This is a genomic window from Deinococcus marmoris (assembly GCF_001949125.1).
GTDB lineage: Bacteria > Deinococcota > Deinococci > Deinococcales > Deinococcaceae > Deinococcus > Deinococcus marmoris_A.
Map to the genome: position 1 here is coordinate 1 of NZ_MSTI01000039.1, position 56,812 is coordinate 56,812.

Below are 56,812 nucleotides of genomic sequence, written 5' to 3' on the forward strand. Positions count from 1 at the left end.
GCCGCTGCCCGCCCGGCGGTACGTGAGCGGGGAAGGCTGGCGGTACCTGGGGCGCCAGCACCGTCTCCGCGTCCTGATTGGCGAGGTGGAGGGTGTCCGCGTGACGCGTGGGGAATTGCTTGTCACCGTCAAACGCCAGGAGCGGGCGGAGACCGTGGTAACCCGTTGGATGCGCCAGCGGGCCGCGGCCGTGCTGACTGAGCGGATGCAGGTCTGCCTGGAGCGGGTGGCCCCGTTCAGCATTCAGCACGATGGGGCGTTTCAACTGCGCCGCATGACGACCCGCTGGGGCAGTTGCACCCGCGGCGGCCGGCTGATCTTCAACCCGCTGCTGGTCCAGGCCCCCAAGGACTGCATCGACTACGTCCTGATCCACGAGCTGTGCCACACGCGGGACTTTGGGCATTCAAGCAGCTACTACGCGTTGTTAGGACGGATCCTTCCAGGCTGGAAGCAGCTCCGGTCACGACTCAACCGTGTGGTCGAAATGACGCACCACGTCTCTCCGGGGTGACCGGGGCCTCAGGGAGTGCCATTGACCTTGAGGTAGAAATCGCCCCCGCTTTCCAACGGATATGGGTCCGTCGCGACCCTGAGCGGCTCAACGGCTCCAGCTCGCCCATCTTGTCCTGAAGCAGGTGTCGTTCGATGCAGGATCAAGGTCTAGGTTGTCCGTATTCCCGAAAACAAGACTTCAGGCCTGAATTCACCCTTTCATGCAAACCTGAAATCGGGTTTTCAGGTTCTCGGGAATAATGTCGAACGTCAGAAGAGGCTGGCCGCGCCTTCGGCGGCGCAGCACCGTCCCAACCAGATGTGTTTGCCTACCCAGAACACCAAGATGTTCTTGGACCGGGCGTCCTGTTTGTTGCCTTTGACGTGATGGACGACCTCAGACCTCACCGCTAGACAATGGACGCCCCAGGTTCTTGGTGGCCATGGCCCGGCGGGCATACTTCCTGCGCCCACCATCAATTATAAAACTGTGGGTACACATCAAATCCTGAAAACCTGAAAGGAAGAATTCGGGTATCCCTGAAAGCCGGATTTCGGTATTCTGAACAGATGTACCGGATTGCAATCGCAAACGATAAGGGCGGGGTAGGCAAGACCACCACGGCCGTGATGCTGGCCACCCTGCTGGCCGACCGGGCCGCCACCCTGCTGGTTGACGCTGACGAGAAGACGGCGAGTGCCCTGGAGTGGGCCAGTGCCGGGCCGGGTCTGGCCTGTACGGTCATCTCCATTGACGCGCTGGACCAAACCGACCTGACTCCCTTCGGCTACCTGGTGTTCGACACCAAGGCCGGGGAGGAAGCTGGCGACCTGCTGGCCCTGGCACAGGCGGTGGATCTGCTCATCGTGCCCACCAAGCCGGATGCCCTGAGTCTGCGCGCACTTCCCAAGACCCTTGCCCCTCTGATCGAGCAGGGTGTGAGCAACTACCGGGTGCTGATTACGGATGTGCCCCCCGCGCCGAGCACCGATGGGCATGAGGCTCGCCTGGCCATGATGGAACTCGGGATCCCGGTGTTCAGCCGCGATATCCGGCGGGCCAGCGCCTTCAACAAAGCGGCCCTGAACGGCACCCGGGTGCGGGACGTCAAGGGAGACCAGCGCGCCAAGCTTGCCCACATGGACTACGAGTTGGTCATGCGGGAGGTGCTGGCATGAGCAAATTTGGTGGGGCACTGAAAAAGCTCGAAGGCCTGCAGCCGAAAGGAGACAATTCCTCGGAAGAAAACCTGAAATCCGGAAAACCTGAAATCGCGAATATTGAGAAGGGGCTAGAGCGCGAGAAATACAGCACCTTCCTCGACCGGGAATTGATCACCGCCCTCAAACTCCATGCGGTGCGTCACCGGATGAAACACCATCACGTTGTGGAAGCTGCCCTCCGTCTGTACTTAGAACAGGAAGGGGAAAGCTGACCGCAGTACCCCGTTTAGGACTTGGCGCTAGTCATGAAAAGCCTGTCTGGGATGGCGAAACGACCAAGCTGTTCGCTCCTTAGTCTGAGCAAGCTATGTTTTCTCCTCGGCTTTGAATCATTGTCTGTGATTAGCGAGAAGGAGAAATACGGGTTCCGGACGTGAGGACCGCCGCTTGCTGCGCCTAAAATGTTCCGCCTGGGAATGGCCTATTTAAAGCGAATCCTGCTCAGCGGCGAAGACACGAGACGTCGCCACATGCTCGATAGAAAAGGCATAGCCAATGCCCACATTGGCTGAGCGTTTCAATTGTTCGAGCAAGCTGACAATGTTGCTGGCTGTGAGGCCCTTTAACTCCATCTCGGGATACTGGGGAAGGAGCGGTGCAAGTGGCTGGTTTGCAAGGCGGCCACGCTGCTCTTCGAAGAATTCTTGGACTTGCCTGAAGAGTTCAGTGAAACCATCATGCCGCCGCGTCACAATGCCAATAACCTCGCCCGTGCGCGGATCGATGAGCGGTCCACCCGAGTTACTTGGGTTAATACTCGCGTCAAGCTGGATATATTCCACACCGTTCCGCCGGTAACGTGATGAGATAATTCCTGTGTGGCAGGTCAGATTTTGATGGTTAAGCGGGTACCCGAGCAGGGCCACTTCATCCCCCATCCGCCATTGCCGGGGCGAGCCGAAGCAGAATTCATGGCGGCCTTGTGTCAGCAGTTCCGGTATGCGGAGGATGGCGTAATCGAAACGTGTTTCCTCTGAACCATCTTCCAGACATGCCTGGAAGTCCTCAGGCGTCAGGTGGACCTCATTGTCTGTGGTTTTCATGCCGGGCACATTTGAACGGAGGATGACACGGAGGCTAGGCTGCGTTTGCGCCTGTTCACGAATCATCTGCAGATTGTGGTTGTTCGTGATGAGGTGACCTCGGTGGAGGAAGCCGCTGCCGCTCGCTAACTGCTGACCGCGCAATTCAACGCGGATGTGGATCACACCGCTTTGCACGCGCTCAATAGTTTGGGCCAGGATGGAACGGGGCACGCTCAAAGTTTAGTGTCAAACAACCAAGAGCATGTCGCGCTACCGATCAGCAAGCTTGCCCTTGCCCTGAGGCAGCCACGATAGAAGCCCCCAACGGTTTTCTCGTGTCCTGAATGGCCGTTCTGACCTATGGTTGAGGGAATGCCTGACGACACTGCAGGAATACCCGGATTCATCCGGGCGGCAGCGGACGATTCCACCTATTTCCGTAGCATCGTGCTGTTTGGCACCAATACGGCGTCCTACAAATTCGCGCTGAGTCGCGCGCTGCTGGTCCTTGCGGCCGAAGGGCGCAGCCGGGTCACGCTGTCCGAACTGGCACCGTACTTCACCGCGCCCCTACTGGCCCACGTGCAGCGTGGAAAGAGGCAGGGGACAGTTCCAAGCAGCGTGTTCCTGGAGGGTGCCGCCGCCCACCTACATGGTCAGCTGGATGCAGACGCCTTTCATGCCCTCACCGTGCGGCACGCTTTCCGCTACGTGCTGGACGTATATCACCGTCTGCCCGGCGGCGAGACGGCAACCGAATTCTTCCAGCTCGAGCGCGGACGTTCGCGGACTCTGGTGCTCACCGACGCGCTGCTGGCCCTTTCACCAATAGAACGTGAACTGCTAGAGGCCGAGGCCGAGGCCCGCTGGGATCTGGTTGAACACGCCTGGACCGAGGAAAGCGCCGTAGTGATGTCAGGCCGCTCCCCAACCTACGAGGAAGCCAGCGGTGAGCTGGTGCTGGTGCCCTGGCGGCACCAGACCCGTGTGTCGCTCACGCGCTTGCGCCCTGCCCTGAGCGGCTACCAGAAAGGCCACTGCTTCTACTGCTATCAGCCAGTGGATATGACGTCCGGCGAAGCATGCCACGTGGATCACGTCTTTCCGTGGGTCCTCGGCTACCGCCTGCCGGACGTCGACCTAAACGCAGTGTGGAACCTCGTGCTGAGCTGCGAGACCTGCAATGCCGGTCCAGGCGGGAAAGCGGATGCCATTCCGGCCCGGCGCTTTCTGGAGCGGCTGCATCGGCGCAACTCGTACCTGATAGACAGCCACCACCCGCTCCAAGCAGCCCTGATGCGGGATACGGGAAGCACCGCCAAGACCCGCTGGGCTTTCCTGACGTCTATGGAAGCCTTTGCCCTGGAGCAGCGCACAAAACGCTGGGATGGGCGCGCCGAACACCCACCAGTATTTTGATTGCGTTTGCCTCCAAGACCACCGATGATGCGGATGAGCCGTGGCCCAGGCGCCGTCCTGCTAGCCGGAGCTGCGGCTCCGTCAGCAGGCTGGAGAGCTGATAGAAAGCCACGGGGCGGCAGTCAGGTGGTCAGTGGACGCCATGCCCTTCCTGAACCAGTGATGTGATGAGACATGAACGACTGGGACGTGAGAAACACGTAAGAGAGTTTTCCCTAAGGTCGGTGCAATGAAGAAACACTTCAAGCTCACCGCACTCGTCCTCTGCTTCATGCTCGGCAGCTTCGCAAACGCCGAGTTACAGCGTGTGCCTGGAACCAACACGTATTACGAAAAAGATCTCGATGCCATGACCGACGCCAATACAAGTATGGTTGTCGTCGCAGAGATCAATGACACGCAAGGCGAGACCGCCATGGCTTTTATTTGCCGTGATGGCAAAGCCAGTGCATTCCTGAATACGAAGAACAACCTGATGAGCAGTGGGGAATACGACCTTGAACGCTCCCCTAACCTGATGTACCGGGTGGATTCGCAGCAAGCCAAGACTATTCCGTCACAAACTGGCCTCACCAGTGGCGAACCGGACTTAACTCTTCTGGCTTTTGATGACGCTCGCGACGCCATCCTTACTGCTGCCTTCACAAATACCACGAGCAAAATCGTCATGCGCGTACTGCGAAACAATGGCAGCGCATTGGACTATACCTTCTCCACAGGTGGTTTCAAAGAGGCAATGCGAGCTGTAAACTCTTGCAAATAAGCGATCTATCAATGCAATTGCCGATATTTGATTGGTCATACGATCATGTATTACCTAAAATATACCCTTGAAAGAAAGGGGGGTTGTTTAGAATTTTCTAAACTTAAAGTCTATTAAAAATATTAAGGGAATAAAATAATGGGAATTGACCAAGCGATATTAGCAGAACAAGATCAAAAGAAGTTTCAGGAAAAAATGAAGGAGACAGAGTATCTCAATTCAAGAGCCAATTTATCTAAAACTGATCTTGAAAGATTAAAATATTTCTACTCCGAACTTAAACGTACAGGTATTTTGCAGTCCGCTGAAAAAGTTATTTTTCTAAGAAGTCTTCATCATGGCAAAATATATGCAGAAATCAGACCAAGAACTTATGAAGGAGCTTTCAGTCAACATGCCAAAGAAGCAATTATAGATAATCCTACGCGTATTCTTGCATACTGTGATGGTTATCTATTTTCTATTAGTCCTCATCCTTCCCCTTCGGAAACGCTTATATATTACGGCGGAATGGGGTTATTCTTTAGAGGAAAGGCAAACTATTTACCTTTCACGGGTCTCGAAAGACTTGAAAAGATGCCGATTGGCTATCTTAAAAAGTATAGAAATTTACGAAAGATCGATGGCGTTTCCGAAGAGGAGTTAGATAAAATCGGGAAGCCCTCTGAAAATCCTTTAGGGAAGCAAATAATAAAATATCGAAAGTTATATAGTAAACTGATGATTATAGGATTTCTACCCTCCGCAGTAATATTAATAGTAGGATGGGCTTTGACAGATTATATAGATAATATGACCATAATTTTAATTCCTATAATAATTGGCATGATAATTATGGCTTCTGCTATAATACCTCATTTGAAGGCCGAACGACTAGCAAAGCGACCAGACTCCATTCAGCAAACCGCAATATCCATTAGTAGTATATTCGATCCAGAATACTTAAAATAATTATCAAACATTACCCAGATAAACGGTTATATTAATAATATATGAGAATATATTTCAAGACTACTAAATTTTTTATCCAAGTTTTTAATAAAAATAATCTGAGACATGTAGATAACCCACTTTATTTGGAGGAAGCAGGCATCATGCCCACCATCGACAGCCCCACCACATCCGGCAGTGCGGCAGCCGCAGCAGCGACACGCGCATTGGACGTGTGGGCATAGATCGTCGTGGTCTGGATGGACTCATGGCCCAGCAGCACGCGGATCTCGTCCAGCGTCCGGCCCGACTCAATTAAGGCCGTGGCGAAGGTGTGCCTCAATTTGTGCGGCGAAACCTTCGCCACGTCCAGGCCGGCGCGGCGGGCGGCGGCGTCGAGCATGGCCCCGATGCTGCGCGCCTGCATCTGCTGGCCGGAACGTTTGCCCGACAGGGGAGACCACACCCACGGGCTGACCGGATTGCCATACATCCGCCGCAGCCGCAGCCAGCGCGTCAGGGCACTCCTGGCCGTTTCGGAGAGCGGCACGCGCCGTTCCTTGTCCCCCTTGCCGATCACCCGCACGGCGATGGGCTGCCCGTCGTGGGACTCGATCTGGTCAAAGGTCAGATTGAGCATCTCGGAAATGCGGAGACCGGTGCCATACAGAAAGGCGACGACACACCAGTTGCGCTCACCTCGGATCGGACTCTTGTCCTTCCAGACCGCGTCCAGCAGACGGGCCACGTCGCTCAGCGCCAGCGCGCCGGGCAGGCGCCGGGGCAGTTTCGGGCGGCGCAGCTCGGCGGGACCGGGCTGCAGGTCAGGCACACGCTGAATGTCCCGCAGAAATACCCAGAAACTGCGCCAGGAAGAAACCAGCCGGTGGTTCCGGCGGGGCGCGGGTTTGCTGTGGGCCAGGTAGGCGCGCAGGTCACTGGCACCGATTTGATTCCAGTCGCGCCCGCGCTGGGCCTCGGGCAGTTCTGGACGGTCCAGCCAGGTGCGCAACAGGCGCAGGTCTTTTGAATACTCCTTGATGGTGGCGGGGCTGAGACCTTCCTCAGTGGTGAGGTAATGCGCCCAGTCCTGCATCGGATCGGTTTGACTTTGGGTAGACATTCGGAACTCTCCATTGCTCTGCCCAGGGCTGGGCCAAGACTTGATAGTACTTTACCGAAAAGATTTATTTTCGGTAGATCGGTTTCTGGGGTTTGGGTTGCTGTAGTTGACGTGCTGGACAATGGGCAGCGTATAGACCGACATGTAAACGACGATACGGGCCGGAAAAGATTACCGAAAATGATCTGGCTTTACCGAAAATACTGCGGATCCTGGCAGGAACAAGGCAGCATTTGAGCTTCATTGAGAACGGGCTGGCCTTGAGTTCGTGGCGGCATGCGACTGGGGGTCACTTCAAGATCGATACTGGTGGCGAAGTCCGGTGACGGTCTCGCAGAACAGTGTTTTTCGTGACTTCGCCACCGGCGTCTACCGATGAAGAGGTGAGATTTTGACTTCGCCACCAGTATCAAGATCAGCGCGCCCTACTACGCTAAGGGTCAAACGCTGTCTGGGACGAGGTTACCGCAGTGGTTCTCGAACGACCCAGAGTGGCTTGGTCCAGCAGGCGTCTTCGGAGGGTCAGGCGGCCCCAGCTGTCGGTCGGCCGGGCGCCAGATGCGGACCCTCCCGCCCTCCGTCGCTGGCCGGCAGCGCGTTCATTTCTCGACCCGTGGGGCGAGCGCCAAGCGCATCAGGTACCGCTGCCCGCCGCCCTGTCGCCGGTACTTGCGGTACACGACGGTCAGTTCCTTCTGCAGGGCCTTGGCCTCGTCGAAGGTCAGGGCCAGGTCGTCAACCCAGATGTCCAGGAACGCGGGCGAGCGGCGGTCAAGCAGGTCAGGGGCCGTCTCTCCGTCCACGGTGTGCTGCATCACCAGCCGACCCTGGCGATCCAGGTCAAAGCGCAGCCCCCACTCCCGCAGCCCCCACGCCTCCAGGTACGCCGTGGCCGCCTCCGTCATGCTGTGGAGGAAACCATCCCGGCGCTGCTCCCAGTCCTGACGGGACAGGCCCTGGGCCGTCTCTGCCGGTGCCTGCTGGAACGGCACGAAGTAGCTGTCCGCCACCGCGCGGTACCACTTCACCGCGCGGCCGCGCCGCCGCTCCTCGCGCGCAATGAGTACCAATTCTGCCTGTACCAGCACCCGCACGCGGTATAGCAGCGAGTTGAGTGGCACCTGCAGTTCCCCCGCCAGGTCGCTGAGGGTTCGCTCCCGACCGACCAGCGCGCCGAGGAGACGCCGGGCCCCTGGGTCGAGCAGCAGTTTCGCGGCCGCCGCCTGCGTCACCCGGTGGGCCACGCTACTTCCAAGTCTGTGTCCCATACGAAGTAGAGGCAGTCTACAGTAAATGGGCATCACATCCCAGGAGGCACGTATGACGCACCCCACCGACCCGGCGCCAGCCCGAGTCACCACCGAACGCCGTGGAGCACTGCTGCTGATGGGCCTTGATCGGCCCGACAAGCGCAACGCCTTCGACACCGCGATGCTGCTCGAACTGGCCACGGCACTCACTCAGATCGAGGACGACGACGAGCTGCGCTGCGGCGTGCTGTTCGCGCATGGCAGCATGTTCACCGGCGGCCTCGACCTGGGTGAGGTGGCTCCCCAGATCGCGGCGGGCACCTTTGCCATGCCCACAGAGCTGGTCGATCCCTGGGGCGTCCAGGGACGCACGCGGACCAAACCCTTGGTGGTCGCCGTGCAGGGCAAGTGCCTCACGCTGGGCATCGAGTTGCTGCTGGCCGCCGACCTGCGGATCGCGGCGCAGGACGCCACCTTCGCGCAGATCGAGATTCAGCGCGGCATCTTCCCCTTCGGTGGGGCCACCCTGCGCTTCCCGCAGGTGGCAGGCTGGGGCAACGCCATGCGGTACCTGTTGACCGGAGACGAATTCGGCGCTGCGGAAGCCTACCGGCTGGGTTTGGTGCAGGAGGTGGTGGAGACCGGACGCGAGCTGGAACGGGCGACCGAACTGGCCGGGCGAATCGCGGCGCAGGCCCCGCTGGGCGTGAAGGCCACCCTGGCCTCGGCGCGCCAGGCGACGGAGGGCGGCGCACACTTCCAGGCGGCGGCGCAGCAGCTAGGGCCAGAGATCACGCGGCTATTCGGCACGGCCGACGCGCAAGAGGGGCTGCATTCCTTCTTCGAGCGCCGCGAAGCGAAGTTCACGGGACGATAACCTGAAGCCAGCGGGCACGCGGGCAGGTCGAACGGGCACCGTCCTATCTCGACCTGCCCGCGTGCATCCCGAACCGTCTACGCTTGGAGCGCTCCACCTCGGCCCCGTCGGGAATCAACTGACCGGCTTTCCGCCGACTTCGAACCTGTCCACCACGCTGGCCGGGGCCTGAAAGTCGTAGTCGGGAATGTCGTCCTGCTCGGCCACGACCTGACCTTTCACCACCTGCATCCAACTGCCGTACACCCACGCCTTCTCGAACATGACGCGCACCGCGCCCAGCTGTAGACCGTGGAACTGCTCCCTCGTTAGGAGGTCGTCGATACGGGTATTTTCCTTGACCCGAAAACAGCGGTTGACGCCCTTGGAGTGCAGGTACACGCACCCATTCCTCCCTACAAATTGTCGGTCCTCAATCGAGACTGCCCATCCCATCGCCGGAAAAATCTTCTATAGTTTGGAAACGAGCGTGCAGTACCACTGCTGCGGCCAGGCGTCTTCATGGGCGATGGTCTGGCCAAGACGTTGTCCTGATAAGGCGACACCGTCCAGACCAGGAGAAGCACCCACCCAGTGCACCGCCGAACACCAGTCAGCGCTACCGGTGGACGATCTCCATCACGGTGTTCTTGCTCAGGTCTAGATCGCGCGCGATCTGGCGGTACGAGCAGCCCTCTTCCCGCAACTTCAGCACCCTGGACTGATACCGGTCGGCCTTGACCCGCACGCCAGGTTGCCGGCCGAACTTGACCCCGCGTTCCTGGGCGGAGGCCACTCCGGACCGGATGCGCTCGCGCAGCAGGTCACGCTCGAACTCGGCCAGGGCAGCCATCAGCGACGCGAACAACTTGCCCTGCGGTGAGCGCAGATCGAATTGCAGCCCGGTCTGGGCGATCACTGAGACGCCGCACGCCTCCAACTCCTGCAGGGTGCTCAAGAGGTCGGTCGACGACCGACCCCAGCGCGTCAGCTCCGTTACCAGCACGCCCCCGATCTGCCTGGCCCGCACCAGCGTCAGGACCTTAGCGCGCTCGACCCGGTCGTCTTTGCTGCCAGAGGCGGTCTTCAAGGAGACCGCCACGACATCGTACCCGGCCCGCTCGGCGAATGCCAGCAGATCACGCTCCTGTCGTTCACACGACTGATCGGCCGTGGAAACCCGGCAGTAGAGTGCGGCGCACTGTCCCATTTAAACCCTCCCGATTCTAGCCCTGAAAAACAGCGTGTTTCCGGGGGCCAGCAGGTGTCCCGTTCGAAGTAGAGCTTGATGGGGACACGGCAGTCCATTAGGCGGCGTTCCCAGTGTGGGGCTGGCTGAAGCTGAGAAATTCGGGCCTTTTCTTCCGCTTAGCGTAGTAGGGCGCACGGATCTTGAGGTGAACCCTGCGACGATGATCTCGCATGCTCACCTACCGCATCCGCGACGCCACGCAGCCCGAAGGCACTGATCCCAAGGTCCTGGTCCACGTTTGCAACGATCAGGGCCACTGGGGTGCTGGTTTCGTCCTGGCCTTATCGCGACGGTTCAAGCAGCCGGAGGCCGCCTACCGGGCCTGGGCCACGGGGCAGACCGACACACAGAATCCATTCGAACTGGGCTGCGTGCAGTTCGTGGACGTCGAACCCGGTCTGTGGGTCGCGAACCTGATTGGGCAGCACGACATTGCCCGTCAGGCGCGGCCTGCCAGCAGGCCGCCAGTGCGGTATGACGCCATCCGTGCAGGTCTCAGGCGGGTCCGTACCTTTGCTCAGGCGCATCAGGCGAGCGTACACATGCCCCGCATCGGCGCGGGCCTAGTAGGTGGGGACTGGACAGTGATTGAGGGCATCGTGCAAGAGGAACTGACCGATCAGGGCATTGCCGTGACTGTGTACGACCTGCCAACGCGCCCATGACCAGACTGTCCTTCGCTGGCCTGCATAAACACCTCGTCAAGGCTCTTCCGGAGCTTTCGTGGCCTATGAAGTTGCTGTGCGAGGACGAAGTCTTCAGCTCACTCCGTGCGCTATGGATCGGCAGAACTGCGCCATGTGCTGCGGTAGATTCCAGAGAGAATAGGCGAGATTCTACACGTCTTGATACGGCCTTTTTCTGCACTGGGACAGCCGGAAACTAAAGTTGTCAGCTACTGAGACTGAGGTCTTATAGAGTGTGGGAATGAGTGCCAGGGAAGCCAGAGAGGCCAAGGTTGAAAACCCAGTGCCGTTAATAGTATTGTTAACACGGGTGGTGTGGTGACGTACCGCTTGCACCTAGCCCGACATCCCTCCAATCTCACCGCCCCTCAAGCTCTGATCATTCAGGATTTCCTGAAAATGGCAGGAAAGGGCCAGCGGACTTGCCTCAGGGCCGTAGTCGAGATGTGTGCCGACCTGCATCAGAATGGTCGTGATTGCCGTTACCTGAAATCGTTCGGCGGCCCCGTTTATGAGTTGAAGAAGCGCGCTTCAGACGGCGGTGCCCGGGTCTACGTCCTGGCCATTGGTGCAGAATTCGTCCTGGTTCACGCCGAGTGCAAGAACGAAAACCAGGCCGACCAGAACCTTCTCCTCGACGTTTCTGATGTGTATGACGCCATCATGGGACATCAACCTGTTTTAGAGCCAAGAAGGAGTTGATATGACCACCCGAGAAGAGCGACTCGTCGCATTGCTCGCGCAGCCCGAGGGTGCTGCACCTATGCCCGACTCTATTCCAGCCGGGCTCTTGCAGGCGATCACGCCGGACCAACTCGCTGGCGCTGTGCAAAGCGCCATTGCCACGCAAGCAGCCGGGGAAGCCCTGCATCAGGCCAGACGGCAACGTGAACTGTCACTGCGACAAGCCGGCGCTGCCAGTGGCCGCAGCGCGCCACGTGTGAAAGCCATCGAAGGTACAGATCTCGACATCCACCTTGGGACGGTGGTGGAGCACGCCCAGGCGCTAGGCTACGAAGTAAAGCTGGTTCTTACGGCAGTCACCGGTGGCCGTCCAATCGAAGCTCACCTCACCGCGCCTGAGAAACAGGCAGATGCTGATCAGGGGCCGACAACAACCATGAAGGGTGAGACCCGCCTCAAGGTGCGCGCCGCAAGTCGCGTGAAAGGTTAAAGGTCCCGTTTGACGATTTCTCGCCTCGACTGTCTGGCCTTCCATACCGACATTCATACCGGGCTCTCCCAGGATCACGAATACGATGTTGTGCTTCGGCATGAGGTGTACTCACATCCCCGGCACCAGACCGTAGAGTGGCAGGTCAATCTTGACTTCCAAGGTCTCACGGCGTGCGAGGTTCGCGCACGCTATCGTCTGCAGGTCGATGATACGGACGGCCACGAGTGGACTGCGCTCGAAGCCTCGTGGCCATATCTGCGGCAGCAGGCTGGGGCTTTCCTCGCAGAACAGGGGTTGCCACATTTTCTTCCGGTAGATCTGCCTCTGGACCAGCCACAACACCAAGACCGTGCCCCGAAACTCCATGAACTGGAGCGGCCTGAGATTCCACCAAGAACACCCTCGTCCGAGCCGCTACCCCGGCGACCACTCCCACTCCCTGGGAGGCTGACGATCATCTTGAGTATCCAGCAGACCCTACAGCGCATCGTACAGGGCGAGGGAAACTGGCTGCTGGGTGCCGTTCAGCTGTACGGGGCACTCCTGGGGGCCACCCGCTCCCGGTCAAAAGGGACGCGCCTGGAATGGCATGTCCGGAACGATACGCTGCAAGCCCGATTCTTTGAGGACGCGACGGGAGCGTCCCTTTCAGGCTTCAGGGCTCTTGAGCTGTTCGATCAGCGGATGCTACTCGCCACGGCGCGGCAGATCGTGGCAGCGCTCATGGACGACGTTTTGACCCGCCAGAGCAATATGATGACCGGTCAACTCACAGACAGTTTTCAGGACGATGTTGACAACCTCATCAACACGCCGGACGGAGCGGACGACGTTCACCTGACGCTCGCAGCAAAGATTGTAGAAGGCGAATCTCAGGAAGACGGAGAGTCAGCCCTGAGTCATCTTTACCAGTATGTGGTTGCCCCCTTAAAAGAACTCAGGCGGCCCAGCCCGCTGAAAGAAAAACCTCTGGTCGAGCACATTCCTCTACTCAACGGCGAACCGATGTCGATGACCTCAACCGGTACCTTCAGCGAAGGCGGGTGCACCGACATTCTGTCGGTGACGATGATCATCACAGATGCGGGTTATCTATTCGAGGATCCTGATCCCCTATCGCATAACGTGCCTCTCAGCCAGCCGACGATGTACCGACTCCGACACTTGCACCTCGACCAGTCGCAAGCTCCTGCGCTGCTGTTCGTGACCGACCTGAATCTGGATACCGACGTCTCCAGCCTTCAGAGTGACCAGCTAGACGACGATTTTTCTGAAGAACAGCTGGCCCGCTGGCGTCGCGCCCGTGAATTGTCCGAATGCCCCTGGCCGCGGCATGGACAGGAACTCGGCCTTCAGGACCTCGAATGGCCCGAGAAGTCCGGCACTTTGCAGGAATTTGAGACCTGGATCCTGCAACAGGAGAAAGACAATCTCACGACCGCTCAGTGGCAGGAGATCATCCGCGTCGAAGGCCTGGATCTGGAGGCCCTCGTCAGGCGAGGTCAGATGCCGGTCGCAGTGCTAACGATTCTCGCGGAACATCCCGATGAGGCATTGAGGCGGGAAGTGGCTGAGCAAGTGGGTCTACCTGAGGCCCTCATGGACCAGCTTTGGAACGACTCGGACGAGATCAGGTTGGGCCTTGCGAGAAATTCGACTCTTTCCGAACACCTCCAACGCCAGCTCGCTCACGTGGAGTCGGTCTTCGTCAGAGAAGAGCTCGCATTCAATCCTAGCCTGCTCCCCGAGCTTCTCGAACTTCTCGCCGAGGATCCGTTCTACCCTATCCGCATGAACGTTGCAGGCAACACTGCCACGGCCGAAAGTGTATTGAGGCGACTGGCTGGTGACAGTCACGAGTGGGTTCGCGATGAGGCCTTGAAGGCACTGAGCGCTCGGCAGCTTGAGCTGTGAAAACTAGCGCCCAGCGCGTTCCGAGCCAGGATTACACCGACCTTTCGCCCGTCAGAGGCTCCATCCTGACCCGGACAGGTTTCTGGGATCGACTCAGATGAGCCTGAGCCTCTACTTCACACCGTTCAGTTCTTGGGAAACAGATCAAGGGAGAACAGCTCGGCAGCGCTAGTGTGTTCACCGCTCTTGCTGATCTCCAGCCTATTCGCACGCCAGCTTTTCTTCACGTCGTCAATGTGGGTGATCATGATGATGTGATCGAACAGACCGTCCTTGAGCACCTCATGGAGCACAACTTGGACCTGATCGCGTCGTTGGTCGTCCAGACTCGAGAGAACTTCGTCGAGCACAAGGAACCGGACTTGATGGTTAGTCGCGATGCGTTGTGCCCGTTCGGCGAGGGCGAGCCGCAGGCACAGCCCAACCAGGGCCTTTTCACCGCCGGAGAGCCGGTCGACGGAGCGCTTGACATAGGAAGCGTCCCGGTAGTGCAGCGTTCCGTTCTGGTCGAGGGCAATGCCACGGATGGAGGTGTCTGCAACCCGCTGAAGGAGGGTGGACGCGCGGGCAATGACCTCGCGGGTATTGGCGGCGAAGAAATGCTGCTGGAAGTTGGTGAGGTGGGAACACAGCTGACTGTCACGCTCAAGGCGCTGCCAAGTCTCAGTCACGTGCTGATCCGCCCTGCTCATTGACGTGAGTACTGCCTCAGCCGCCGCTTTCTCTCGTGTAGCGTCCCGCAAGGCGGCCGCCGCTCTCTCAGTCGCCACTGCCACCTGGGACTGATCAGCGGTGAGCTGTAACAGTTCCGCCTGGGCATTCTGATGTGCGGCAGAGTCATACGCGAGGGCGGTGCGGGCATCCTCAAGAGCACGGATGGTCTGAGTCTTGACGTCCAGTAGTTGCTGCGTCGTGCGCGCTTTGCGCTCCAGGTCGTCGCGCCGATCGTACCGTTCCTTTGCAGGCCGGAGCTGCTCGAGTTTGTCCGCCAGAAGGTCACGTTCAGCCTCCAAAGCAGGGCCCCGAGCATGATCGAATGGCAGGTGGATGCCAAACTCCTCACACCGTGCGGTTGCCGTATCGCACGCAAGCTGCGCCTCCGTCCAGCGCTTATGGGCCTCGTGGGCTCGGTCAGCGGCACGCTCGACAGCCTGCACCTCTTTTTTCAGGCGTTTGGCGTCGTCTCGTAAGCTGGACAGCTCGAGTGTCCAGGATTCACGGCGTCTTACAGATGCCCGCTCTCGGATGGCCAGTGCCTCCCGTAGCGCCGGCAGCGTGGTATTGATCCACGAGTGGAGGTGTACCTCCCGTTCCTGCCGGCCGTGGTTGTCCAGTTCGAGGCCGCAGGTCGGGCACACCTGGCCCGGGTGTGCCAGTGCCGTGAGGTGGCCCTGAAATTCCTCGCGTTGCTGGTCGAGCCGCCGTGCCTCTGCTACGATCTCGGCTGCTTCCTGCGCCGTTGGATCCAGGGCGAGCGCATCCAGTCGCGCGGTGACCACTTCTAAGTCATGAACTGGGTTCGGCAGTTGAATGCACTCACGCTGGAGACGGTGGAAGTCCTCATGTCGACGCTCGACCTCAGCGATGGCCTGTTCCAGCCTCTGTGCGGTTCCAGCGTGCTTCCCGTGAGCACGCTGCGTCCGCTCGGCCTCCTGGTGACGGGCCTGCACCTCCTGCCAATCCTTCGCTTCTGCACGGCTGGCTAATGCGATGTCCCGTTCAATTTCATGATCGGCAAGTAGCGTTTGCAGCCCACTGAGCTCCCCCTGGGCCTCTCGCAGGGTGCCAAGCAAGTCGGCATCCTCTTCCTGCCTGTCCCTAAACGCCTCCAGAATGGAAGTCTGCCTCTTCACTTGAGTGTCAAAAGCCTTGATCGTTTGAGCGGCCTGTTCTTGGGCCACTCGCGCGTGCTCTGCCATCGACCCGATTGCGGTGATGTGCTGCTCGTGTGCGCAAATGGCGTCCTGGAGCGCCCCCCTCAACTGACCGAGCCTCTCTGCCCTGGTTCTCAGTGTGCGCGATGTCGACACCTGCTGAGCAGCACTCGTCAAGTGAGGCTGGCCATGAAGTCCGGTCGCTTCTCGGGCCAGGAGGGTAAGCGCTGTTTTGAACTCATCTACTGCCAGATTGACTTCGGCCTCCTGCAACTCGACTGCCTTCTTAACCACATCGAGTTGCAAAACCTCTTCAATCAGTTTTTTCCGCTCCACAGGCTTCAGGGTGACCAGAGCTTCGGTCTGACCCTGGAGAGCAAAGTACACCCGTTCGAAATTGGTTCGTCCCAGGCCGCCCACGCGGGAACGGACCTCCGCGATGACGGCATCGCGACTTCCAGGCGCCAAGTTGATCAGGTCCTGGCCGTTGACCGTTAGGGCAGCCTGTGTGTCGTGCTGGGTGACGCTCAGTTGCGCGTCGCCGCATTTGAAAGTGAACGTAACACGCCAGGGTCTCTCCGAGTCGTCGGACGTCGGACTCATTCCCCGGAGCGGGCCATACAGTGCATTCAGGATCGCTTCGGTGAGCGTCGACTTGCCGGCGCCGTTCGGTCCCGTCACGATGGTCAGTCCGGTTTGGAAAGTCAGTTGTGTGATCTCCCGGTACCGTCGGTAGTTTTCGAGTGTGAGCTGGAGCATCAGGAACCGTCCTGCGCACGTTCCAAGGCGGCACGCGCTTCCAGCAGCCGTTTCATGCCCTCGGTCTGGACCCACGTGCGCTCTGTATCGTCCTCAACGTGTTCTGCGAGGTAGGCCGTCCATTGGTCGGGAAGGGAGTCGGCCGCCGGCGCAGTTTCATTCTGGAGAACTTCGTCGTCGTACAGTCGCCAGATCAAGTCGATATGGCGCGCCCGCTGTCGCAGAAGTTGCAGTTCCTGGTGATTCAGCTGCGCGTACAGGACTGCCGGGCAGTGTTGGATTTCCAGCTGAACTAGGGCTTCGGCGGGGAGGTCACGGGTCGCCTCGTCGATCAGTGCCAGCACCTCACTGACCGCCTTCCCGTCGGCGCTGATCGGTGAGAGTCGCAGGAGCGGCCGGCTGTCGCCATAGAGAAACGAGGTGATCGCCGCCGGACCGTTCTTGCTAATCCGGATGTCGAGGGCACCCCTATGCGCGTAAGGATCGTCATGGACGAACGGATGCGGCTGGCCTTCTGCGAAAGTCAAAGCTTCAAGGCTCCCGGCATACCTGGCATCGCTGCTCGTCAGGGGCACATGATTGTGGGCGTGGGCATCGCCCAGGGCGATATAGGTCCAGTCCTTGCGGATCAGGTCCGCAGGAATGCTACTCACAGGTCGGGGGTCATCGACCCGCGTTTCTCCCTGAACCCGTCCATGCGCGACCAGAAGGTTGACGAAGCCGTCGACCGGGTGGAGGCTGCTCAGGTCTCCGCCCTTCAACGCGCCGTGAGGGACGGCGTGCACAATGACGTGATCGCGCAGGATATCCGTACGCCAGACCTGGGCGCCGACGGTTCTGGCCTCACTACCGTGGGCCACGTGCGCACCGAGGGTTTCGAGATACGAAAGTGGAGAACCGTGGAGTGGCGTAACGGGGGCGTCGTGGTTGCCTTCAATGATGACGACCTCGATGCCTGCAGCGTGGAGCGTGCCGATGAATTCCGCAGCAGCGGCAACGGCGCGGGGCATGGGATTGGCGCGGTGGAACAGGTCGCCGGCAATCACGAGGAGATGGACAGTGGGGGTGGCATTGATCAGCGCGTCTGCAAGCCACCGGACGGCGCGCTCGATGTCCGTTTCCCGCAGGGGCCGCCCGGCATCCGCGCCGTCGGTGACGATCAGGCTAGAAGGCCCAGTGAAACCAAGATGCAGGTCGGCCACATGAACGATGCGTAGCGGCGTCATGCTGGGGCGTTCACGTGATCCCTAGCGTCTCGTTTGGACGATCCGGCGGCGCGCTCGGCCTGTGATATCCCGGGGGATGAGAAGGACCAGCAGGTGATGCCCGTTGTAGAAGAGGTGCGCGATGGCGTCATGGGCGGTACCGTCCTCAACAAGGGTGAACTCCGCATACTCCATGTCTATCAGTTTTTCCCTACTTACGCGCGCAAACATGGGATGCGCTGCGGGGAGTTGTTGTGGACGTGTCCAGGTCGGAAAGCGGAACGTGAACTCCGGGGATTCATGGGTGGTCACGACTGGGTAAATGGCCGCGTCGGCCTGTAAGATCGGCTGCCCGGAGAGAACGAAAGCGAAGCACGGTCTGAAACTCGATTCCACATAACGGCGGAGGGACGCATGCACGGAAGCGCGGTACCGGCCCGCCAGTTGCAGGACGGCCGACAGTCCAAGGGGAAGATCGGCGGCGTCAGTAGCGAAACGTTCGAGCTGGAAGAGCGTGTCGGCAGCGAACAGGTTGGCCTCTCGCTCAAAGATGTTGTGCGTGTCGTCGGAGAGGGTGGCGGTATCGTCGTAATGCATGGCGAGCCCGCGCTGCCACGGCATGGCTTGGTGGCCGACCTCGTGCAAGATCACGAAGTTGTTCTTAGCAGGATTCATGGCGGCGTTCGTGTAGATCTCGCTGGTGCGGCGATTCAGAATACCCATCGCCTTTCTCAGCGCAGAACGCAGATGTACGACGTTCAGGATGCCGGCGAAGTACTCGGCATTCCGTTCATCCAAGGAGATGTGGGGGGAGAGGGTCAGCCCGGTGCAGACCACCAAGTCATCGATCGGGGTAGGAGGAGCCGTGACACCAGCCCGGGCGAGCAGGGCACGGGCCACCTCGTGGACGCCGTCGGGATCAACCAGCGTCATTCTTCTTCATCAGGCGCAGAGCGGTGAGGTAGGTGGCCAGCGCGTCTTTTTCCTCCGGCGTCAGGTCGTCCATGGTGGAGAAGGCTGTGCCGGCCAGCGTGGGCTGGGGTTCAGTAGACTGCCGGGTGATATGGCCGGCAGTTTCCATCAGCTTGTCGTAGGAGACCTTGTACATCTCAGCCAGAGCGTAGAGCTTGGCCGGTGAGGGTTTTTCTATCTTTCCCGTCTCTACCTGGCTGAGGTAGGCGTTGCTGATGCCGGTGCTGCGTTCCACGTCTTTGAGGGTGAAACCGTGTAATTGCCGAAGGCGTCGTAACTCCTTTCCAAGGGATGGCGCTTCATGTGGCTTGGACGTGGGGGACTGGGTATCGGGCATGGCTTCTCCTTGGGACGCTGCTGGGGCCGGTCACCACCCAGAGGGGCGAAGGGGGCGGTGACGCCGGTCCGCAGGTCGTATTCCTATTAGAGTATCTAATCTAAATCTAATTGTATAATATGCACTTAAGTAGACTTAGATTTCGGGTATGGTTGATGCACGCCTGAGCGGCAGGCCCAGCAACCCTTCCTCCACTCAAATAGGAGTTCCGACATGAGCATGAACCAACCTGACCGTACGTATCTGTATGAAATCAACGCCCAAGAGTTCGCCTCCAGCGATGACACGCAGACCCCGCAGCAGCTCAAAGCGCAGGCGGGTATCGACCCGACGCACGTGGTGTTCCGCGTCGACCAAAATGCGCCGGGCGAACAGCTCGACGACGCCACCCCCATCAACCTCTCCGGCAGGCAGGTCGAGTGCTTCTACGCCATCCCCCGCGAGGACGCCCAGGAACGCCCGCACTTCAAACTCAACATTGACGGACAGCGATATGAATCAGTGCGTCCGGACGTCACGGGCGACGACATCAAGCGAATTGCTGGAGTACCGGCGAACGCGCTGCTCTTCCAGGAAGGCCGCACGGGCTCCGACCAGCGAATCGAAGACAGCACCCACGTGAATCTCGCGCGCCCTGGAACCGAATCCTTTTACACCAGCCTGCCGGCCGACAACGGAAGCGTCGCGGCGCCCCCGCGCGGTCCGATTGATGCACAGTTCGCGGCCCTCCAACAGGGGTACCCGGACGCGGAACTCACGCACCAACCCGACGGCACCACCTGGATCAGGGTACCGGGGGTACCACTGACGCCCGCGTGGGCCGAAGCGCGGGCTACCGTGAAATTCGTGGTGCCGAACGGTTACCCGGCCGCCCCGCTCGACTGCTTCTGGGCGGAGCGGCCCCTGACGCTCCGCACCGGCGCTGCGCCCGCCAACTCAGGCCAGAATGCGCCCTTCCCCACCGACCTGTGGTTCTCCTACCACGTGCAGGGCTGGTCGCCGACCGAGAACTCCCTTCTGACCTATGTCGGCGTCATCCGCCAGCGCCTCAACGCGGGGAACTGAGCCGTGGCCGCCATCCCTACCACAGTCATCAGGCACGTGCTGGTCATGACCGAGTCTCAGCATGAACAACTGCAGACCGCGTTCGGACAGGACTGGAGTGTAGAGACGGCGGCCTTCCTCTTCGCCCACGCTGTGCCCACTCCAGGCGGCGCCTACCGCCTGCTGATTACGGACGTTGTGGTTCCACCGCAGGACGCTTATGAGCAGCGCACAGCCAACCGGCTCACGCTTAGCGCCGCGTACATGGCTCAGATTTATCAGCAGGCCCGGGGGCACCGGGGCGCCGTCATCCAGGCTCACTCGCACCCGGACGGCAGCCTGGAACCGTCGACGATCGACCTCGCAAACGAGGCGCAGACCCTCCCGCGGCTGCGTTACCACGCTCCGGGTCAACCGCATGGGCGCATGATCGTAACGCCTGCTGCCCTCCATGCCCGACTGTTCCTTCTGGACGGGCAGGATGCGGACTTGCATGTCCAGGTGGTCGGGCGGTCGCTCCGCCAGCTTAACTTCCTCACGCCGACACAGGACGAGACCTATGACCGTCAAATCCGTGCCTTCGGCGCAGCCGGGCAGGCGCAGCTACGGCACCTCCGGGTCGCCGTGGTCGGCAGTGGTGGCACGGGCTCGCTTGCCGCCCAGCAACTCGCCCACCTCGGCGTCGGTCACATCCGCATGTACGACGATGACCTGCTCGAGGACACCAACCTCAACCGCGTCGTGGGCACTGTCCCGGACGATGTGGGACGCCCCAAGGTCGACATCAGTGCGGAACTGACGCGGCGCATCCAGCCGACCATCTCTGCTGAACCCCGCCAGGAGGACATCACTGTCCAGCAGGTCGCGCGCAGCCTGCTTGATGTGGACATTGTGATGGCCTGCACCGACTCTCAGGGCAGCCGCGCAATCCTGTCCCAGCTGGCCTATCAGTACCTGCTCCCGGTCATTGATGTCGGGATCAACATCCATGTTCTGCCGTCTGGGGCCGTGCACATCTCCGGGCGGATCCAGATGCTCTCGCCCTCCCTACCGTGCCTGCTGTGTACTGACAGCCTCGACCTAGCCAAGGTGCGCACCGATCTCATGACCGCTGGTGCCCGTCAAGCCGACCCATATGTGCGCGGTGAGGATGTGAAGGAACCGGCCGTGATCAGTCTCAATTCTACGGCCGTCGGCGTGGCCATCAGCATGCTCCTATCAGCCGTGACGGGCCTCCCGATTCCTTCGCGGTACACGCTCCTGAAACTGGATCAAAGCCAGATGCGCACGCCAGAAATGGTTGCCAGGCCCGGCTGTGCCCACTGCTCGGAGCAGGGGGCCTATAGCCAGGGAGACACCTGGACCGCCCCGGGGCGCCCCGAATGAGTGCAATCCGACTTCATTACCGTGATGTGGCGACCGTCGAGCATGTCACGGCGGCCCAGGAGACGGTCACGCGCCATCCCGATACAATCGCCTTGGTCCACCGCGGCCACTACCGCAATGCTGCACTGGTCTGTCCCTGCGGTTGTGGTGACGTATTGGTGCTGAACCTTGACCGGAACGTCGACACCACCTTCTGGAACCTCCGCTTGCACGAAAGCCGGCTGACGTTGATGCCCTCGGTCTGGCGCCGGGATAGCTGCGGGGCACACTTCGTACTTGAGGAAAACCGAGTGTGGTGGTACGGCGCGCAGGCGGACACGCTCGAGACGCTCCCCAGTAACGTCGAGCGCACACTCAGAGCGTGGTGGAGACGATTTCGTCGAAAGAAAAGGTGAATGCCTGTAGGGGTAACGACAAGATTGATACTGGTGGCGAAGTCAAATGCCGGTCTCCCAGAACAGTGTTTTTCGTCACTGCGCCACCAGCATCTACCAATGAAAGGGCCGAATTTAAAATTCACCAGCAGAATTCGAACGTTTGAGCGCCGTTTCAGGTGCCCTGATGGATAGCCATCTCTGATAGGGGTGACGTGAGACTCGGAACCAAAACCTGCGCTAAGGAATCTGAGCCAGGGAGTCCTCCAGCGAGGCTGGGTCCCGTAGCGGTCTGAGCTGACCCTGGGCGACGGCTTCAGGAAGTGTGAAGTCGTACTTGCCGAGCATGTGAATGTGGTCATGCAGCAGGGGCGTCAGCCGGGTGACATCCGACTCCAGCACCGAATACCCGGTGCTGCGCAGCTCGTCCAGCACCACGCCCATGTAGCGGGTGTTCCACAGCACGATGGCGTTCACCACCAGCCCCAGCGCCCCGAGTTGGTCTTCCATCCCTTCTCTGTACTTCTGGCGCAACTCACCCTTCTGACCGTAGAACACCGCCCGCGCCACGCTGTGGCGCTGCTCGCCCCGGTTGAGCTGGCGCAGAATCCGCTGACGGTACGCCTCATCATGGACGTAGTGCAGCAGGTACAGCGTCTTACGGGCGCGTCCGAATTCGGCGATGGCCCGGCCCAGACCCGACAAACTGCCGCCACGCTGCAAGGTCCGCATCACACCTGTCGCGCCGACTTTGCCCAGTTTGAGCGACCCGGCCAACCTGAGCATGTCTTCCCAGTGGGCGGCGATCAGCCGCCCATCCATGGTGTGGCGGCTCAGGTCATTCAGTGCACCGTAATCGGCCTCCCGGTCCAGTCGCCAGAAGCGCTGATCGGGCAGGTCGGCCAGCCGGGGGCTAAAGGTGTAGCCCAGCAGGGCGAACAGGCCGAAGACCACATCGCTGGAGCCGTGGGTGTCGGTCATGATTTCCCGTGGATCCAGGCGGGTCTGCTGTTCCAGCAGGCCCGCGAGCAGATACAGGCTGTCTCGCAGTGTCCCTGGAATCACGATGCCGTGGAATCCGGTGAACTGGTCACTGGTGAAGTTGTAATAGGTGACGCCGCGCTGAGCGCCGAAATACTTGCTGTTCCACCCGGCGTGAATGCTGCGCACTGGAACGACAAAGCGCAGCCCGTCGGCAGAGGCCACTTCGCCGCCGCCCCACGCCTGGGCCAGCGGCAGCTCCCGTTGCGCGTCCACCAGCCGGGCATTGGCGGCGGTCAGGGTGTCGGCCCGCAAGTAGTTCTGTCCGATCCACGACAGCCGGGAGAGCGTCAGGGCCTGGACTTCCGGTCTGGCGACAGCTTTCAGGCCGATGTTGCAAGCCTGCGAGAGCAGGGCGGCGCAGACGCCCAGCGGCAGGTTGCTGACCCTGGCCTGCCCATCGGCGACATGGACGAAAGCATCTGCCAGACCCGTGAACGCGTGGACTTCCATCAGCAGCTCTGCCAGATCAATCACCGGCAGGCGGGCCGAGGTTTCGGCCCGCAGCATTTTCAGGCTGGGCGGCTCGGCCAGGGCGTCTGGGGCGGCCAGATGCACACGGGTCTGTCCCGCTTCCTGGGTCAGCCACAGGGCGTCGTTGGTGTCCAGATGGTGGCCTACCTCGTGGTAGGCATGGTCCAGTTCAAGCCTGAGCCGGGACAGTTCCGGGGCCGGATCAAGCTCGCGTTCCAGGGCGCGGCACACGTCCGCGCGGGCGTCCAGCCATGCTTCACCTTGCAGCAGCTCGGCGCGTGGATCGCCGTACCGCGCGCTGCGGACCACGAAGACTTCCCGGCGCTTCAGGGCCTGATGGAGCCTTTCCAGCACGCACAGGGTGTACGCCTGGTGGTTGAACTCGCCCCTGGCGGGAAATATCTGCCGCTCCCAGCTTTTCGGCACGACGCTCCGGGGAGCATCGCCCCAGCCAGGTTTCCCCCGCCCCGGCTGGTCCATGCTTTTCAGGAATGCCAGTGCCTCCAGCAGCAGCTTCGCGGAAGGTGTTCCGGTAAACGTGATGGTCTGTAACAGCAGCCGTTGAAAGCGCCGGATGGTGGTATAGGAGCCGCTCAGCGCTTCGGGAAGGGTCTCTCCCTCAGGTCTGGCAAGCTCATCCACCACGCGCACGGCCTCGCGCATGGCCATCTCACCCACCTGCGTCAGAACCTGCTGGCGCACGTCCTGCCCTTCGGAGTTCAGCAGCACCTGCACGGCGTCCCGCAGCAGTAACGCGGCCTGGTCCAGATCTTTCAGGGAACGCAGGCGTTCCCGTTTGCGTTTTGTCTCGCCACGCAGAGCCAAGCTCGCCATCAAGCTATGAAAGATGTCCAGCACGTCGTCGGTGGCAGTGCGTTCCAGATGTTGCAGGAAAACCAGCAGGGTTGCCAGACGGCGTTCCTCGCCCAAACGCTCGATCAGTTGCGCCCGCACCGTCTGGGCGTGGCGCACCAGCACGGCCTGTTTGGCTTCGGGAACATCGGAGAGGTCAAGGTCCCCGATGCCCAGGGTGCGAATCTGCTCTACCCGGTGCAGCGCCTGGGTCAAGGAAAGCGCCCCCACCCGTGAGGGCGGTGTGCGCAGGACTTCGAGTGGGGTCTGCCACTTGCCCTCCGGCAGCACCAGCAACAGTTCCAGGCTCTGCCGCTGCTCGGCACTCAGGCGGCGGCTCAGGCCCTCGAAAGTGCGAGCGGTGTACCGCTCGCGGACACGGGCAATCAGCCGTGCCAGAACGCTGACACCGGGCAACACCACCTTCTGGGCAATCAGATGGGCCGTTGCCAGGTCAAACAGGACGATGGGGCGAACGGCGCTCACCGCGAGGTGGGCGTAGATCCAGCGGATCAGCCGGAAGGCCTGAACCCCGTCAAATTCCTGATACCCCAGATAGCGGGTGATGCTGTGGCGGTGGGTGTAGCGGGTTTCCTCGCGCAGGGCGTAGCGCATGAACACGTCTGGTGGCAGGTCCAGTTGCCCGGCGACATGCCGAACGGCCACCTGTGGCACCTGAATGGGGTTGGGCAAAAACGTGCCCAGATACCGCAGGGTGCAGAGCTGGATAGCGAATCCAAGTTTGTTGTGATCGCGGCGGCGCTCGGCGATCAGGGCGAGATCGGCCTCGTTCAGGAAAAAGTAGCGGGCCAGTTGCTCGGGCGTGGGATCAGCAGCAAACCGCCCGTAACGGGCGGCCTGGTCATCAGGGATGAATTCGACAGGCATCGGAACAGCTTGGGGCGTGGAGATGGCTTTATTCCGAAGAGCTTTGTCCAGGGAAATTTGCGGTCAAACTGAAATGCTTCCGCTGGCTCAGAACGACAGACTGGAGCAGACAGCGTGACCACTCAGCCTGACCAGAATCTTCTTCACGGCTTGATTCTGGTCAGCTTTAGTCCTTCTATAAGGACTGTGTTGGCCCAGTGGACTGCGGTCCGTTATGGTCCAGGCAGTGAGCAACAATGTTTTTCTCAAGGCAGTCGCCCTCATGGATGATGACGTGTGGAACGGGGACGGACGAGGTGCAGAGCGCGCCCAAACCATGCTCGACGCCATCCGCGACCTTCCATTAGCCACCGTGACTGAAGACGCTCAAGCGTTGTACTGGCAGATTGATAACGTCGCCGTCATCCAGGGCAGCCTGTTCCCCGCTGGACCCAAGATCCTTCCAGGTCTGGTCGGGGGTCTGTTCTTATCCACCCAGGTGAGCCGCCCTTTTCTGCTGGAAGCGATTTATCAGGTCGCCGCTGGGTGGCCTGACCCTCAGCTCTCCATTTACGAGCGTGAGCGCATTCAAACCGACATGGTCCGCTTGGTAGCTGGTGTCACCTGGTACTTTATTTATCTGATAGTCCACGGCAGTGACGAAGAGGCTCTGCATGCGGTAGATCTCCTCGCGCTAATCATCACCGCGCCACGTCGCTTACCAATAGTCACTCCCATCAATGACCAAGAACTCAATGTGCTGCTTGAGGGACTCAAAGCGCTGAATCCTCACCGCCACGATGATCTTTCAAGCGCTATTGCTGATTGATCTCGTCGAAGGAAAACGCGTCTGTCTCTCGGCATTTTTCCTGTTGTAATTCTCCTTATCACAGGATTCTGGATGGCCGAGAGTAGATTTAACAACGGCAATCCCCAGTGCGGCCCGGCTCTGGATTTACACTTATCACAGGTATGAAAGCCAGTGACGTTCAAATTGCCGCCGAGCAGTTCCTTGCGGGGCTGAACCGTAGCCCGGCCACCATCCGGGCCTACCGGGCAGACCTGACCCACCTCCAGCGCTGGTTGCAGGACAGCGGCAGAGAGCTGGATGCGGCTGCTTTGGAAGCGTACTTCGCAGCCCACGCGTGGGCTGCTTCTACCCAGAACCGCAAGCAGACTGCCATTGAGCGCTTCTGTCACTGGAGTCGGCAGCATGGCGGGCTGGCCCTTGACCCCACCCGCCATCTTGAACGCCCCAACATTCCGCCACCACATCCGCGCGGTCTGCGCCGGGACGACATCGAGCGCATCTTTGCCGTCATTCCTGCGCGGCAAACGCGGGACACCCTGCTGTTCCGGCTGGTCTTCGAGACCGGGCTGCGGATCAGCGAGGCGCTGAACATCCATCTGGACGATCTGGATCTCGCCAGGGGAGATGAACACCTGACCGTGCTGGGCAAGGGAGCGCAGCGCCGGACGGTGCTGCTCGATGACCCACGCCTGGTGAACGCGCTGCGGAAGTATCTGCGGTCTCTGGATTACGAGCATGGGCCGCTGTTTCAGGCGCAGAAGAACGGGCGCGGTGGGCCGCTGCGATATCAGAGTGTGCAGGAACGCTGGCAGGGGTACGCGGCCAGCGCAGGCGTGACCTGCGCCCTGCATCAGTTGCGCCACAGCCACGCGACGGAGCTGGTCAATGGGGGCGTAAGTCTGGGGACCATCCGCAAGCGGCTGGGCCACCGCCACATCCAGACCACCTTGCGGTATGCCGAAATCAGCGACGCTTCAGCCGACGCGGAACTCCGAATCTGGCGGCGCAAGCATCGCTAATTCCTTAGCGCAGGTTTTGGTTCCTAGTCTCAGGTCACCCCTGATACTGCGCAAATCAGTTGCATGGCAAACTACGCCAGCAACACGTTTTTGCAATTTGCGTGGACATCTGATCTTTCCCAAATCTCAGCGTGACTGGAAAATGCCAGGGCAACTGCATGTGCATTAGGCGGCCCGTGGCCGCTTTCCCACCCGCGTCGGCGCGATCTGCCGCAGCGCCTCCAGCAGTCCGCAGTTCCGCAGGCCGTTGACCACCAGCGCGGCGGGGCGGTTTTGCGCGCGGTTGCCCATCTGCTCATCCTGCCGGAGATCGTGCAGCACGCGCGCCATGATGTGGGCGACATCTGCAGTCCAGTCCTGGCCTTGGTCATACGCCCTCAGGGTTTGCCAGATCAGCCAGCACCAGAACTTGAGGTTCTCAGAATCCTCGAAGCTGGCGGCCAGGGTGCGCGCTATTTTCTCCACCAGTTCCCCCCTGCGACTGCGCGACAGGCCCGCGAGAGTGGGAAGACTAAAAACGGCGTCCAGGCCATCAGAGAAGGCCGGTGCAACAGTCAGAGTAACGTCTGAGGTGGGAGAGGAAAATGGAGCTAACACCCACCGCTCCAGCTCTCCTCTTTCTACTGCCTTCAGGTCTTTAACTGACTGTTGCACCGGAGAAAGGACGTGGACTGAACAGGTTTTCTCGGCTCGCGTCTGGGCAGCATTGGCCGTCGCGGCAGCGCGTCCACGAGGAACCACCTCGCCGGCTGCTCTGGCCTGTGCCCGGGTGGTCAGCCGGTCCTCGGCCCGCACCTTTGCCGCTGCTCTCTCTTCCCGTTTTGCCTCGCGCTGGGCCTTCTCCGCCTGCTGGCGCTCCTCACTGCGGGTCAGAGCGTAGACGGTTCGGCCCTGCCGGGTGTCCCGGTCCAGATCGCGCCAGGGATACCGCAGGTCACCCATGGTCACCTTGACCGGCGCGGCATGGCCGGACAGCACGCGCTCCGGGCACAACGACACGGCCCAGACTTTGCCCGTCACAGCGGTTTGGCCGCGCAGGGTGCCGAAATGATCGACGGCGGCCAAGACACCGGAGGCGATCAGGGGGCGCAGGTTGCGCCACACCGTCGTCCGGTCCCGCTCAATGTGGGCGGCCAGCAGTTCCAGCGGCAGATGGTACACCGCTACGTCAGGCCGGACAGGGACGCCGCGCGCTCGCACCGACTCCAGGCCCAGCGAGAACAGCACGCGGAAGATGTGCCGGGCGGTCTCCGGGCAATCAGCACTGTTCATACAGGCGGTCAGCGACTCGACGGGGTGGAACAGCACCAGCGGGGCAGGTGGCTCGGCCAACTGGACGCGGCGGATGGCGCGCTCCGCAGTAAAGTCGTGAACCGTTTTCATCGGGCCATCTGCAGCGGACGGCGTGAACCTGGGGACCGGGGCTGGCGGTGGCGTCTCCAGGTGGCCCAGCGGCCAGGAGCCGGCGGGTGCGCGGGTGCTGATGAGGCTGCCAAGGTGCTCGAACAGTGGTCCAGCGTGGCTCTTCTTCTGCCCCTGAAGGCGGGCGGTGGCACGTTCGGTCCGGAGAGACAGGGCCGTCGTGGCGGCGGCGGGTTGAGAGGGAGGCGGCGTGGGGGCGTCCGCAAGGTGCGCGAACAGGCCATCGAGTGGGCCGCTGCTGCGTCCCCGGGCCCGCTGTTCCTGCACAAAGCGGGCGAGAAAGGTTTGCCCTGAAGGCGAGACTTCTGTGGAGTTTGGATTGTGCATCGTCGCTTGGATCTCCAAGCGCCTGACCTGGGTAAAAGAGCCACCCTTCCGGTCCATTGACCAGAATGCTCCATGAGGCGTATCATGGACATAGGCGAAGGCCTCCCGCTCAAACGGGAAAAATTCTGTGACTGAGACCCTCTGTGGATTACGAGCTGCCAGGCTCCCACGGGGGGTTTCCCTTTGGCGAATGTCTTTTGCCTTAGGGGTAGCACAATTGTAGCGCAGACTCGGATGGCTGACCGAGAGCGCTGTTGCGTCCTGAAGCGATAGGAATAATTCTGCTGCCCAGTGGGTTTAAAAAGTGATTCAGAGAACCTTAAGCAGTAACGTTCTCGCCATGGGAGAGCGTTTTTCGTGCAATGGGAAGCGACGCTGCCAATTTGCTGGGCCTCTGGGATTCAGCAACCAGAAGCTGTCTTTTCGATGTGCTGCACCTGGAGCGCAGGAGATGATTCAAAGCCGAGCAGAAAACATGGCGTGTTCCGGTTAAGGAGCGAATGGATTCGTCTTGTTGCCGTCCCACATGAGCTTTCCGTGGTCAGCATCAAGCCCTAAACGGGGTATTAGGTCGAATACTGGAATTTCGACTTACTTTGAAATCTGCCAAAATCTAATTCCCGAAAGGGAGATTTGCTTAATAAATCCTACTGTCCACGCGAAGATCTCTTATAAAATCTCTCGATTTGAACCCCTCGATTCAACGAGGGTTCATTCATTTTTGAGCTCTGTATTAACTGTTTCTCCTCAAGACAACAGAGTACTCGATAGTGCCGAAGATGGCAAAAGTGCCGTCCCTACGGGGGCGTAGCGACGCTGGACTGTGTTGACGCTCTGTAGATGATTTACTGCCCATCTTGGTGTATGGCGCTACCTGAATTGCTGTCTGGGCGCGGTCTTTAAGATTTTAGAGATGCGTGTCCATTATTAATGGACACGCGATAATATTTGCATAGTGGCGTTGATAGCTGTGCCAGTGCAGAAATTTAGCGTTTTTGAAGAAGATCTAAGGTAGGCGGGTAAGATGCAGATGGGGCAGCAACGTAACCAGTGCCAGAAACGCACACTCCTTCACGGTCAGCCCATCCTGCCGATGGAGGATGGCCAACGTCAGGCGGAGGGGTTCATTCCAATCTGAATTTCGGGCAATTTGTGTTCCGGTCGCAGGAGATGGTGTTCTCAGGCTCAGCACCTGACACTTTGGGGATCTGACGTTCTAATCGCAGGGAATGGCGTTTTCAGGAGCTGAAGACAGGTCCAGAACTTATCCTGTCCCCACCGCACCGCCTGACTGAGTTCCATCCAGCCTTGTCGAGAGAGGCTGAGGACCAGCCTCTCTCGATTGTCACGTCTTGGCGGTATTTGCTGCCGGTCTGCCGCCGTCATATGTGTTGCTTCCGCCCCTCAGTCCTGTGGTCTTCAGCGCAGAAGTAGCCGCTGCCCCCACCCACATGTCGCCACTGCAAGACACTGGCCTCCAGTTCGGCCCTCCCCTGGTCGCGAAGGGTCCAGCACGGCAGCCTGTCGCTTTACTGGTGTTCATGGAGAGGCCCGCACTAGCCGTGAGTCGCTGTCTGTCAGCTCGCGCTCTTCCCAGACCTGTCTCTAGCCTTTCAGGGCTTCCGCATCATGCCCGCGCAACTTGACCCGGCTGGTCTTCCCGCCCCGCACTTCTAGGGTGTAGTCCCCCTCCCCGAACAGCGTACTTTCGTGCTGTCCAGCGTACGCGGCAGGGCGATGCGAACCTCGTGCGTCTCCGGGTGATAGCGCACTTTGACCGTGGTCTGTAGGTAAACCAAGCGCCGCATTCGCAGAGGGCGGTGCTGGACTACAGCCCAGCATCGCCCTCTGATTCCTACGGATTCCGTTTGTTTCGTGCAGGAAACGGAACAGCGCCGATCCCTCCACTTCACGCCCGGAACCCGTTTCTCTCCTTCTCGCTCCGCTCGGATTACGGGTGTTTTCAACACCCTCTAATCGGAGTCCGCATCAGAGCTTTATGTTCCCTGAGCAGGATTGCGCCCGGTCTGAACTCCGCGAAGAGCAACACCTGGCCCCCCCGCTCTCTCCGCTGCAGGGCCTCCAGATGCGCGTGGAAGCTCTGACTGGACAGCACCACGAGGTTGGCTGGATCGTTGTTGCGCCGGTTGCCGTCCAGATGATGCACCACCTCATGGCTGGTCAGGGGGCGCTGGAGGTGGTGTTCCGCGATCAGGCGGTGCAGATCAACCATCCGCTTCCGGTCACGGTCCCACACCTGCGGGTAGCGTTGATCTGGCCGCGTGCCCACCGCTTACCTCCCTGGGTACAAAGCGCACCAGAAGGGTGGGGGCCACGGCACGCCTCGCCTCATCCCTGGCCTTCAGCCCTGGCCCACGCCGCTCAGCTGTGGGTTCTCAGCAGGGCTGGCCGCCCAGTCGAGCGTCGGCTGTCCCTGCTCTGCAGCATCTCGCCGCCGCCGATCGCGGGACGTGACGATGTCATGGACCTCGGCCAGCATCCGCTCCATCCCGGTCAGCCGGTCCTGAATCTCCTGGACGCGTTGCGTCAGCAGGTGGGCCTCCTGCGCCGTGACTGGGTTGATCCATTGCCCCAGGACCCGCAGCGTGGCTTCCCGCACCGTCATCGTGGCGTGCGCCATGAGGAGCAGGTGCATCTCTGTCATGTGGTTGATAGTCTGTTTGTCGAGGGTGTCCTGGCGTTCCAGGCCCGCCTCCGTCCGGTAAACGCTCAATCGTTTGCTGATCACGCCGGGGCTGACATTGAGTTGCCGTGCAAGTTCGGAGGGCCACATGCCCAGACGATAGATGGCTGACCACTCGACAAACAGACGTCTTTCCACAGTATAGGGAAACCAGCCTTTTGGCCCTTCTACGCGGCCTTTGAGTGGAAAAAAGCTAAACACTAACAATGAACAGTGGACCGGGCGTGATGGATCTTCGTCGTCCCTGTCGGCGTGCGTTCTCCTTGACGGCACGCGGGGATGGATGGGTATGCCAGAGTGGTTCATGACGAAGATCCATCACGCCCGGTTAAGGGCGGATTTGAAGAGAGACATGGCCATTGACCGGGTATTGACGACTGTTCAATTGGAGCGGCGTGGTCTGTTGAAGACGGCCGAGCAGATGGGGCTGACCCTGGTGGAACGCACCTGCCGCACGCGGGTGAACCAGCCGGGCTCCCTGACGGATCTCACGTTCGTTTTGGACCGGCCCGAGTTGGCCGGAGAATCGTCGGCGGCCCTGATGCACTGGGCCGGACTGGCCGAGCACCGGTTCAGGACCAAGAAAATAATGAGCGAGAAAGGGGCGGACTGGCGACTCCTGGATCTGAAGGGCCGCGGGCAGCACCACCTGCCCGACGCTGCGCTGCGCTTCAAGGACGGCCATGAATGGGCCGTGGAACTTGATACTGGCTATCCGCCGGCCACCATCAAAGCCAAGCTGAGGGCCGCGAGCGCGACCGGCTATACGGACGTGATGTGGACGACAACCACCCGGAGCCGGGTGGTCAGCCTCCGCAAAACGGTGACCACCCTGGACTCGGAGGGGCTGCTGCCGGGACTCAACAGTGTCATGGTGTTCTACGTCGATTTCTGGTGCCTGGATCAGAAGTACGGCCTGAGGCCGTACAGCACTGTGCCCGTCGCTAGCCGCATCGAACTCCGCCGGGCACGGGGACGTGGATCAGGCGCACGAGTGGGAACCCCACCTTCCAGCGCTCCAGGTGGGTCTCGCTGAGGGTGCGTTCCCTTTCGAGGCTGCGCAGGTAGGTTGCCACTTCACGCGGGTTCGGGACAGCCAGCAACAACGGGTGGTGCCAGTGACCGATGTCCAGGCGGTGCCGATGGTACAGGGCCCGGATTCCGGCGGGGCTGATGCCACCGCCGCTGATGGTGGCGTAGAGCAGTGGGTGCCCGAGTTGGTTGGTCACGGGACCTTCCGGCGTGAACTCCAGCGGCGTCACGTGGCAACGGTGGTGATGGTCCAGGGCGATTCGCCCAGCGACGTCTGTCGGCACCTGCAGGACGGTCCGGACAATCACGTTGGTGGTGCCTGTCTTTCCGGCTTTAATCGACTTGATGTACCGGTCCCCGCCCAGCATCTGGTACTCGTGCACGTCGACGGTGTACCCCTCGTTCAGCAGGATCCGCAGGGCGTCGTTGCGGTACGCGCGGTTCACAACGGTGGCGGGACCCGTCAGACAGGGGAAAGGCAAACCGGACGGCGTGAGCAGACCGGCGGCCGTGAGGTGCCGCTGCCCCTTGGAGGCCAGCGCCAGCGTCGGTCCGTAGATCGTCTGGTACTCCCGCAGATACTGGCCCTCGATCAGGGGGTACCAGTTGGGGCGGGGGCTGTGGGTCGCCTGCACCAGACGTGAGGTGAGGGCACCGGCTTTTCCGACGTGCAGCAGGACGTTTGATTGCAACTCTGTTAGTGGCATACCTCCAGCGTATGGACGCGTGGGTGTAGCCGGAAATGGGGGTATTCGGGGGGGGCTTCACCGCACAGCGGTGAAGGGGGGTATGACCAATACCCTGATCCTGGCCCCGACGCCACTCCGCCCCACCACCTCACAGGTTCTGTCCCTGGAATTGCTGTATGACACCGCCGAGCAGATCCACCTGGCCGTACGTACCTGGCTGCGCGCGGTGGGCGCGGGCCTGCACATGCACGTCCGGGAGGCGCTGTGGCAGACGGCCGACGGCCACCTGCTCCCCCGGGTGGATGACCACCGGCTCATCGATATCCGGCTGGACGCCCTGCACCAGCTGGCCCAGGTGACCCACCGGGACCTGCCGCCGCGCTGGCAGGCGGCGGTGCCGCCTACCGTGCTGGCGCGTCTGCTCGACATTGAAGCGCAACGGCTCCAGCGCTTCGGCAACGACGTGAAGGCCGGGACGGCGCTGCCCCTGTGGCCGTTGGACCGGGTGGCCCTGGACAGCGCGGCTCAGCCCATTGACGAGTACCGCGTGATGATCGAGGGCCTGCCTGACCCAGTGGTTGCCGATCTGTGGGCACTGCCGACGGACCTGACCTGCGCCCTGCTCGCCGAGGCCGACGCGCATGCCGCCGCCGTCAACGCGGAGTGGAATGCGCAGATGGAACGGCTCTTGCGCGGCGACGCCTCGGCAGCGGCCACGCTTTACGGGCTAGGCCGGGACGCCTGGCCCTGGCTGGGCCGGACCGTCCGGCACACGGTGGACCGGACGGTCCCCCACCGCTACCAGCACGTGTCGCTGGTGCGGACCACCGACGAGAGCGGAGCCCGGAGCCTGATCCTGAAGTGGACCATCCGGATTCCGCGCACCTACCTGCCGCAGGCCCGCGATCGGAGCGCCTACGGCATCGACATCGGCTACCGGAACATCGCGACGGGCGCGAGTGTCCTGGAGATTACCAGCGTGCCCCGGCAGGTCGACGTCCGTGCGGGCCTGCCTGAGCCCCAAGACACCGAACTGCTGACCCACGCCGTGATGCGTCAGCAGTGCCTGGAGCCCCACCGCACCGGCCTGGAGGCCGTGCTCTGGCAGGCGCTGCAGCATCAGCACGTTCATGCTGAGGCGATCAACTGGCAGGGAATCCGTGAGCGGGGTGCGGCACCGTGGTCTGCGGCAGCAATGGCTCTGGTTGGCGCGCCCCTGCTGATCCGCTGGATTGCCATGCTGGCCCCGATGACCGGCACCTGCCTCCACCTGATCGATCCCGCGCACACCAGCGTGACCTGCTCACGGTGCGGCGCAGTGGGCGAGCGCCCCTGGCCCTACACACAGTTCCACTGCCCCACCTGCGACACCTGGACTGACGCCGATCACAACAGCGCCGCCGTTCTTCAGGGAGGCCGCGTGACCGGCGCGCTCACCCGCCGATAGCAGTATGCCGATTTCCGTGCATTTACGGCGCTTGATAGGTTCCTTCTTAGCCGCCGTAATCGTAACTTGAGTCAAATATGGCGTAAGAGCTGCGGAAGCACGCTAGGCGCGCTGTAATTCCAAAACTGGCCTGCATTTTGACATCATCTTGGCGACACTGAGTGAGTCGGTGATCTGTGATCTGATAACCCAGAGCTAGCTCAAAAAAACGTTTTGCCATTTCATCACTAGGATTTTTGAGTTCCAAATTCATCTGTAAGATAGTTCCATCCTTCCCGATTCCAGCTGTGATCTTGCCTCCTAAGAAGGTATAGGTGTCGAAAAAATAAGCGAAGCCTGGACCATCGCCATCAATCCGTTTGACTCCGCTGCATTTAAACGCTTGACAAAAGTCTGATTTCGTCAAGGACTGTGAGGAGCCAAGAAATCCCCGTTTTGAGGCAGTTGCTGGACCAGATGCAGGTGCTTGGCAGAAATAAAGTAGCGTATTCGCCTCACTCCCTGCTTTCTGTGCGTAATTCCAATATAGATAGCCTGACACCTCGCCGTTGTTCGCCCATGGCACGAAGAAGGCCTTGCTGAACGCAGAACCTTGTCCGCTTGGATGGTCTTGCTTCTCCGCCCAGCGTAGTTTCGGGAAACGTTGGCTAAGCGCGTTGCTGATTTCCTGCGGCGAGACGTAGTTTTCTGAAGACCATTCCAGAACTTCTCCGGCAATAATCCCTGTTCCTGGGTAACGGACACAACTGGGCGCGAACCAGAGAGCCCGGCGCTCATCATCAAACCCTCGCATGAGCTGTTCACCGAGCATGGAGCTGGATGCAGGTTGGTACAGCCACTTAGGCGCAACGCGAAACTTCAGATCAAGCATGGGAGAACGGGCTAAGTCCTGGGCATAAGCCATACAGGTGATGAGGGGAAGCAGAAAAAATAGTCGGCGCACACTTTAAGCTATAGGAAGAATGTTGCGTCAGCGGCCAAACATGCCGTGCATTTAGCCATCACCACCGCGCCAGCTCATCTTTGAGGCTGCGGTCGGCCCATTTGGCGTAGACCCGCGTGGTTTCGATGGAGGCGTGACCCAGATGGCGAGCGGCATTTTCCAGACTGGTGCGCGCGGCCAGGCGGGTTCCGGCGTAGTGCCGAAAGGCATGCCAGCCCCGGTACGGCACGTCCGCCCGTTTGCACAGGGCGCGCAGGCGTTCGCGCGCCGCCGTCTGGCTGGCCCCGATGATCAGTCCGTCGGGTGTGCCGTCCACTTCACACCAGTCCTCCAGCGCAGTCAGCAGCGTGTTGGAACACGTTACCCGCCGCCCTTTACCGCCCTTGCCATGCCGGACGATCAAGGCGTCCGCCTGAAGATCTGCCCAGGTCAGAGCCAGCGCTTCCATGATGCGCAGGCCGCCGTGGGCGCACAGCAGGATCAGGGTGCGGTCTCGTAGGCTGCTCGTCTCCAACAAGACCTGCACCTCTTCTTCTGAGTACGGCTGTCGTTTGTCCCAGGCGGCGGTCTTGTCTTTGGCGGCAGTAGTGTCGCTGAAAGGATCAATTGCGGTGACCTCGGCCCAGCGCAGTGCCTTAAACAAGGCCCGTGCCGCTGCTAGGTAGACCCGCACACTCGACGGGGCGAGGCCCTGGGCCTCCAGGGTGCGGGCGTACAGCGGTCCGGCGTCCCGCTCTGGGCGGATCAGGCTGACCCCTGAGTGCTCGGCATGTTTGACGAACCGGATCACGCCCTCGCGGTAGGCCCTCGCGGTGCGGGGGGACAGGGCGCCTCCAGCGCTACCGTAGAGCAAGGTGTGCGCCTCAGTCAGGGTCCAGAGAACTACACCGTCGAGGTACTGAGCCGCCTCAACTGCACGTCGCCGCCGTTCCTGGGGGTGCAGGTCTGACCAGCGGCGGGCACCGTTCAGGGACTCGCCCCGGTAAACGTCGAGAATAGTTATCATTCTTCCAACAACCTCTTTAAATAATATCTTCCTGTAGATCCGTTTGACCCTGGCTCAAGAGACTTTATAGGTGATCCATCCAGAGTTGTGCCACTAAGTTGCCATCCAAATGCACCAAAATAATCTAAATATTGATTAACTTGAAAATTTCCGCTAGAGTTTTTCAGAGTTTTTGATACAATCTTGTCAAATTCTTCCAAAGTCATTTTACTTTCGTTGCCTCTATAGTTGATATATATTAACCCTCCATTATAATTCTGTCCAACAGAAATGCTAAACAGGACATACTCCCATTTTTGGGAACTACCAGGAATTTCTAGGCCCAAGGGCGGGAGCTTCTCAATGCTTTGAGAGGTTGCGCTCGGCATGAGAATAAGAGCAAGCGTTCCGATCAATAGCTTCATGATCCTTATGCTAACCCCAATTAGCGTAAGGCGGGAAAGAGAATCAGCGCTATCTGGAGAGTTCGAGATTCCTTATGCTTAACTCCGCCCCTTGCTTTCCGATGCCAAAAAACAATACGCGCGTGTTCCAAGAGAGTGGCCGATCAGGCTGCGGTGATACGTATACGGGGCGGAGACACGATTTCAAAATTTTACTCCGCTAGGAACTTGGCTCACAATTTTTCCAGTTGAAGGTATAGGGTTGAGAGAACAGAAAACATCGTGTTTGTCAGTCTCTACACCGTCCCAAATAAACCTTCGTTTCTGCACGACTCAAGCTTCGTGGTTCACAGCCTGCTCGCCTGATCGAACAGGTTGTCATCGAGCAGTTCGCGCATGTCCTCATCTACTTCTATCGGTACCAGCGCCGCGAGCTTCTTTTGCAGGTTGAACGTCCGCTGATGTGCCTGCTGTAACACCACCCGGTATGCCCGAGGAATAACGCGCGCGGCGCCCATCGTCACCTCATCCTGGCTGTCCGCGTTGACGTTGGATCCCAGGACGTAGCAAGTGATCGGGGTGTCTCCTGGCACCCCCGCCCGGCGCAGCTCACGGGCATACGCCTGCGCTTGATTAACCTCATCGTCTGTGATGGCAAACCCACCGCGTTTGAGTTCCACCACCATTACGTGACCGATCTCGTCGACCTCGTGGTCCCTCCCAAAGCCGTCAGCGGTGTAAACCCCGACGCTGGAAGTCGGCAGTACCACGAAGTCGGGACGGCGCCGGGGCGTCATCAGTCGCGTCTCGTCGACGTTGTGGCGCTTTGCAAGCAACCGTCGAACGACCGTCGTGAGCGATCGGTTGGAGGTAAAGCTGAGCGACTCGAACTGCGGCCCGAAAATCCACAAGCCACGCTCGAACAACGGTTGGAGGTCGTGGAGTTCGTCTGCACGCGGGTCGTCAATGATGTTTTGCAGCTTCTCGATCAGCCGCAGGCGGCGGCCCAGCTCGTTCAGCACCAACTTGGCGTCGCCCACGGACCACTCCGCGAGAATCTCGTCGAGGCTGTCGAGATCCTCAGGAGACAGAGTAGAAAGCCGCTCAATCAGCGAGTACCCCGTGTTGGCGAGTTCGAGGTTGGCCAAGACGGTGACGACGTTGGCAAGGTCTCGCTCAGAGATGGTGGGGCTCTCGCGCTGCACGTCTTCGATGAAGCGCGCAACGTGCGCTTGTGCCAGGGGTGGGAGCTTTTTGAGGGTGTCCCTATTGCGGGCGATGACGCCGCGTTTGCGGTCCCGGCGGGTCAGCGTGAGGAACTGGTGGATGTCCCTGCGCAACTCGTCTGCTACGCAGTTCTCCACTTCGAGGTACCGGGTGGAAGCGGCAAAGCCCGACCAGTCGGCCTTGACGTCGTCCACCAAGAAGTTGGCCTTCACCACATACACCAACCGCTTGCCGATGCCAGTGCGCGCGTCCAGTAACGCCCCATCACCAATATCCCAGGAGCGCTTGCCGACCAAGCGGTCGTTCACCCACCACGCTACGCCGCTCTGGTCGCTTGTCCGACCGCCCTCGGCATCAAAGCGGTATACCTCCACCATGCCGTGCGGCGTTTGAACCGTGAAGGTGGGAACGTCCCCGTTGAGGGTCTCGAATGACACGGGCGTGTCGTTCACGTGGATCTGAAAGGTCGGCTCGTAGATGAACTTGCTGCCAAGTAATTTCACGACCTCGGTCTCGCGCAGCCCACTGCAGTCGCCTGGTACGCATTGGATGATGGTGCCGTGCCCATCACTGGGTTCCTTCGACAGGATTTGGATCTTGAAAGGCTGTTCCTCGTCCGGTTGAACGAGGGCCGTCGTTCGCACCCCATTTTTGGTGGTAACGACGGTATAGGTGGCCGCAAAGCAAAATACGGCGTGACGACCGATGCCGTTGCGTCCGAAGGCCCGTCGGTGCTTATTGCCACTGGAGCCTGGCGGAAACTCCACGGTGTTGCCCTGAGTTTCGAGACGGTTGTAATTCAGGACGTTCCAGCGGCTGAGGAACTCTTGCTCGGTCATTCCGGAGCCGTTATCGGAAACGACGATGTCCCCACGAGCCTCCGGCCAGGCCACCTGCACGACGGTAGCCCCTGCGTCCCAGGCGTTTGCTACCAGTTCTGTGATGGCGTAGCGCGGGTCCCTGATGATGCTGCCAGCATGGTGCCGCATGAAATTCCTTCCAAACTGGGGGAAGAGCGGCGAGTCCATAGTCATGGTCGCCCGGATTCTACCTGTTCTCATCTCAGGAGTCGGTTGAGATGTTGCCGTCGTACTTGGTCAGACTAGAATTCACCAAACATATTATGCCAAAGGCAGAATACCTTAAACAAATTTCAGTGCAAGTGAACAACGACATGGAGAGGCGACGGCCCCATCAGGAACAGATTGGAAAGGCCCTTGGGCGGCCTGAACGTTACGCAAAAAGCGGCCGTAAGGCCGTTGATCAGGAAGTCACCCGGTCATGCCACGTGTCAGGCAGGCTCTTATTACCCAGCAGGTTGTTGGGGTCACTTCAAGATCGATACTGGTGGCGAAGTCAAAGTCTCGCCTCTTCATCGGTAAACGCTGGTGGCGCAGTCACGAAAAATGCTGTTCTGCGAGACCGTCACCGGACTTCGCCACCAGTATCAAGATCCGCCCTACTACGCTAAGCCGAGATCGATGCTCAATCCCAGATCGCACGCATATGGGACTGAGCCGCTTGCCAACGTGACCCCTATTTCTCGGTCCACTCCGGTTGCGACAAGCTGAGCAGTCTGGAGTGCATATGCTGGCTAATCCGGCACCCGCCGCTGGACAGGTTGGTGGTCGGCGACCCAAGCTGTCGCAGAGCCAGCGCGCCGAGTTGGTGCGTGGCGTTCGGGAAGAGCGATACACCATGGCGCAGGCCGCCCGCTTGTTCGATGTCCACCCGGCCACCGTGAGCCGCTTGATGGCCCAGGTTCATGTTGCAGAGCGGTTGTGATGCACAGCCTTGAGTTGGGACAGCCGAACGCCCACAGGCTTCAGCGCGGGGAAGATGGTGGAAGAGGTTGAACCACGATAGGAGCGGTTCGGATAACCTCACCGCTCCTATCGTGGCGGGATCCCTTCACGCCGCCAGGGGAGCGTCATCGTATGTGAGGCGGTAGACAGTGAGGATCGTTCCGTCCTGTACGACGAGGTTGATCGGCCCGGTGGCGTACAGGCGTGCGCCGCCGGGCAGTGTTCTGCGGAAGCGGGCGCTGCGGGCAATACGTGCCAGGCACTGACGCGCCCTGGTGTGGGAGACGTTACCGGCGAAGCGTTCAATGTAACGGGTAATGGCGTGATCGCTGGGTACGTACATGGCGCCCTCCTAACTTTCAGTGCAATTACTCTAATACATTTTGCATTTTATGTCAAATGCATTTTTTATTCTTAGAGAGTTTGACAGACTTGAGATAAAATGCAACTATAGATGTCATGAAAAGCAAGCGAGTTCCGATCGGTAAGCTTGGCACCCTAAGTCAGGGCGTGACCCTGACCAGGTACACGTCGGATGGTGGCCAAGAACGCCGCGTGCTCCAAGTCACCAACCTCACCGGCATACACGTTGAGCCCAAAGATGGGGATCGGTTCGAAAAATTTGATGATGTACGAATCGCAGACTTCCTCGCCAGGACAGGCCAGATACTCATTGCCTTGCGCACCAGCTCTCTCAAAGCTTCGGTCGTTCCTGATGGCCTGAACGACGCGGTGATAAGCAACAATCTGACCGTTTTAGATGTCGACAGAGCGATAGCCCACCCTTACTTCGTGGCCGGCCTGCTACGCTCTGAGCTCATGCAGCGAGTGGTCGCCCCCATGTTTACGGGGAGCGTTATCCAGAACATTCCGCTCGCGAAGTTCAAAACTCTGGAGATCGTCCTGCCAGACCTCACCGAACAAGACGCCATTGCCGAAGCCATCGCTGCACAGGACGTGTATCGCGTCCAGACGCATAGGGTCACGGAGTTGATGAGCGAGCGGATTGAGGCAGCCCTTCGCCCCTTCGTAATCAGCAGGAAGAGCTGAAATGCCCACTGACCTGATGCCGCTGATGAATGAGCTGCGCTCCTTCAAGAGCCTGAACGGGACGCAAGATCGTCTGCTCCTGCTGGGTGAAGTGCTGTTCCTACAGGCCGTAGAGTCCTTCTCTGAGGTCTATGCTCCCCTCGACTTCGTCATCGACACTGCGGACATGGCGGTTCTGAGGAGTACCCAAGCGAGTCCGTCCGACGTCAAAGGCAAGGTTGATGGCCTCCTGAAACGCGTCGAGCTGCCGTCGCTTCCCACCGCTGGAGATCGGGTCAGCGCGCAGGAGCTCTCACGTCTCCTCCGTAGCGTCAACACCCTAGTCGAAACCCTGGCCCGCGATACCCACGGACTCCCCGGACTTCTTCAACTCGGCCAGGCCTATTCCGAGCTCATTGAACGGGACTACGGCAGGTCGGAGAGCTTGACGCCGCCTAAGAGCGTGAGTCAGCTGCTGGCTGAAGTCCTCGCCCCTGAGGACGGCATGACCGTGCTGGACCTCACCCCCGAGATGGGCGCGGCCCTGGTCGGCCTGACCCGCTACATTCGCACCCATGACCGCGACCCGAATCGGGTGAAGTTCACGTACATTGCCCAAGGGGCGGCGGCTAGGATCACCGCTCTTCATCTGCTCCTCAACGGCGTCATAAGCTTCAAGCCCCAGACCGTCGATCTGCTCGCCGAACCTGACTTGATCTTTTGCGACGCCGACCGTGTCGTGGCAACGCCACCCACCGGATCTCGTTTGCAGGACACCATTCGGTGGCCAGACGATGACCATGGCCTGCTGTTCTCACCAAGGAAGTGGCCCAGGACAGCAGAGTGGCATCACATCCTGGTAGGCATGAGTCACCTCAAAGCTGGCGGGCGCGCCGCATTCCTGATCCCCTACGGACCGCTCTTTCGCATGGGCTCGGAAGCCGATACGCGTCAGGACATTGCGGCGGCCGGGTGGCTGCACAGCGTGACGGCTCTGCCAAGCGGCCTCTTCGCTTACACCAACCTGTACTTTGCTCTTACTGTCTTTGAGCGTCCCAGCGCCGCAAAAACGGCATACACCGACATCCAGTTCATTGATGCCACTCAGCTGGGAGTACGTGACGGACGGCAGCAAACTCTTCCCACTGCCGCCATCGAGCTGCTCGCCGACGTTATCAACGAGCGCACTGAACGGCCCGGGTTGGCCACTCTCGTCTCTCGTCTCGACGTACACGCCAATGACGACAACTGGCAGCCCAACCAGTACTTCGAGCAAGAGCTGCAACAGGGCCGCTCCCTTGAGGAGATCACGCTGGAGCTCGAGCAGGCCATCGCGGACGTCGCAATCGTCGAGCAGCGTGCCATAACTGCCCTCGCCGCCCTTCCCAGATGACCGACCTGGAGTCCACTGATATGACCCAACACATTGAGCAGTCTGAAATCAACGGCATCCTCTGGTCCGCATGTGACACGTTCCGAGGCACCGTCGACCCCTCTGAGTACAAGAACTACCTGCTAACTATGCTGTTTGTGAAGTACATCAGTGACGTCTGGCAGGACCATTACGACACCCTCAAGGATGAGTACGGCGACGACGAGGAACGCATCCGCCGCCGCCTGGAACGCGAGCGCTTCGTGATGCCGCCCGGCTCACTCTTCAAGGATTTGTACGCGCAGCGCACCGCCGACAACCTCGGGGAGATCATTGACCAGGCACTCCTCGCCATCGAGGACGCCAACAAGGCCAAGCTCTCCGGCGTGTTCCGCAACATCAGCTTCAACAGCGAGGCCGCCCTCGGACAGACGAAGCAGCGCAACGTGCGCCTCAAGCTCCTCCTCGAGGACTTCAACCATCCGAAGCTCGACTTGCGCCCAAGCCGCATCGGGAACAAGGATGTCATCGGCAACGCCTACGAGTACCTGATCTCCCGCTTCGCAGCCGGCGCCGGCAAGAAGGCCGGGGAGTTCTACACGCCGCCCGAGGTCAGCGAGCTGATGGCCCGCCTGATGGATCCGCAGCCTGGGGAGCGCATCTATGACCCGACGTGCGGGAGCGCCTCACTACTCATCAAGTGCGCCCAGTGGGTGCAGAGTCACGGGAGCCGCGACTACGCCATCTACGGGCAGGAGCAGAACGGCTCTACCTTCGCCCTCGCGCGGATGAACATGTTCCTGCACGACGTCGACGAAGCCCGGATCGAATGGGGGGACACCATTCGCAACCCGCTGCACCTCGAGAACGACCGGCTGATGAAGTTTGAGGTGGTCGTCGCCAACCCGCCGTTCAGCCTCGATAAGTGGGGTGCGGACGACGTAACCAAAGATCAGCATGGGCGCTTCACGCGGGGTCTCCCGCCGAAGAGCAAGGGTGACTATGCATTCATCTCGCACATGATCAGCAGCCTGACCGAGGTGAACAGCCGCATGGTGGTTGTCGTGCCGCACGGCGTCCTGTTCCGGGGCGGTGCGGAAGGCAAGATCCGCGCGTCGCTGATTGAGGACGGGTTGCTGGATGCAGTGATCGGCCTGCCCACCAATCTGTTCTTCGGCACGGGGATCCCAGCCGCGCTGTTGGTCTTCCAGAAAGGCAAGAAGCAGGATGACGTGCTATTCATCGACGCCAGCCGCGAGTTTTCTGCCGGGAAGAATCAGAATAACTTAGGGAAGAGCAACATTCAAAGGATTTTGGACACGTACCATGCTCGCGCCGACGTTATCAAATACGCCCGCACTGTTCCACTGACTGAACTGGCAGACAACGATTACAACCTGAATATTCCACGGTATGTCGAGACAAGCGAAGACATAGAGCAGATCGATGTATCTGCTCTGCAAAACGATATCGACGATCTCGAGCGACAGTGGCAGCAAGCAAGGGCACGCATGCAAGTGCATATGCTCGCGTTAGATTTAAGAGGGGCTGAATGATCTACTCCCTTCTTATTATTGCTCAGAGCATTCGTTCAACGTTTACCGCCATCCGGAAGCGATCATGAGCGAGAGCACTGTGCGACGACGAGTCTCGGAGATGGGTTTTGTTCAAGGTGGAAGGCAGCGGTCGCCACATCTTACGCAAGGTAACATGACGCCTTACCTCCGCGTTGCAAATGTTTTCGATGGATTTATAGATATATCAGATGTTCTGGAGATGCCATTCACTGACGCCGAATACAAACGTTACGAACTAAAGACTGGGGATTTGCTTCTTAACGAAGGCCAAAGCCTTGGACTTGTGGGAAGATGTGCTAAGTATGAAGGCGCCCCTGAAAACTGCTGCTTTCAGAACACATTGGTGCGGTTTCAGGCAGGTCCAGAATGTGAAACCAACTATGCATATCAGTTATTTAGATGGTGCCAAGTGTCTGGGGTATTTGCCAAGATCGCAACTAAGACCAACTCAATCGCTCATCTCGGTTCGACGCGATTTGGTGACCTTGAACTTTACTTTCCTCCTCTTCCCGAACAACGCCGTATCGCTTCAATCCTTTATCAGTGGGACGACTCTCTCTCCGTCCTGACACAGTTGATCAACGCGAAGCGGCAGCAGAAGCGCGGGCTGGCCGAACAGCTCCTGACAGGGAAGCGTAGATTGCCAGGGTTTAAGGAGGAATGGGAGAAAACGACGATGGGATCTGTCTTCTCCCGTATCACACGTAAAAACACCGAGGGAAACGACCATGCCCTGACCATTTCCGGCGTACACGGCCTGATCGATCAGCGGGAGTTCTTCAACAAGCGCGTTGCGGCGAACGACCTGTCCGGGTACTACCTCCTCCGGCACGGCGAATTCGCCTATAACAAGAGCTACTCGACCGGATACGACTACGGGGCCATCAAGCGCCTCAACCGTTACGACGCTGGCGTCGTTTCCACGCTGTATATCTGCTTTGGGTTGAAACGAGAAGATGCGGTGAGCGACTTCTACGAGCACTTCTTCGAAGCCAACCTGCTCAACGAGGGCATCGCAGGCATTGCACAGGAAGGCGCTCGCAACCATGGACTCCTGAACGTTTCCGTCGTTGATTTCTTCGAACTGCCGATCATATTCCCACCGGCGTCGGAGCAGCGGGCCATTGCCGCTGTTCTTACTACACTCGACACCGAGATAGCTGCTCTCGAAGCCCTTAAGGCCAAGGTGGCCGAGCAGAAGCGTGGATTGATGGACGCCCTGCTCACCGGACAGGTACGGGTCAAGTGCGAGGAAACATCGTGAGCTATTGGAAGGTCATGTTGGGCAAGGGCAGCCTGTTTGCCCCTCAGGCCCTGGCCGGCGGATTCATCGGCATCGATGACGGTATCGGGCTCAACATGACGCCGCTGCTCGATCTGCCCGAGCCTGATTTCCGGGCCGAGGTGCGGTCCAGACTCGAGACCGCCAATCCCAGCGCTTCACGGGGAACGCTCAGTCAGTACGCCACGACGCTCTGGCGTGTCGCACAAGGCATCCAGGTGGACGATCAGGTTCTCTCGCCCACGGGCACGCCGGGGCAAGTCCGGCTCGGGCGCGTGACCGGCGAGTACCACTACGTCCCTGGGGAGCCGCTGCCACATCGGCGGAGCGTGACCTAGGAACCGGGCGTCATCCAGCGCTCGGACATGAGCGTGCCGCTGCGGAACTCTTCGGGTGGCATCACGACCATCATCGACCTGACCGGGTACGGGCCGGAGATCGCGGCGCTGGCCGGAACGGTGGCGCCGGGGGGACCTTCCGTCACTCCCGCCGATACGGATCCTGGCTTCCCGATGGAAAAGGAGTTGGAGAACTTCCTGGTCACGAACTGGGCAGCCACCGACCTCGGTGCCCACTACGACCTGTACCCGGACGAGGACGGCGCGCCGATCGGACAGCAGTACCAGACGGCGACGGGGCCGATCGACATCCTGGCCGTGAAGAAGGACGGCACGGAACTGCTGGTCATCGAGCTCAAGCGCGGAGCGGCCACCGACCGGACCGTGGGGCAGATCCAGCGGTACATGGGCTACATCAAGCAGGAGGTGGCGGAGCCCAGTCAGAAAGTGCGCGGCCTGATCATCGCCCTAGAGGACGACGTCAAGCTCCAGTACGCCCTGGCGGTCGCGCCCGACATCAGCTTCTACCGGTACAAGGTCAGCTTCAAGCTGAACCACACGGGTGGGCTGACGCTCTGAGCGCGGTGCAGGAGGACCCTCTACTGCAGGTAACTAGCGGTGGCCCCGGTGTCGATTCTCCGCTCCCTTCAGCGGGGTTGGCACGCGTCCAGGAAGCGCTGGACGGCGGCAACAGTCTCATCCATGTCGGTCACCGGGTGGTCGATCTCGGTGGCCATGGCCTGGTATGGACCGCGCCAGTCTGCAGGCGGATCTGGAACCACAGACGGAAGGGTATGCGAGGCGTACCTCGTGAACACGCCGTCCAGCACGAGCCACACCTCCCGGCTGGGCTGGAGCTGGAGCTCGGTGACGATCAAACTCAGGTCGAGCAGGTCCTTCACTCGGGTCTGTCCGCCCCCAGGCCGCGGGCGCGTGTAGGCATGCAGTTTCTCTGCGAAGTGCTCGGGGAGCGGGTAGATGGGGAAAGTCGTGGGCGGCAGGCCGGCGAAGGAGACGTCCACCTGGGGTGGCAGGCGATCGAGCGTGGTGTGGACGATGTCACCCTGACCGACATCAACAAGAAAGGTAGTGAAGGGTTGATTGCTGTCGAGGCGCGCGGTGACGCGAAACCGCTGGCCGCCCTCCGGGGGACCCGCCAGCGCTCCACGTTCCGGGACTTCGACGACAAAGCGGAAGTGGTCGGCCAGATCCAGTTCCGCTGCGTCCTGCAGCACCTCGAGGAGGTCGCCGCCTCCAGGCGCGTTGAAATCGAGATCCTTGGTCGCACGCGCCCGGCCGCCCAGGCGCAGTTCCAGGGCGTAGCCGCCCTTAAGCACCCAGGCCTCGCCCACCACCCCAAACAGCCGGTTCAGGAAGCGCTCGTAGGCCAATTGGCGCTGCAGGCGGGCCAGATCCATGCCTTCCCGCGTCGCCCGGGCACGCAGGTGCGAAGTCAGTGCGTTGCGAAAGGCCCTCGGTGACGCGTACTTCATATGGCCTCCAGCGCCACCAGGAGCCGCCGACGCGCCTGGTCCAGTTTTTCTGCGCTCAGCCGGCGCTCCAGCGTGCTGCGCCGGATCACGCCCCGGTTCAGCGCCTCGTGCAGGGCGCGGTGGAGATGTTCGGGACTGAGGTCGCTCCCTGCCAGATCCACGAGGGTGCGCAGCGGGGCGGTCAACTGGAAGCCCGAGGCGTGTTCCAAGTCGCCCGGTGGGACGATGCCAGTGTGCAGCACCACGCCCCTGGGTGGTGGCTTGCGAAACCCTGGAGGCACGATCAGATGGATGCGGCTGGGCATCAAATCGCTCAGCTCGTGCAGGGCCAGGGCCGTCTCATACCCGATGACGGCCTGCGGCGTTCCCTCCCGATTGCGGCTCCACAGGCTGAGCTCGACGTACTGCGGATGAGGGGGCACCGGGTAGTGGCGCAGCCGGTAGATTCCGGCGGAAACCCGCTGCCAGTGGCTGCCCTTTGCGTGGTAGGCCTGCAGCTGCGCCGAGTACCCCGCCTCACGGGCCTGCTGCGCCGTGAAGTAGCCGCCCTGTTCATCGGCCACCTCGAACAGGGCGTCTTCGCGCGGCCGAGGTGGTGGCGCTGGATGTCCATCCATACGCTCATAATAGCAGGATTATGCAAAAAACTAAAATATTCTTTTAGTTTTTTGCAACAGAGCGTTCCTCTGCCCGCCTTCAGTTCGGGCCTACCGGCCAAGCGGGCTTGAGCTGCAGTTGGCACAACTACAGGCTCGCGGCTGCTTCCTGCACGCTACCCTGAAGGTCTTCCCACCCCTGAAGAGGCGAACCCATGACAAGCATTGAGCCTTCCACCCTGCCCCAGAAAGCACTCTTGCCTCACCCCACCCCCGAACTTGTCAAGCTGGCCAAAGAGCTCTTTGTGGTTCAGGGCCGGGTCACAGAAGTCGCCATTCAGAAGCTGCTGACGGCCTTCCCGGCCAACACCGTCACTGCGGAAATCCTGCTGAAGGTGGTGGTCATCAATCAGATTTACAGCACTGGAATTCTGGCGGTGCAGCCCGTTGCCGAACGGATTCAGGCGGCCAAGATCGATGCGGCCCTGAAAGCAGGCGATCCCGGAGTGGTTCACCTCATCGATCGCCTGCAGTTCGTGACAGCCAAGGGCAAAGAGGTCGACCGCAGCATCTACTCGTTTGCCACGAAATACTGCGCCCTCCATCAACCGCAGCATTACCCCATCTACGACGGGCTGATCTCCCAGAAATTGCAGGCTTACCTCAAGCAGGACGGGTTCAGCACCACCCCCTTCAAGGACGCCGAGTTGCGCAATTACGAGAATTTCAAGGCGGTGGTGCTGCAATTCCGGGAGCACTACCACCTCACCAAGTTCTCGCTGCGGGAGATCGACCAGTTCCTGTGGATCCTTGGCAAAGGCCTGCTGTCCCCTCTCCCCTCCCCTGGCATCCACCTGAGGCATCCATGACGCGTCCTGCCGACTTCCGCGAACTCCTGTCCAGCCAGCTCCCCGCTCTGGCGCAGCTCATTACCCTTGGATACACCTACCTGACCCCGCAGGAGGCCCTGGCCCGGCGCCGTGGTCGCCGCGGGCAGGTCATCCTTACGGACGTGCTGCTGGAGTCTCTGGCCCGCCTCAACCGGGTGCGCTACCTGAACCGCGAGCTGCCCTTCACGCCGGACGGCCTGCAGAAGGCCGCCGATCAGCTGCTCACATTACCGTTCGAGTCTCAATACGCCACGGCGCAGGAGGCGTACGACCTGCTTACTCTGGGCACCAGCGTGGAACAGGTCGTCGACGGTGACCGCAAGGCCTTCAGCGTGCGGTACATCGACTGGGTGGAGCCGGAAAACAACACCTGGCACGTCACCGAGGAGTTCGAGGTGGAACGCAGTGGCTCCACCCGGACCCGGCGGCCGGACATCGTGGTGTTCTGCAACGGTATTCCCCTGGTGGTGATCGAGTGCAAGCGCCCGGACATGAATGGCCCGGTGGAAGAGGCGATCTCCCAGACGCTCCGGAACCACGGCCGTGAGGAAATCCCGCTGCTGTACTCCTTCGCGCAGGTGCTGATGGCGGCCGCGCAGAACGAGGCGAAGTACGGCACGACCGGCGCAGACGCGCGGTTCTGGGCCGCGTGGCGGGAGGAAGATCCGGCCGTCACTGCGGGGATGCCCGCCCTGGTCGGCACGCCCCTCCCGGTGGCCACCCGGCGGAAGATTCTCGGGTGGCGCGAAGAGCCCCTGCGTTCGAGACTCGACCACGCGTGGCAGGAGGGCCCACGGCTGGCCAGCGCGCAGGACAACCTGATCGCCTCCCTCCTGTCCCCGGTCCGGCTGCTGGAGTTCATCCGCGGCTACATCGTGTTCGACGCCGGCGTGAAGAAGGCAGCGCGCTACCAGCAGTACTACGCGGTGAAGGAGGCCGTGGCGCGCGTGCAGGAGCGCACCCCGTCTGGCAGCCGACGCGGCGGGGTCGTGTGGCACACCACCGGCAGCGGGAAGAGCCTCACCATGGTCATGCTCGCCCGGGCACTCACGTCCGTGCCGGGTCTCCTTACGCCGCGCGTGGTGCTGGTGACCGACCGCGTCGATCTCGACCAGCAGATCAAGGACACCTTCAAGAACACCGGCGCGGCGGTGGTGCAGGCGCGGGACGGCCGGCACCTGATCGGCCTGCTGTCCTCCGAACGCACACAGGTCATCACGACCGTGCTTGACAAGTTCGAGACCTGCCAGCGCGAGGGCCTCAAGGTGGACAGCGCCGACGTCTTCGTGCTCGTCGACGAGTCGCACCGCAGCCAGTACGGCAAGGCGAACGCCCTGATGCGCGCCGTCCTGCCCAACGCCTGCATGATCGGCTTCACGGGTACGCCCCTCTTGAAGAAGGAGAAGAGCACCGCCGAGAAGTTCGGCGGGATCCTGCACGCGTACTCGATGTCCCGCGCCGTGCAGGACAAGGCCGTCGCGCCGCTGAAGTACGAGGCGCGGCACGCAGAGCTGCGCGGCGCCCAGGAGCAGATCGACCGCTGGTTCGAGCGGGTGACGCGCACCCTGACCGAGGCGCAGCGGGTGGACGTCAAACGGCAATTCCAGACCTCCCACGTGGTGCTCGGGGCCACGTCCCGGCTGGAAGAGATCGCCTACGACATCGGCGAGCATTACGCCCGCACGTATCAGGGCCGCGGCCTGAAGGCGCAGTTCGCGGTGAGCAACAAGCTCGACGCCGTGCGGTATAAGAAGATCTTTGACCGCTGGGGCCGCGTCAGCACCGCGCTGATCATCAGCCCCCCGGACACCCGCGAGGGCCGCGAGACGGTCGACGAGGCGAACGTGCCGGAAGTGCAGGCCTTCTGGAAGGACATGATGAACCGCTACGGAACCGCGCAGCGCTACCAGGAGAGCGTGATCAGCGCCTTCAAGGGCGACGGCGAGCCCGAGATCCTGATCGTGGTCGATAAGCTGCTGACCGGTTTTGACGCGCCCCGCAACGCCGTGCTGTACCTCGACAAGCGCCTCAAGGAGCACAACATCCTGCAGGCCATCGCGCGCGTGAACCGCCTGTATGCCGGCAAGGACTTCGGCCTGGTGGTCGACTACCGCGGGATCTTCAACGAGCTCCAAGGCGCCCTGGACATCTACGCCGCCCTGGAGGCCGAGGGCTTCGATCCGGCGGACGTCGCCGGCACGCTGGAGACCGTGGACGTCGAGATCGCCCTGCTGCCCACCCGGCACGGGCACGTGTGGGACGTCTTCGCGGGCGTCGACCGCAGCGACCTGGAGGCCCTGCAACGCCACCTGGAACCGCAGGACCGCCGGGACGCGTTCTATGAGGCGCTGGCGAGCTTTGCGAAGACCCTGCAACTGGCCCTCAGCACGCCCAGCTTTCTGGACACGACGCCCGAGGCACAGCAGGGCGTGTACGTGCGCGATCTGCGGTTCTTTCTCAACCTGCGCACGACGGTGAAGCGTCGCTACGGGGAGAGCGTGGACTTCGGGCCGCTCGAGGACCAGTTGCGCAAGCTCGTCCAGGAGCACGTCGGCGCGGACAACGTCGTGCAGCTGAGCGAGCCCGTCAGCCTCTTCGACCTGGAGGCGTCCGACGAGGAGATCCTCAACACCGAGGGCGAGGCGGCACGTGCGGATACCATGTCCAGCCGCATCCGCCGCGCCGTGACCGAGCGCATGGAGGAGGACCCCGCCTTTTACAAGAAGCTTTCGGAACTCGTGGACGAGGCGATCGCCCATCACCGCGCACAGCGGCTCAGCGACCTGGAGTACCTGCGCCGCGCCGAGGAACTCACCCGCCTCGCCCGCGACCGGGGTGAGACGGAAGGCGATCCCCGCCTGCGCGGCCGTGAGAGCGCCCGTGCGTACCGGGGCCTGCTGCAGGACAACCTGGGAGAAACCCTCGGGGACGTCTCTGAGCTGGACGAACACCTCACAGTCGCCGCGCTGATCTTCGAGCAGGAGATCGAGCGACTGAAGATCCGCGACTGGCACAACAACGCGGGCGTTCGGAACCGCATGATAGATGCGATGGACGACCACCTGTACGCCCTGGAGAAGCAGACCGAGGTGCGCATTCCGCACTCGGTGCGCGACGCCCTGTTCGAGAAAGTTCTGTCGGTCGCCAGGCACCGGGACGGGTACCAGGCCGGCGCGTGACTCAGGGCCATCTGCTGGTTGCCCAGTACGGTACGACGCCTCTTGAATACCGGGTGGAGCGGCGACTGCGGGCCACCCTGAGCATCGAGGTGAAGGCCGATGGGAGCGTCCTCGCGGTGGCACCTCTAGACGCGCCAGACGGCGAGATCCGCCGGCGAATCGAGAAGCGCGGGGCATGGATCCTGCGCCAGCAGCGGGAACTGGCGGTGCTGCCCCCGCCGCTGCCCGCCCGGCGGTACGTGAGCGGGGAAGGCTGGCGGTACCTGGGGCGCCAGCACCGTCTCCGCGTCCTGATTGGCGAGGTGGAGGGTGTCCGCGTGACGCGTGGGGAATTGCTTGTCACCGTCAAACGCCAGGAGCGGGCGGAGACCGTGGTAACCCGTTGGATGCGCCAGCGGGCCGCGGCCGTGCTGACTGAGCGGATGCAGGTCTGCCTGGAGCGGGTGGCCCCGTTCAGCATTCAGCACGATGGGGCGTTTCAACTGCGCCGCATGACGACCCGCTGGGGCAGTTGCACCCGCGGCGGCCGGCTGATCTTCAACCCGCTGCTGGTCCAGGCCCCCAAGGACTGCATCGACTACGTCCTGATCCACGAGCTGTGCCACACGCGGGACTTTGGGCATTCAAGCAGCTACTACGCGTTGTTAGGACGGATCCTTCCAGGCTGGAAGCAGCTCCGGTCACGACTCAACCGTGTGGTCGAAATGACGCACCACGTCTCTCCGGGGTGACCGGGGCCTCAGGGAGTGCCATTGACCTTGAGGTAGAAATCGCCCCCGCTTTCCAACGGATATGGGTCCGTCGCGACCCTGAGCGGCTCAACGGCTCCAGCTCGCCCATCTTGTCCTGAAGCAGGTGTCGTTCGATGCAGGATCAAGGTCTAGGTTGTCCGTATTCCCGAAAACAAGACTTCAGGCCTGAATTCACCCTTTCATGCAAACCTGAAATCGGGTTTTCAGGTTCTCGGGAATAATGTCGAACGTCAGAAGAGGCTGGCCGCGCCTTCGGCGGCGCAGCACCGTCCCAACCAGATGTGTTTGCCTACCCAGAACACCAAGATGTTCTTGGACCGGGCGTCCTGTTTGTTGCCTTTGACGTGATGGACGACCTCAGACCTCACCGCTAGACAATGGACGCCCCAGGTTCTTGGTGGCCATGGCCCGGCGGGCATACTTCCTGCGCCCACCATCAATTATAAAACTGTGGGTACACATCAAATCCTGAAAACCTGAAAGGAAGAATTCGGGTATCCCTGAAAGCCGGATTTCGGTATTCTGAACAGATGTACCGGATTGCAATCGCAAACGATAAGGGCGGGGTAGGCAAGACCACCACGGCCGTGATGCTGGCCACCCTGCTGGCCGACCGGGCCGCCACCCTGCTGGTTGACGCTGACGAGAAGACGGCGAGTGCCCTGGAGTGGGCCAGTGCCGGGCCGGGTCTGGCCTGTACGGTCATCTCCATTGACGCGCTGGACCAAACCGACCTGACTCCCTTCGGCTACCTGGTGTTCGACACCAAGGCCGGGGAGGAAGCTGGCGACCTGCTGGCCCTGGCACAGGCGGTGGATCTGCTCATCGTGCCCACCAAGCCGGATGCCCTGAGTCTGCGCGCACTTCCCAAGACCCTTGCCCCTCTGATCGAGCAGGGTGTGAGCAACTACCGGGTGCTGATTACGGATGTGCCCCCCGCGCCGAGCACCGATGGGCATGAGGCTCGCCTGGCCATGATGGAACTCGGGATCCCGGTGTTCAGCCGCGATATCCGGCGGGCCAGCGCCTTCAACAAAGCGGCCCTGAACGGCACCCGGGTGCGGGACGTCAAGGGAGACCAGCGCGCCAAGCTTGCCCACATGGACTACGAGTTGGTCATGCGGGAGGTGCTGGCATGAGCAAATTTGGTGGGGCACTGAAAAAGCTCGAAGGCCTGCAGCCGAAAGGAGACAATTCCTCGGAAGAAAACCTGAAATCCGGAAAACCTGAAATCGCGAATATTGAGAAGGGGCTAGAGCGCGAGAAATACAGCACCTTCCTCGACCGGGAATTGATCACCGCCCTCAAACTCCATGCGGTGCGTCACCGGATGAAACACCATCACGTTGTGGAAGCTGCCCTCCGTCTGTACTTAGAACAGGAAGGGGAAAGCTGACCGCAGTACCCCGTTTAGGACTTGGCGCTAGTCATGAAAAGCCTGTCTGGGATGGCGAAACGACCAAGCTGTTCGCTCCTTAGTCTGAGCAAGCTATGTTTTCTCCTCGGCTTTGAATCATTGTCTGTGATTAGCGAGAAGGAGAAATACGGGTTCCGGACGTGAGGACCGCCGCTTGCTGCGCCTAAAATGTTCCGCCTGGGAATGGCCTATTTAAAGCGAATCCTGCTCAGCGGCGAAGACACGAGACGTCGCCACATGCTCGATAGAAAAGGCATAGCCAATGCCCACATTGGCTGAGCGTTTCAATTGTTCGAGCAAGCTGACAATGTTGCTGGCTGTGAGGCCCTTTAACTCCATCTCGGGATACTGGGGAAGGAGCGGTGCAAGTGGCTGGTTTGCAAGGCGGCCACGCTGCTCTTCGAAGAATTCTTGGACTTGCCTGAAGAGTTCAGTGAAACCATCATGCCGCCGCGTCACAATGCCAATAACCTCGCCCGTGCGCGGATCGATGAGCGGTCCACCCGAGTTACTTGGGTTAATACTCGCGTCAAGCTGGATATATTCCACACCGTTCCGCCGGTAACGTGATGAGATAATTCCTGTGTGGCAGGTCAGATTTTGATGGTTAAGCGGGTACCCGAGCAGGGCCACTTCATCCCCCATCCGCCATTGCCGGGGCGAGCCGAAGCAGAATTCATGGCGGCCTTGTGTCAGCAGTTCCGGTATGCGGAGGATGGCGTAATCGAAACGTGTTTCCTCTGAACCATCTTCCAGACATGCCTGGAAGTCCTCAGGCGTCAGGTGGACCTCATTGTCTGTGGTTTTCATGCCGGGCACATTTGAACGGAGGATGACACGGAGGCTAGGCTGCGTTTGCGCCTGTTCACGAATCATCTGCAGATTGTGGTTGTTCGTGATGAGGTGACCTCGGTGGAGGAAGCCGCTGCCGCTCGCTAACTGCTGACCGCGCAATTCAACGCGGATGTGGATCACACCGCTTTGCACGCGCTCAATAGTTTGGGCCAGGATGGAACGGGGCACGCTCAAAGTTTAGTGTCAAACAACCAAGAGCATGTCGCGCTACCGATCAGCAAGCTTGCCCTTGCCCTGAGGCAGCCACGATAGAAGCCCCCAACGGTTTTCTCGTGTCCTGAATGGCCGTTCTGACCTATGGTTGAGGGAATGCCTGACGACACTGCAGGAATACCCGGATTCATCCGGGCGGCAGCGGACGATTCCACCTATTTCCGTAGCATCGTGCTGTTTGGCACCAATACGGCGTCCTACAAATTCGCGCTGAGTCGCGCGCTGCTGGTCCTTGCGGCCGAAGGGCGCAGCCGGGTCACGCTGTCCGAACTGGCACCGTACTTCACCGCGCCCCTACTGGCCCACGTGCAGCGTGGAAAGAGGCAGGGGACAGTTCCAAGCAGCGTGTTCCTGGAGGGTGCCGCCGCCCACCTACATGGTCAGCTGGATGCAGACGCCTTTCATGCCCTCACCGTGCGGCACGCTTTCCGCTACGTGCTGGACGTATATCACCGTCTGCCCGGCGGCGAGACGGCAACCGAATTCTTCCAGCTCGAGCGCGGACGTTCGCGGACTCTGGTGCTCACCGACGCGCTGCTGGCCCTTTCACCAATAGAACGTGAACTGCTAGAGGCCGAGGCCGAGGCCCGCTGGGATCTGGTTGAACACGCCTGGACCGAGGAAAGCGCCGTAGTGATGTCAGGCCGCTCCCCAACCTACGAGGAAGCCAGCGGTGAGCTGGTGCTGGTGCCCTGGCGGCACCAGACCCGTGTGTCGCTCACGCGCTTGCGCCCTGCCCTGAGCGGCTACCAGAAAGGCCACTGCTTCTACTGCTATCAGCCAGTGGATATGACGTCCGGCGAAGCATGCCACGTGGATCACGTCTTTCCGTGGGTCCTCGGCTACCGCCTGCCGGACGTCGACCTAAACGCAGTGTGGAACCTCGTGCTGAGCTGCGAGACCTGCAATGCCGGTCCAGGCGGGAAAGCGGATGCCATTCCGGCCCGGCGCTTTCTGGAGCGGCTGCATCGGCGCAACTCGTACCTGATAGACAGCCACCACCCGCTCCAAGCAGCCCTGATGCGGGATACGGGAAGCACCGCCAAGACCCGCTGGGCTTTCCTGACGTCTATGGAAGCCTTTGCCCTGGAGCAGCGCACAAAACGCTGGGATGGGCGCGCCGAACACCCACCAGTATTTTGATTGCGTTTGCCTCCAAGACCACCGATGATGCGGATGAGCCGTGGCCCAGGCGCCGTCCTGCTAGCCGGAGCTGCGGCTCCGTCAGCAGGCTGGAGAGCTGATAGAAAGCCACGGGGCGGCAGTCAGGTGGTCAGTGGACGCCATGCCCTTCCTGAACCAGTGATGTGATGAGACATGAACGACTGGGACGTGAGAAACACGTAAGAGAGTTTTCCCTAAGGTCGGTGCAATGAAGAAACACTTCAAGCTCACCGCACTCGTCCTCTGCTTCATGCTCGGCAGCTTCGCAAACGCCGAGTTACAGCGTGTGCCTGGAACCAACACGTATTACGAAAAAGATCTCGATGCCATGACCGACGCCAATACAAGTATGGTTGTCGTCGCAGAGATCAATGACACGCAAGGCGAGACCGCCATGGCTTTTATTTGCCGTGATGGCAAAGCCAGTGCATTCCTGAATACGAAGAACAACCTGATGAGCAGTGGGGAATACGACCTTGAACGCTCCCCTAACCTGATGTACCGGGTGGATTCGCAGCAAGCCAAGACTATTCCGTCACAA

54 protein-coding genes (1 of these 54 cut by a window edge) are annotated in these 56,812 nt (G+C 60.6%); 32 read left to right on the top strand and 22 right to left on the bottom strand.

The window, feature by feature from the left end; genetic code table 11:
* The 3 genes from BOO71_RS05760 to BOO71_RS05770 form a co-directional block, all read left to right on the top strand.
* The coding region (locus tag BOO71_RS05760; RefSeq protein ID WP_075831014.1) for a M48 family metallopeptidase at window positions 1-514 on the top strand (514 nt) is incomplete at its 5' end.
* 551 nt (window positions 515-1,065) lie between these two features.
* Window positions 1,066-1,674: a nucleotide-binding protein gene (locus tag BOO71_RS05765; RefSeq protein WP_075831015.1), complete on the top strand. Its 609-nt coding sequence runs from the start codon at window positions 1,066-1,068 to the stop codon at window positions 1,672-1,674.
* A complete protein-coding gene (locus tag BOO71_RS05770; protein ID WP_075831016.1) occupies window positions 1,671-1,931 on the top strand; it encodes a hypothetical protein in 261 nt (86 codons plus the stop codon). Before BOO71_RS05765 ends, BOO71_RS05770 begins: the two co-directional genes overlap by 4 nt.
* A gap of 213 nt (window positions 1,932-2,144) precedes the next feature.
* Here the strand turns inward: BOO71_RS05770 and BOO71_RS05775 are convergent, their stop codons facing one another.
* Window positions 2,145-2,975, bottom strand: coding sequence for a S1 family peptidase (locus BOO71_RS05775; protein ID WP_175607376.1), 831 nt, complete (start codon window positions 2,973-2,975; stop codon window positions 2,145-2,147).
* Window positions 2,976-3,116: 141 nt separating this feature from the next.
* Here BOO71_RS05775 and BOO71_RS05780 point away from each other — a divergent pair, with 141 nt between their 5' ends.
* The 3 genes from BOO71_RS05780 (at window position 3,117) to BOO71_RS26780 (ending at window position 5,877) form a co-directional block, all read left to right on the top strand.
* Window positions 3,117-4,163, top strand: a complete 1,047-nt coding sequence (locus tag BOO71_RS05780; RefSeq protein WP_075831018.1) for an HNH endonuclease — start codon at window positions 3,117-3,119, stop codon at window positions 4,161-4,163.
* 229 nt (window positions 4,164-4,392) lie between these two features.
* The gene (locus BOO71_RS05785; RefSeq protein WP_075831019.1) at window positions 4,393-4,926 is read left to right on the top strand and encodes a hypothetical protein; all 534 of its coding nucleotides are present in this window, start codon (window positions 4,393-4,395) and stop codon (window positions 4,924-4,926) included.
* A 138-nt stretch (window positions 4,927-5,064) separates the two neighbouring features.
* Window positions 5,065-5,877, top strand: coding sequence for a hypothetical protein (locus BOO71_RS26780; protein ID WP_139322771.1), 813 nt, complete (start codon window positions 5,065-5,067; stop codon window positions 5,875-5,877).
* A gap of 121 nt (window positions 5,878-5,998) precedes the next feature.
* Here the strand turns inward: BOO71_RS26780 and BOO71_RS05790 are convergent, their stop codons facing one another.
* Complete coding sequence (locus BOO71_RS05790; protein WP_075831020.1) at window positions 5,999-6,979, bottom strand: tyrosine-type recombinase/integrase; 981 nt, start codon at window positions 6,977-6,979, stop codon at window positions 5,999-6,001.
* A gap of 599 nt (window positions 6,980-7,578) precedes the next feature.
* A complete protein-coding gene (locus BOO71_RS05795; protein ID WP_075831021.1) occupies window positions 7,579-8,223 on the bottom strand; it encodes a winged helix-turn-helix domain-containing protein in 645 nt (214 codons plus the stop codon).
* A 76-nt stretch (window positions 8,224-8,299) separates the two neighbouring features.
* On the opposite strand from BOO71_RS05795, the gene BOO71_RS05800 reads away from it, so the two are divergent.
* Window positions 8,300-9,106: a crotonase/enoyl-CoA hydratase family protein gene (locus tag BOO71_RS05800; protein ID WP_075831022.1), complete on the top strand. Its 807-nt coding sequence runs from the start codon at window positions 8,300-8,302 to the stop codon at window positions 9,104-9,106.
* Between the two features lie 114 nt (window positions 9,107-9,220).
* Here BOO71_RS05800 and BOO71_RS05805 read toward each other — a convergent pair whose 3' ends face one another.
* On the bottom strand, window positions 9,221-9,487 hold the full coding sequence (locus tag BOO71_RS05805) for a hypothetical protein (RefSeq protein ID WP_075831023.1): 267 nt from the start codon (window positions 9,485-9,487) through the stop codon (window positions 9,221-9,223).
* A 217-nt stretch (window positions 9,488-9,704) separates the two neighbouring features.
* Window positions 9,705-10,295: a recombinase family protein gene (locus BOO71_RS05810; RefSeq protein WP_075831024.1), complete on the bottom strand. Its 591-nt coding sequence runs from the start codon at window positions 10,293-10,295 to the stop codon at window positions 9,705-9,707.
* 212 nt (window positions 10,296-10,507) lie between these two features.
* Between BOO71_RS05810 and BOO71_RS05815 the strand changes: the two genes are divergently transcribed.
* From BOO71_RS05815 to BOO71_RS05835, 4 genes are all read left to right on the top strand, one after another.
* The gene (locus BOO71_RS05815; protein ID WP_075831025.1) at window positions 10,508-11,002 is read left to right on the top strand and encodes a macro domain-containing protein; all 495 of its coding nucleotides are present in this window, start codon (window positions 10,508-10,510) and stop codon (window positions 11,000-11,002) included.
* Window positions 11,003-11,341: 339 nt separating this feature from the next.
* Entirely contained in the window at window positions 11,342-11,725 is a 384-nt protein-coding gene (locus BOO71_RS05820) for a hypothetical protein (RefSeq protein ID WP_139322773.1), read from the top strand.
* A 1-nt stretch (window position 11,726) separates the two neighbouring features.
* On the top strand, window positions 11,727-12,197 hold the full coding sequence (locus tag BOO71_RS05825; protein WP_075831027.1) for a hypothetical protein: 471 nt from the start codon (window positions 11,727-11,729) through the stop codon (window positions 12,195-12,197).
* Window positions 12,198-12,206: 9 nt separating this feature from the next.
* Entirely contained in the window at window positions 12,207-14,114 is a 1,908-nt protein-coding gene (locus BOO71_RS05835; protein WP_139322774.1) for a hypothetical protein, read from the top strand.
* A gap of 125 nt (window positions 14,115-14,239) precedes the next feature.
* Here BOO71_RS05835 and BOO71_RS05840 read toward each other — a convergent pair whose 3' ends face one another.
* From BOO71_RS05840 to BOO71_RS05855, 4 genes are read right to left on the bottom strand one after another with little or no spacing between them, the layout of a single operon-like run.
* Complete coding sequence (locus BOO71_RS05840; protein ID WP_075831030.1) at window positions 14,240-16,747, bottom strand: AAA family ATPase; 2,508 nt, start codon at window positions 16,745-16,747, stop codon at window positions 14,240-14,242.
* On the bottom strand, window positions 16,747-17,973 hold the full coding sequence (locus BOO71_RS05845; protein ID WP_075831031.1) for a metallophosphoesterase family protein: 1,227 nt from the start codon (window positions 17,971-17,973) through the stop codon (window positions 16,747-16,749). Before BOO71_RS05845 ends, BOO71_RS05840 begins: the two co-directional genes overlap by 1 nt.
* 21 nt (window positions 17,974-17,994) lie before the next feature.
* Complete coding sequence (locus tag BOO71_RS05850; RefSeq protein ID WP_075831032.1) at window positions 17,995-18,885, bottom strand: ImmA/IrrE family metallo-endopeptidase; 891 nt, start codon at window positions 18,883-18,885, stop codon at window positions 17,995-17,997.
* On the bottom strand, window positions 18,872-19,261 hold the full coding sequence (locus BOO71_RS05855) for a helix-turn-helix domain-containing protein (RefSeq protein WP_075831033.1): 390 nt from the start codon (window positions 19,259-19,261) through the stop codon (window positions 18,872-18,874). The genes BOO71_RS05850 and BOO71_RS05855 overlap by 14 nt, the downstream gene beginning before the upstream one ends.
* 213 nt (window positions 19,262-19,474) lie before the next feature.
* On the opposite strand from BOO71_RS05855, the gene BOO71_RS05860 reads away from it, so the two are divergent.
* The 3 genes from BOO71_RS05860 to BOO71_RS29165 are packed head-to-tail and all read left to right on the top strand — an operon-like array spanning window position 19,475 to window position 22,086.
* Window positions 19,475-20,326 (top strand): multiubiquitin domain-containing protein, encoded by an 852-nt coding sequence (locus BOO71_RS05860; RefSeq protein ID WP_075831034.1) that lies wholly within the window; start codon window positions 19,475-19,477, stop codon window positions 20,324-20,326.
* A 45-nt stretch (window positions 20,327-20,371) separates the two neighbouring features.
* The gene (locus BOO71_RS05865) at window positions 20,372-21,691 is read left to right on the top strand and encodes a HesA/MoeB/ThiF family protein (RefSeq protein WP_254843049.1); all 1,320 of its coding nucleotides are present in this window, start codon (window positions 20,372-20,374) and stop codon (window positions 21,689-21,691) included.
* Window positions 21,688-22,086: a DUF6527 family protein gene (locus BOO71_RS29165; RefSeq protein ID WP_368482868.1), complete on the top strand. Its 399-nt coding sequence runs from the start codon at window positions 21,688-21,690 to the stop codon at window positions 22,084-22,086. Before BOO71_RS05865 ends, BOO71_RS29165 begins: the two co-directional genes overlap by 4 nt.
* 219 nt (window positions 22,087-22,305) lie before the next feature.
* Here BOO71_RS29165 and BOO71_RS05875 read toward each other — a convergent pair whose 3' ends face one another.
* Entirely contained in the window at window positions 22,306-25,320 is a 3,015-nt protein-coding gene (locus tag BOO71_RS05875) for a Tn3 family transposase (protein ID WP_075831037.1), read from the bottom strand.
* A gap of 226 nt (window positions 25,321-25,546) precedes the next feature.
* Between BOO71_RS05875 and BOO71_RS05880 the strand changes: the two genes are divergently transcribed.
* Together BOO71_RS05880 and BOO71_RS05885 are read left to right on the top strand one after the other, a co-directional pair.
* Window positions 25,547-26,128, top strand: a complete 582-nt coding sequence (locus BOO71_RS05880; RefSeq protein WP_139322776.1) for a hypothetical protein — start codon at window positions 25,547-25,549, stop codon at window positions 26,126-26,128.
* Window positions 26,129-26,271: 143 nt separating this feature from the next.
* A complete protein-coding gene (locus tag BOO71_RS05885) occupies window positions 26,272-27,129 on the top strand; it encodes a tyrosine-type recombinase/integrase (RefSeq protein ID WP_075831039.1) in 858 nt (285 codons plus the stop codon).
* 165 nt (window positions 27,130-27,294) lie between these two features.
* On the opposite strand, the gene BOO71_RS05890 is transcribed toward BOO71_RS05885, so the two are convergent.
* The 3 genes from BOO71_RS05890 to BOO71_RS05905 form a co-directional block, all read right to left on the bottom strand.
* Window positions 27,295-28,878: a hypothetical protein gene (locus tag BOO71_RS05890; protein WP_075831040.1), complete on the bottom strand. Its 1,584-nt coding sequence runs from the start codon at window positions 28,876-28,878 to the stop codon at window positions 27,295-27,297.
* 1,963 nt (window positions 28,879-30,841) lie between these two features.
* Window positions 30,842-31,168, bottom strand: a complete 327-nt coding sequence (locus BOO71_RS05900; protein ID WP_254843046.1) for an HNH endonuclease — start codon at window positions 31,166-31,168, stop codon at window positions 30,842-30,844.
* 72 nt (window positions 31,169-31,240) lie between these two features.
* Window positions 31,241-31,672 carry a hypothetical protein gene (locus tag BOO71_RS05905; RefSeq protein ID WP_139322777.1) on the bottom strand — a complete coding sequence of 144 codons (432 nt, stop codon included), beginning with the start codon at window positions 31,670-31,672 and terminating at the stop codon, window positions 31,241-31,243.
* 214 nt (window positions 31,673-31,886) lie between these two features.
* On the opposite strand from BOO71_RS05905, the gene BOO71_RS26785 reads away from it, so the two are divergent.
* Entirely contained in the window at window positions 31,887-32,618 is a 732-nt protein-coding gene (locus tag BOO71_RS26785) for a hypothetical protein (RefSeq protein ID WP_139322778.1), read from the top strand.
* Here BOO71_RS26785 and BOO71_RS05910 read toward each other — a convergent pair.
* Window positions 32,527-33,321 (bottom strand): hypothetical protein, encoded by a 795-nt coding sequence (locus BOO71_RS05910; protein WP_139322779.1) that lies wholly within the window; start codon window positions 33,319-33,321, stop codon window positions 32,527-32,529. The genes BOO71_RS26785 and BOO71_RS05910 overlap by 92 nt on opposite strands.
* A gap of 82 nt (window positions 33,322-33,403) precedes the next feature.
* Between BOO71_RS05910 and BOO71_RS05915 the strand changes: the two genes are divergently transcribed.
* Window positions 33,404-34,750, top strand: coding sequence for a zinc ribbon domain-containing protein (locus tag BOO71_RS05915; RefSeq protein WP_075831044.1), 1,347 nt, complete (start codon window positions 33,404-33,406; stop codon window positions 34,748-34,750).
* A gap of 46 nt (window positions 34,751-34,796) precedes the next feature.
* Here BOO71_RS05915 and BOO71_RS26790 read toward each other — a convergent pair whose 3' ends face one another.
* The 4 genes from BOO71_RS26790 to BOO71_RS05925 all read right to left on the bottom strand — a co-directional run bounded on the left by BOO71_RS26790 (window position 34,797) and on the right by BOO71_RS05925 (window position 39,343).
* The gene (locus BOO71_RS26790) at window positions 34,797-35,621 is read right to left on the bottom strand and encodes a hypothetical protein (RefSeq protein WP_139322780.1); all 825 of its coding nucleotides are present in this window, start codon (window positions 35,619-35,621) and stop codon (window positions 34,797-34,799) included.
* Between the two features lie 130 nt (window positions 35,622-35,751).
* Window positions 35,752-36,699: a tyrosine-type recombinase/integrase gene (locus tag BOO71_RS05920; protein ID WP_083653073.1), complete on the bottom strand. Its 948-nt coding sequence runs from the start codon at window positions 36,697-36,699 to the stop codon at window positions 35,752-35,754.
* Window positions 36,696-37,103 (bottom strand): hypothetical protein, encoded by a 408-nt coding sequence (locus BOO71_RS26795; RefSeq protein ID WP_139322781.1) that lies wholly within the window; start codon window positions 37,101-37,103, stop codon window positions 36,696-36,698. The genes BOO71_RS05920 and BOO71_RS26795 overlap by 4 nt, the downstream gene beginning before the upstream one ends.
* Window positions 37,104-37,429: 326 nt before the next feature.
* The gene (locus BOO71_RS05925) at window positions 37,430-39,343 is read right to left on the bottom strand and encodes an ATP-binding protein (protein WP_075831045.1); all 1,914 of its coding nucleotides are present in this window, start codon (window positions 39,341-39,343) and stop codon (window positions 37,430-37,432) included.
* A 553-nt stretch (window positions 39,344-39,896) separates the two neighbouring features.
* Here BOO71_RS05925 and BOO71_RS05930 point away from each other — a divergent pair.
* The gene (locus BOO71_RS05930; protein WP_075831046.1) at window positions 39,897-40,094 is read left to right on the top strand and encodes a helix-turn-helix domain-containing protein; all 198 of its coding nucleotides are present in this window, start codon (window positions 39,897-39,899) and stop codon (window positions 40,092-40,094) included.
* A 126-nt stretch (window positions 40,095-40,220) separates the two neighbouring features.
* Here the strand turns inward: BOO71_RS05930 and BOO71_RS05935 are convergent, their stop codons facing one another.
* Entirely contained in the window at window positions 40,221-40,457 is a 237-nt protein-coding gene (locus BOO71_RS05935; RefSeq protein ID WP_075831047.1) for a hypothetical protein, read from the bottom strand.
* Window positions 40,458-40,573: 116 nt separating this feature from the next.
* Between BOO71_RS05935 and BOO71_RS05940 the strand changes: the two genes are divergently transcribed.
* From BOO71_RS05940 to BOO71_RS26290, 6 genes are all read left to right on the top strand, one after another.
* The gene (locus tag BOO71_RS05940) at window positions 40,574-41,164 is read left to right on the top strand and encodes a restriction endonuclease subunit S (protein WP_075831048.1); all 591 of its coding nucleotides are present in this window, start codon (window positions 40,574-40,576) and stop codon (window positions 41,162-41,164) included.
* 1 nt (window position 41,165) lies between these two features.
* The gene (locus tag BOO71_RS05945; RefSeq protein WP_075831049.1) at window positions 41,166-42,536 is read left to right on the top strand and encodes an HsdM family class I SAM-dependent methyltransferase; all 1,371 of its coding nucleotides are present in this window, start codon (window positions 41,166-41,168) and stop codon (window positions 42,534-42,536) included.
* Entirely contained in the window at window positions 42,533-44,071 is a 1,539-nt protein-coding gene (locus BOO71_RS05950; RefSeq protein WP_254843047.1) for a type I restriction-modification system subunit M, read from the top strand. Before BOO71_RS05945 ends, BOO71_RS05950 begins: the two co-directional genes overlap by 4 nt.
* A gap of 154 nt (window positions 44,072-44,225) precedes the next feature.
* Complete coding sequence (locus BOO71_RS05955; protein WP_075831050.1) at window positions 44,226-45,356, top strand: restriction endonuclease subunit S; 1,131 nt, start codon at window positions 44,226-44,228, stop codon at window positions 45,354-45,356.
* Window positions 45,353-45,712 carry a hypothetical protein gene (locus tag BOO71_RS26285; RefSeq protein WP_139322782.1) on the top strand — a complete coding sequence of 120 codons (360 nt, stop codon included), beginning with the start codon at window positions 45,353-45,355 and terminating at the stop codon, window positions 45,710-45,712. Before BOO71_RS05955 ends, BOO71_RS26285 begins: the two co-directional genes overlap by 4 nt.
* 27 nt (window positions 45,713-45,739) lie before the next feature.
* Complete coding sequence (locus BOO71_RS26290; protein WP_083653081.1) at window positions 45,740-46,291, top strand: endonuclease NucS domain-containing protein; 552 nt, start codon at window positions 45,740-45,742, stop codon at window positions 46,289-46,291.
* 68 nt (window positions 46,292-46,359) lie between these two features.
* On the opposite strand, the gene BOO71_RS05965 is transcribed toward BOO71_RS26290, so the two are convergent.
* Together BOO71_RS05965 and BOO71_RS28660 are read right to left on the bottom strand one after the other, a co-directional pair.
* Complete coding sequence (locus BOO71_RS05965) at window positions 46,360-47,205, bottom strand: nucleotidyl transferase AbiEii/AbiGii toxin family protein (protein WP_075831051.1); 846 nt, start codon at window positions 47,203-47,205, stop codon at window positions 46,360-46,362.
* Entirely contained in the window at window positions 47,202-47,822 is a 621-nt protein-coding gene (locus BOO71_RS28660; RefSeq protein WP_254843048.1) for a type IV toxin-antitoxin system AbiEi family antitoxin domain-containing protein, read from the bottom strand. The genes BOO71_RS05965 and BOO71_RS28660 overlap by 4 nt, the downstream gene beginning before the upstream one ends.
* Before the next feature lie 236 nt (window positions 47,823-48,058).
* Here BOO71_RS28660 and BOO71_RS05975 point away from each other — a divergent pair, with 236 nt between their 5' ends.
* The 5 genes from BOO71_RS05975 (at window position 48,059) to BOO71_RS05995 (ending at window position 54,018) form a co-directional block, all read left to right on the top strand.
* Window positions 48,059-48,670, top strand: coding sequence for a hypothetical protein (locus BOO71_RS05975; RefSeq protein WP_139322783.1), 612 nt, complete (start codon window positions 48,059-48,061; stop codon window positions 48,668-48,670).
* Window positions 48,667-51,870: a type I restriction endonuclease subunit R gene (locus BOO71_RS05980; RefSeq protein WP_075831053.1), complete on the top strand. Its 3,204-nt coding sequence runs from the start codon at window positions 48,667-48,669 to the stop codon at window positions 51,868-51,870. Before BOO71_RS05975 ends, BOO71_RS05980 begins: the two co-directional genes overlap by 4 nt.
* A complete protein-coding gene (locus tag BOO71_RS05985; protein WP_075831054.1) occupies window positions 51,867-52,601 on the top strand; it encodes a M48 family metallopeptidase in 735 nt (244 codons plus the stop codon). Before BOO71_RS05980 ends, BOO71_RS05985 begins: the two co-directional genes overlap by 4 nt.
* A 551-nt stretch (window positions 52,602-53,152) precedes the next feature.
* Window positions 53,153-53,761: a nucleotide-binding protein gene (locus BOO71_RS05990; RefSeq protein WP_075831015.1), complete on the top strand. Its 609-nt coding sequence runs from the start codon at window positions 53,153-53,155 to the stop codon at window positions 53,759-53,761.
* Complete coding sequence (locus BOO71_RS05995; RefSeq protein WP_075831016.1) at window positions 53,758-54,018, top strand: hypothetical protein; 261 nt, start codon at window positions 53,758-53,760, stop codon at window positions 54,016-54,018. The genes BOO71_RS05990 and BOO71_RS05995 overlap by 4 nt, the downstream gene beginning before the upstream one ends.
* Window positions 54,019-54,231: 213 nt before the next feature.
* Here the strand turns inward: BOO71_RS05995 and BOO71_RS06000 are convergent, their stop codons facing one another.
* A complete protein-coding gene (locus BOO71_RS06000; protein WP_175607376.1) occupies window positions 54,232-55,062 on the bottom strand; it encodes a S1 family peptidase in 831 nt (276 codons plus the stop codon).
* 141 nt (window positions 55,063-55,203) lie between these two features.
* On the opposite strand from BOO71_RS06000, the gene BOO71_RS06005 reads away from it, so the two are divergent.
* Together BOO71_RS06005 and BOO71_RS06010 are read left to right on the top strand one after the other, a co-directional pair.
* The gene (locus BOO71_RS06005) at window positions 55,204-56,250 is read left to right on the top strand and encodes an HNH endonuclease (RefSeq protein ID WP_075831018.1); all 1,047 of its coding nucleotides are present in this window, start codon (window positions 55,204-55,206) and stop codon (window positions 56,248-56,250) included.
* A gap of 229 nt (window positions 56,251-56,479) precedes the next feature.
* A protein-coding gene (locus BOO71_RS06010) for a hypothetical protein (RefSeq protein ID WP_075831019.1) crosses the window boundary here: on the top strand, window positions 56,480-56,812 show its 5' portion. The gene runs 201 nt beyond the window's last position; 333 of the gene's 534 nt are visible here — the first part of the coding sequence; its start codon is at window positions 56,480-56,482; its stop codon lies off the right edge, out of view.

Coding starts and splice junctions, on each gene's coding strand:
- BOO71_RS05765 (WP_075831015.1), top strand. CDS start 1,066: ATGTACCGGATTGCAATCGCAAACGATAAGGGCGGGGTAGGCAAGACC.
- BOO71_RS05770 (WP_075831016.1), top strand. CDS start 1,671: ATGAGCAAATTTGGTGGGGCACTGAAAAAGCTCGAAGGCCTGCAGCCG.
- BOO71_RS05780 (WP_075831018.1), top strand. CDS start 3,117: ATGCCTGACGACACTGCAGGAATACCCGGATTCATCCGGGCGGCAGCG.
- BOO71_RS05785 (WP_075831019.1), top strand. CDS start 4,393: ATGAAGAAACACTTCAAGCTCACCGCACTCGTCCTCTGCTTCATGCTC.
- BOO71_RS26780 (WP_139322771.1), top strand. CDS start 5,065: ATGGGAATTGACCAAGCGATATTAGCAGAACAAGATCAAAAGAAGTTT.
- BOO71_RS05790 (WP_075831020.1), bottom strand. CDS start 6,979: ATGTCTACCCAAAGTCAAACCGATCCGATGCAGGACTGGGCGCATTAC.
- BOO71_RS05800 (WP_075831022.1), top strand. CDS start 8,300: ATGACGCACCCCACCGACCCGGCGCCAGCCCGAGTCACCACCGAACGC.
- BOO71_RS05810 (WP_075831024.1), bottom strand. CDS start 10,295: ATGGGACAGTGCGCCGCACTCTACTGCCGGGTTTCCACGGCCGATCAG.
- BOO71_RS05815 (WP_075831025.1), top strand. CDS start 10,508: ATGCTCACCTACCGCATCCGCGACGCCACGCAGCCCGAAGGCACTGAT.
- BOO71_RS05825 (WP_075831027.1), top strand. CDS start 11,727: ATGACCACCCGAGAAGAGCGACTCGTCGCATTGCTCGCGCAGCCCGAG.
- BOO71_RS05840 (WP_075831030.1), bottom strand. CDS start 16,747: ATGCTCCAGCTCACACTCGAAAACTACCGACGGTACCGGGAGATCACA.
- BOO71_RS05845 (WP_075831031.1), bottom strand. CDS start 17,973: ATGACGCCGCTACGCATCGTTCATGTGGCCGACCTGCATCTTGGTTTC.
- BOO71_RS05850 (WP_075831032.1), bottom strand. CDS start 18,885: ATGACGCTGGTTGATCCCGACGGCGTCCACGAGGTGGCCCGTGCCCTG.
- BOO71_RS05855 (WP_075831033.1), bottom strand. CDS start 19,261: ATGCCCGATACCCAGTCCCCCACGTCCAAGCCACATGAAGCGCCATCC.
- BOO71_RS05860 (WP_075831034.1), top strand. CDS start 19,475: ATGAGCATGAACCAACCTGACCGTACGTATCTGTATGAAATCAACGCC.
- BOO71_RS05865 (WP_254843049.1), top strand. CDS start 20,372: ATGACCGAGTCTCAGCATGAACAACTGCAGACCGCGTTCGGACAGGAC.
- BOO71_RS29165 (WP_368482868.1), top strand. CDS start 21,688: ATGAGTGCAATCCGACTTCATTACCGTGATGTGGCGACCGTCGAGCAT.
- BOO71_RS05875 (WP_075831037.1), bottom strand. CDS start 25,320: ATGCCTGTCGAATTCATCCCTGATGACCAGGCCGCCCGTTACGGGCGG.
- BOO71_RS05885 (WP_075831039.1), top strand. CDS start 26,272: ATGAAAGCCAGTGACGTTCAAATTGCCGCCGAGCAGTTCCTTGCGGGG.
- BOO71_RS05890 (WP_075831040.1), bottom strand. CDS start 28,878: ATGCACAATCCAAACTCCACAGAAGTCTCGCCTTCAGGGCAAACCTTT.
- BOO71_RS05905 (WP_139322777.1), bottom strand. CDS start 31,672: ATGTGGCCCTCCGAACTTGCACGGCAACTCAATGTCAGCCCCGGCGTG.
- BOO71_RS26785 (WP_139322778.1), top strand. CDS start 31,887: ATGACGAAGATCCATCACGCCCGGTTAAGGGCGGATTTGAAGAGAGAC.
- BOO71_RS05910 (WP_139322779.1), bottom strand. CDS start 33,321: ATGCCACTAACAGAGTTGCAATCAAACGTCCTGCTGCACGTCGGAAAA.
- BOO71_RS05915 (WP_075831044.1), top strand. CDS start 33,404: ATGACCAATACCCTGATCCTGGCCCCGACGCCACTCCGCCCCACCACC.
- BOO71_RS26790 (WP_139322780.1), bottom strand. CDS start 35,621: ATGCTTGATCTGAAGTTTCGCGTTGCGCCTAAGTGGCTGTACCAACCT.
- BOO71_RS05920 (WP_083653073.1), bottom strand. CDS start 36,699: ATGATAACTATTCTCGACGTTTACCGGGGCGAGTCCCTGAACGGTGCC.
- BOO71_RS26795 (WP_139322781.1), bottom strand. CDS start 37,103: ATGAAGCTATTGATCGGAACGCTTGCTCTTATTCTCATGCCGAGCGCA.
- BOO71_RS05925 (WP_075831045.1), bottom strand. CDS start 39,343: ATGACTATGGACTCGCCGCTCTTCCCCCAGTTTGGAAGGAATTTCATG.
- BOO71_RS05930 (WP_075831046.1), top strand. CDS start 39,897: ATGCTGGCTAATCCGGCACCCGCCGCTGGACAGGTTGGTGGTCGGCGA.
- BOO71_RS05935 (WP_075831047.1), bottom strand. CDS start 40,457: ATGTACGTACCCAGCGATCACGCCATTACCCGTTACATTGAACGCTTC.
- BOO71_RS05940 (WP_075831048.1), top strand. CDS start 40,574: ATGAAAAGCAAGCGAGTTCCGATCGGTAAGCTTGGCACCCTAAGTCAG.
- BOO71_RS05945 (WP_075831049.1), top strand. CDS start 41,166: ATGCCCACTGACCTGATGCCGCTGATGAATGAGCTGCGCTCCTTCAAG.
- BOO71_RS05950 (WP_254843047.1), top strand. CDS start 42,533: ATGACCGACCTGGAGTCCACTGATATGACCCAACACATTGAGCAGTCT.
- BOO71_RS05955 (WP_075831050.1), top strand. CDS start 44,226: ATGACGCCTTACCTCCGCGTTGCAAATGTTTTCGATGGATTTATAGAT.
- BOO71_RS26290 (WP_083653081.1), top strand. CDS start 45,740: ATGAGCGTGCCGCTGCGGAACTCTTCGGGTGGCATCACGACCATCATC.
- BOO71_RS05965 (WP_075831051.1), bottom strand. CDS start 47,205: ATGAAGTACGCGTCACCGAGGGCCTTTCGCAACGCACTGACTTCGCAC.
- BOO71_RS28660 (WP_254843048.1), bottom strand. CDS start 47,822: ATGGATGGACATCCAGCGCCACCACCTCGGCCGCGCGAAGACGCCCTG.
- BOO71_RS05980 (WP_075831053.1), top strand. CDS start 48,667: ATGACGCGTCCTGCCGACTTCCGCGAACTCCTGTCCAGCCAGCTCCCC.
- BOO71_RS05990 (WP_075831015.1), top strand. CDS start 53,153: ATGTACCGGATTGCAATCGCAAACGATAAGGGCGGGGTAGGCAAGACC.
- BOO71_RS05995 (WP_075831016.1), top strand. CDS start 53,758: ATGAGCAAATTTGGTGGGGCACTGAAAAAGCTCGAAGGCCTGCAGCCG.
- BOO71_RS06005 (WP_075831018.1), top strand. CDS start 55,204: ATGCCTGACGACACTGCAGGAATACCCGGATTCATCCGGGCGGCAGCG.